This window comes from Nitrospira sp. ND1 (genome assembly GCF_900170025.1).
GTDB lineage: Bacteria > Nitrospirota > Nitrospiria > Nitrospirales > Nitrospiraceae > Nitrospira_A.
Map to the genome: position 1 here is coordinate 3,256,238 of NZ_FWEX01000006.1, position 57,671 is coordinate 3,313,908.

The following is a 57,671-nucleotide window of genomic DNA, read 5'->3' on the forward strand; positions in this document are numbered from 1 at the left end:
GGCGGACGATCAAGTCCGGAGAGTTCAAAGACTATTATCAACAGCAGTATGCGAAGCGGTTGCAGCAGGGGACGGCGTGCGGATTGTAATCACCGGGGCGCAGGGACAGTTGGGCACGGATCTCCGGCAGGTCTTGCAGGGGTATCAACTGACGTTGCTCGATCTCCCGACGTTCGACCTGACGCATCAGGACTGCGGCCGTGTGATTGTCGAAGCCGCGCCCGAGGTCGTGATTCACGCCGGAGCGCATACGGATGTGGATGGGGCAGAACGGAATCCGGCCCTGGCGCTGGCCGTGAATGCCGAGGGGACCGAACGAGTGGCCCGTGCGGCCGCTCTGGTCGGAGCGAGGCTCATCTATATTTCCACTGATTATGTGTTCGACGGCCGGGGCACGCGTCCCTATGTCGAAACCGATCCGACCAATCCCGTCAGCGCCTATGGCGAGTCGAAACGGGCGGGTGAGCAGCGGGCCTTGGCCTGTTGTGAGAATACCCTGGTGGTGCGTACCGCCTGGCTCTATGGCCTGCACGGCCGGAATTTCGTCAAGACCATGTTGCAGCTGGCTTCCGAACGACCCTGTTTGAAAGTTGTAGCCGATCAGCGGGGTTGCCCCACTTTTTCCGGAGATCTTGCCGGCATGATCGGAAAGCTCCTGGCGCATCCGGCGCAGGGTGTATTGCACGTGACAAATGCCGGGAACTGTACCTGGCATGAATTCGCGACGGAGATTGTCCGCTTGTCCGGGCGCCCCGTGCCGGTTGAGGCGATCACGACGGCCGACATGCCGAGACCGGCGAAGCGACCGGCCTATTCGGTCTTATCGGCAGACCGTCTCCATCATCTCGGGTTCACCATGCCATCCTGGCAGGATGGATTGCAGCGATTCATGAAGGCCCTGCCGGCAGTGTCCTCTGCAGTTTCTTAGAAGTCTCGCTTCGTATTCTCGTTTGTATCGGGATTCATCCCTCTGGTCGGACGGGTCGTGAAGCTCGCTCATTCCGCTCGCCGCATTCGGTTCCTCGTTCCCACAGGGCGCTTAGTCAGGGCGCATCGCGATCCCACGGTGCATTATTTTGCGATACCTCCTACGCTGAGTGTGTCAGTAAGACACATTTCTTGTGCAACCCCCGCGATTTCTCTATACTGCCGTCCTGCAGAGCCCTCGTAGCGTTTCTCGTGACGATGCCCGGTGAACGTAGCCGGTGAGTTCGAGCCTGTGTGCGCGCCTGCTCCGTCAGACCGGTAAACGGGTGATCCACTTCACGCATGAATACCGACATGCCGATCCGATCCCACCGGGGGCCGAGAGCGGGGTGTTCTTGTGCATGAGGGGCGGTTGTGCCTTCTGCGCGTCGTTCGTTGCGGTGTATGAGCGTCCGGCCTGAGAGGGTGACGTGTATGGATGTAGTTCGTTGTGCCTCTTTCTGTGACACGCGACTCTGATGGAACGAATGTTGTGACGTCGCCGCCCGCCGATTCCGCTCTCCGGTCCGTTCACACGGACGCGCGATCCGTTTCCGGCCATGCACTCTTCTGGGCATTCCAAGGGTATGTGATGGCTGCGGTCGCCTGTTCGAGTTTTTTCCCGATGCTGTTCCGCTATCAGGAACATGCCGTCATCGTGCTCGTCGTACTTTCGCTAGGGATGTGCGCGATCGAGCGGGTGAGTCCCTGGATCAAAAATCCGCTGGATCTTCCCCTGTGGCTCTTCATGATCTGGGTGCTCTGCACCGTTCCCTTCGCGACCGACTCCGCATACAGTTTTGCCGAATGGAAAAAATTCGTCGCGCAGGCCGGGGTCTTTTATTGGTCCTTGCTCGTGCTGGATCGCTGTCGACGGGAGAACTTGCCGCAGCAGATTCTCTGGGCGCTGGCACTGACCGGAGCGGCGCTTGCCGTCTATTCGTTGGTTGATTTTGTCGACAGGGGCGGCACGTGGAGAGACCGGTATATCCGGGCCAATGCGTTCGGGTCGGATTATAACTGGCTCAGTACTTACATGGTGATGACGATTCCCGTGGTCGGCAGCCTCATCGTCCTGGGTCGCCTGGTCTGGTTTCGGGCGGCACAGGCCTTGGCGCTTGCGTTGATGGGAGGCGCGCAGCTTTTTTCCTATACACGTGGCGGATGGCTTGGTCATGCGGCTCAAGGCATCGCATTTGCGGCGATGGTGGGTGGCCGGCGTCTGGCTTTGTGGGTGCTGGGACTCCTCGCGATGGCGGGAGCGGGGCTGCTGGTCGCGTCGCAGGCCGGATTTCAGCGCGATACGGTGGCCGCCAGCACTGTGGACACCAGGTTGACGGTCTGGGCCATCGGATTGCGGCAGGTGGCGACGCACCCCGTGGTCGGGATTGGATACGGGAATAATTCGTTCGTGAAAAAATTCCCTGAATACTCGTCGGAGGCACAGGCACAGGTGTCTGAAGGGACTCGCATCATTCCGGCCATGCACAACACTTTTCTCATGGTTGCGCTGGGGAGCGGCCTTCCCGCGTTACTCAGCTTTGTCTGGATCTTTGTCGCTCTCCTGCGCCGGCTCATTCCGATTCCCTGGCGGGCTGCATGGAACGATAGGTGGTCGGTGCTGGCTGCGGGTATCGGGCTGGCCGTCATCGGCTTCGCCGTACGCAATCTCTTCGACTATATGTTTATGGGCAGCCTAGCGCACATATTTTGGCTGCTGGCGGCGGTCGGCATCACCGTGACGGGGTCGGCCTGGCGAGGGGGCGGATCCGGTCGGCAGCCGGGGAGCCCTCAGGATGAGGGCACCTCGCAGCAGCAGCCGTCTGCATAGGCGGCGGGTCGGCTCACGTCTCTAGCCCGCATTATTCATGAGCGCTTCTGCTGCAATCGCCGATCCGCTGCTGCGACGAGCCTTCGGCCGACGGGCTCGCCCCTCGGCCCCTCGACGTACTGTACGAGTACGCCTCGGGACCTCACGGCTCCGCGCGCCGGTCTCGCGACGTGGCTCGACGATTTCGCGACGAACCGTCATGAATAATGCGGGCTAGTGTCGGTGCGGACCTGTACTGTTGCTTGACACCGCGTCGCAGATCTATCACAAGTGGGGTCATGGTGGTGTGTCGCCTGGGGGATGGATAGTGATGTGCCGGTTCCTTAGGCCGGGAAGACCGATCGGAGTGCCTGCTCAATGAATGCATTGATCACCGGTATCACGGGCCAGGATGGTTCGTATTTGGCCGAATTTCTTCTGGCCAAGGGATACGATGTGTATGGGATCATTCGCCGGTCCAGTTCCTTCAACACGGCGCGGATCGACGGCATTTATCAGGATCCGCATACCTCGGGCGCCAAGCTGCATCTGGTCTATGGAGATCTCAACGATGCGAGCTCATTGAATAAAATCATCCGCACGGTGCAACCCGACGAAATCTACAATCTCGGGGCGCAGAGTCATGTCAGGGTCAGCTTCGATATTCCCGAATACACCGCGGAAATCACGGGCCTGGGAACGGTTCGATTGTTGGAAGCGATTCGTGAGTCGGGGCTGCGTCCCAAGTTTTATCAGGCCTCATCGAGTGAAATGTACGGCAAGGTGCAGGAAGTGCCGCAGCGGGAAACCACGCCCTTTTACCCCCGTAGTCCCTACGGCGCGGCGAAGGTCTATGCCCACTGGATCACGGTCAATTATCGTGAGGCTTATGACCTGTTCGCCTGTAACGGCATCCTTTTCAATCATGAATCGCCGCGCCGTGGCGAAACATTCGTGACGCGGAAAATCACGAAGGCGGCAGCGCGGATCAAACTGGGACTGCAGCAGGAATTGTTTCTCGGCAACTTGGACGCGAAACGGGATTGGGGATATGCCGGAGATTATGTCGAGGCGATGTGGCTCATGCTGCAGCAGGATGAGCCGGACGACTATGTCGTGGCGACCGGTGAAACCCACACCGTCCGCGAGTTTCTCGATGTGGCGTTCGGCCAACTGGGGTTGGACTGGCAGCGGTATGTGAAGATCGATCCGCGGTATTACCGCCCCACCGAAGTCGATCTCCTCATCGGCGATCCGGCGAAAGCGCAGCAGAAGCTCGGGTGGAAACCGACGGTCGATTTTCACCGACTGGCGATCATGATGGTGGAGGCGGATGTGGAAGCCGAACGGCTGAAGTTGCAGGGCACCGCGTCGAAGGGGGCCTAGGTGATCGACACACACGCGCGCATTTATGTGGCCGGGCATCGGGGGATGGTGGGATCGGCCATCGTGCGGGCGCTCGAGGCCCGGGGATGTGACAATCTGCTCTTCCGGACCAGCAAAGAATTGGATTTGCGTGACAATAGGCGCGTTGCCGAATTTTTTGCAGAGACGAAGCCCGACTACGTGTATCTTGCCGCGGCAAAGGTGGGGGGTATTCTGGCGAACAGCACGTTCCCTGCCGAATTCATCTATGACAATCTGGCGATTCAGACCAATGTCATCCATCACGCCTATGTTCACGGCGTCAAGAAATTGCTGCTGCTGGGCTCATCCTGTATCTACCCGAGAGATTCTCCTCAGCCGATGAAGGAGGAGTACCTCCTGACCGGTCCGCTGGAGCCGACCAACGAGTGGTATGCTGTGGCCAAGATCGCAGGCATCAAGATGTGCCAGGCGTATCGCCGGCAATATGGATGCGATTTCATTGCAGCCATGCCGACGAACCTGTATGGCCCGAACGACAATTTCGATCTTCAGACGGCGCACGTCCTGGCGGCATTGCTGCGGCGCTTCCATGAGGCGCGTGAGCAGGGCACCCCTCCCACCCTGTGGGGCACCGGGGCTCCGCGGCGTGAGTTTCTGCACGTGGACGACTGCGCGGATGCCTGCCTGTTCCTGATGGATCGCTATTCCGATGCGATGATCATGAATGTCGGGGCAGGGCAGGACATTGCGATCGCAGAATTGGCCGCGCTGGTCGCCGAGGTGGTGGGATATCGAGGGGACATGCAGTGGGACCGTGCCAAGCCGGACGGCATGCCGCGGAAGTTGATGGATTCCAGCCGGATCGCCGCACTGGGATGGAAGCCGGCGACGTCATTGGCGGATGGCTTGCGCCGGACCTATAGCTGGTACCGTCAGCAGCTGGGCGAGTCTCGATCAGGTGTGTCATGACGGGCGGCAGCATCAGCCGGTCTGTCGGTGCGTAGGTCGGCAGGAGCGATCATGCGGGCGGCCCCGTTGAGTGCCGGTGTCGGTAGCAGGGGTTTTTCCTGTCCGTTCTTCAACCAAGAACCTCCCGCCATAGTCGTCGATCGTAGGAACCTCTCATCATGTGTGGTGTAGTCGGAGCGCTGGTCCTCTCTCCCGGTTCATTCCGTATTTCAGAACCCTATTTGATGCGGATGAGGGACAGTCTGGCCCATCGGGGTCCCGACGGGGCCGGACTGTGGATCGACTCGCACGGACGGATCGGTCTGGGGCATCGCCGGCTCTCGATCATCGACTTGAGCGAGGCGGCCCGTCAGCCGATGGCCAATGAAGATGAAACCCTCTGGGTGGCGTTCAATGGGGAGATTTACAACCATACGGAGATCCGGCGTGAGTTGGAGGCGCTGGGCGGTCATCGCTGGCGGACGGACCATTCAGATACCGAAGTCATTCTGCATGCGTTCGAGACGTGGGGCATCGACTGCATAGCCAAATTCCGCGGCATGTTTGCGATCGCGCTCTGGGATGTGCGGCGGCAGGAATTGTGGTTGATTCGCGACCGTATCGGTGTGAAGCCACTGTATTACAGCCTGCACCACGGCCGGCTGGTCTTCGCCTCAGAGATCAAGGCCTTGCTGCAGGACCCGGAGCAGCCGCGGGCGCTGCACGAGGAATCGCTCTTCCACTATCTGTCGTTCCTTACGACGCCGGCTCCGCAAACCCTGTTTGACGGCATCAAGAAACTCCCCGGCGGGACCTGGCTTCGCGTGCGCGCCGATGGGACGATGGAAGAACGTCGGTATTGGGATGTGTGGGATCACACGTCCCCCCTGCTCGGGGAGACGGATGGGGCCATCGCCGCTCGGGTCCTGGAGAAATTGCGGGAGTCGGTTGCGCTTCGCAAGGTGAGCGATGTGCCGGTCGGTGTGTTTCTGTCCGGAGGTGTCGATTCCAGCACCAACGCGGCCCTGTTCTCGCAGGGAGACACTCAACGCGTCAGAACATTTACGATCGGCTATGACGGTGATTATCCGAGCTATCGCAATGAACTGAGTCACGCCCGGTTCATGGCGGAGCAGGTCGGTGCGGACCATCACGAACGATTGCTGTCCCTCGATGATCTCATCGAGTTCTTACCACGCATGGTCGCACTGCAGGATGAACCGATTGCGGATCCCGTCTGTGTCCCGGTCTTTTATGTGTCTCAGCTGGCACGCCGACACGGCGTGATTGTCTGCCAGGTCGGTGAGGGAGCCGATGAGCTGTTCTGGGGCTATCCCTCCTGGAAAACATCCAAGATGCTTGAGGAATGGAACCATTGGCCGGTGCCGTCCTTGCTGAAACGTCTTGGCCTTCACGGATTGCAATGGTGCGGGTACGGGGAGAGCATTCACTACGAACGGCTGAGACGCGGGATCCTCCATCAACCCGTGTTCTGGGGCGGCGCGGAAGCCTTTCCGGAAGCCCTGAAACAACGCCTGCTCTCGCCGCGTTTGCAGCGACAATTTCGACACCTGACGTCCTGGGAAGCTATCCGGCCGATCCATAAACGGTTCCAGGCCAAGGCCTGGGAGCAGGGCCCGTTGCAATGGATGAGCTATCTCGACCTCAATTTCAGGCTGCCCGAGTTATTGCTGATGCGCGTCGACAAGATGAGTATGGGGGCGAGTCTGGAAGCGCGGGTGCCGTTTCTCGATCATGAGTTCGTGCAATTGGCCATGAGTGTTCCCGAGGCGGTCAAGACCAGAGGGGGCGTGGTCAAGACGCTGCTCAAACAGGCGGTACGCGGGGTGATTCCGGACGCGATCATCGATCGGCCGAAGCAGGGATTTGGTGTGCCGGTGCAGGAATGGATGCAGGGCCGCCTGGGTACGTTGATGCAGGACACACTTGCCGATTTTTGCGACCGGACCGATATCCTAGACAAAGCTGCGGTGCTGGATCTGGTGTGCCGGCAGCGCGACCCTCGCAGCTGGTACCTCTTTAACCTGGCGCTGTGGTGGAAGGCGTATCTTGCCTAGTGCGCTCAATCTAGCAGGATGCGGAAAAAGTCCGCCAGCGGCGTTCTCGCAAGACACGGCCGCCTCACGTCTCGGCGGCGTTCACAAACGTGACGCGCGTTGTTCCGCGCGTCGTGAACCTCAGAGACTCACCGTACGGCCACGGGACAAGAGCCTGTCTTGGCAAGCTCGGGGTGGGCGGGTATGAGTGTACGATTCGCCTCTTCGCTTGCTGCGGCCTTGCTGGATGGCCTTTTTGCGCATCCTGCGGGTTATCGTTATGCCTCCACGGCGCATGAGTTGATCGTAGCCTATTGCGCAACCATCGAGTGTTTCCGCAGCTTGCTAGCAATCGGGTGCCGTGACAGCCCGTCGGGTACCTTCAGCCGTCTCCTCCTCCCTGTCGAGAGCATCGTTTGGAGCGACTGCCATGGGTAGCGAGGCACCGCTCGATTTTGCAGCTCGTCTCCTGTCGAAAGTGCAGCACATCGGACTGCTTGCAACGGTGCGCATGGGCATCCGCAAGGCCCTTCGTCCCTTCCGCTCGCGGCGGCATCGTGCTCACGTTTTGCGTCAACCTTACCGGATCGCGAGAGGAGAACTGGCAGCCGCGTTAGGCGTCACTCCCGAAGACCTCCCTGCTGTGGTGGGGCGAATACGTGGCTCACTGGCGCAGCGTCTTCCGGTTTCACCGGAGAGTGTGGCGGCGATTCGCGCGCTCTATGAACAGCAGGCGCCCGCCGAGCTGGAGGCGACCGTCGAATCGGCTGACCGGATATGCGGGCATGTATTCGACCTCCTGGGTTCCGGCCCCGTCGCATTGGGAACGACGATCGACTGGCATCGGGATTTTAAGTCCGGCTACCGCTGGAATCCCGATCAGTGCTTTCTCGACGTGGCCCATGGCCATGAGGTCGGAGTCGATATCAAGGTGCCATGGGAATTGTCACGTGGTCACCACCTCGTGCTGCTGGCGCAGACCGCTCTCCTGACCGGAGCCCCCACGTACGCAAGGGAATGTATCGCACAACTGACCGGTTGGATCGAAGCCAATCCGACCGGCTGTGGGGTCAACTGGGCCTGCCCCATGGACGTTGCGATCCGCGCCGTCAACTGGTTGTGGTCGCTCTCGCTGTTGGCGGAGTCGCCGCTCATGACAGAGGTGTGGCTGACGGAGGTGCTTGCGTCGCTGGTGGCTCACGGCCGGTTCCTCATGGACAATCTCGAAGTTCGGGACGACGGCGTGACGACCAATCACTACCTGGCTGATCTCGTGGGATTACTCTATCTCGGCCTCTGCTTGAAGGAAGTCCATGATGCAGAGGGTTGGAAGGCGTTTGCGCTTCGAGAGTTGGTGCGTGAGATGGATCGGCAGGTGCTTGCCGACGGCGCACACTATGAGTCGAGCCTGTCCTATCACCGCTTGGTGACGGAAATGTTTCTGTCGTCGGCCGTATTGTGCCGTTGCCATGGGTTGGAGTTGCCGCCGACCTTCCATGATCGTTTGGAGAAGATGTGTGAGTTTGTCCAGGGCTATACCAAGCCCAATGGTCTGGCTCCGCAAATCGGAGACGGCGATAATGGTCGCCTGCATATTCTGACTGGTTATGGTCATGCCGATGTTCGGGATCACCGCCACCTGCTCGCCTTAGGCGCGGTGTTGTTCGATCGTCCGGACTGGTGGTCCGCGTCCGGCCCCTCGTGGGTCGAGGGTTTGTGGTTCGGTGGTCTCCGCTGTGCCGCGTGGAGGAGGGAGCCTGTCTCGGCGCAGAGCGGGAGCCGGGCCTTTCCGGAGGCAGGGCTCTATATACTGCGCGGGCGGGCCGACTATGCCTTGCTCAACTGCAATCCGCTTGGATCGAGGGGCGTCGGAACCCACAAGCACAACGACCTGCTCGCAGTGGAGATGCATCTCGGGGGGGAAGATATTCTTGTGGATTCGGGTTGTTTTCTCTATACTTCCGACCCGCAATCCTATAATCGATTTCGCAGCACCCTCTACCACTCAACCGTTAGGGTGGATCAGGCGGAGCAGAACCGTCTCATTCCCGGGAAGTTCTTTTGTTTGCACCCGGATAGCCGGCTGCATCGTATTCAATGGGACATCGGTGGACCGGTGGAACAGGCCGCGGCGGACCACGATGGATATGAACGGTTCTCTCACCCGGTGAGGCACCGGCGTGAGCTGCGAGCCGACTGGCTGAACGGGTCGTGGCGTGTCACGGATCATCTGTTCAGTCCCATGAGCGGTTCTCGCCCGCATCGTCTCGAATGGACGTTGACCTTTGCGCCCCATTGTTCGTTGCAACCCGCGGAAAACGGATGGTCGGTGGTGACCCCCAGGCAACGGTTATGGCTGGACGGTCCGCGGTTGTCCGCGAATGGAACACCTGTGGCCATCGCCCCGCGCCTCGACGAAGAGAGCGTGGCGGAGCAATATGGCAGGGCGCGACGGGCTCATTTTCTTCGTTGGAGTTGGGAAGGCTCGCTTCCGGTGGAAGGGGTCTTCACGATTGTATCTCTGGAGTGACGTTCGGCATGAGATTGCGCTTGGAGGGTGGGACCTAAGTTGAAGAAGGCGTTGACCATCTGGCTGACCGGGTTACCCTGTGCGGGCAAGACGACTCTGGCCAACATGCTCTTTCGAAGCCTGCTGGCGCAGGGCCTGACCAACGTGGAAGTGTTGGATGGCGATGTCGTCCGTACCCATCTTTCTAAAGGGCTTGGATTCTCCCGTGCCGATCGGGACACGAACATCCTGCGGATCGGGTGGGTCTGCCAGGTGTTGACCAAGCACGGAGTCTGCAGCATCGTGGCTGCAGTGTCACCCTTTCGAGCCGTCCGGAACGAAGTGCGTGCGATGATTGAAAAGGTGGGAGGGCCGGGATCGTTTGTCGAGGTGTGGGTGCGCTGCGGGGTTGAGGAATGCATCCGACGTGACGTCAAAGGCATGTACGCAAAGGCGTTGCGGGGAGAAATTCAGCAGTTCACCGGCGTGTCCGACCCCTATGAGGAGCCGCTCCAGGCCGACATCGTCGTGGATACCAGTCGTGAATCCCCGTCTGTCTCGGTCGGGCGCATCCTGGAGGTCGTCAACCGTGGCAATCTCTGACCGTGGCGGTGCTCGGCGACTCAGCCTCAAAGGGTCGGCCGGTGGTGGATAGGAGCTTCCTGTGGTTTCTGCTCCCGACGCTGCTCCAAACCCTGATAGGGGTCGGCGTCATGGTTCCGATCACGACGTACTACCTCGACCCGGCTGATCTTGGCACCGTCGCCATTCTCACTGCCCTTGCCATGCTGGTGACGCCGCTTGCCTCGACCGGGGACCACTGGGTGCTCTCGACCCATTGGCACGCGACACCGGAGTCCGGCCGAAAAGAACTGCTGTTCAACCTGCTGTTGGCCAATCTGGGGATGAAAACCGTGTGGGTGGTGCTGTTCTGGTTGCTCGCTCCGTTGGTGTTGCCGCAGCTGATTCGAGACTATCGCCCCGAGTACCAGCAGTATTTCGGGTTGGTGTTGCTGGGGTTGTTGGCCGGGACGTTGTGGGGGACGCTCAGTCCGTTGATGGTGATCGAACGGGCGCCTGTCAGCCATGCAATGAACGAATCGTTGCAGTGGGCGGCAGGGGCGGCGACGACGTTGGTGGGTCTCTCGGTGATGAAGATCGGAATCCTGGCCATGTTTCTTGCGCCGATCGCTGCGGGCCTTGCCTCCATCCTGCACGGGTTTCGTTATGCGGTTCGCCGGGTCTCTCTGCGGCCCAGCCTGCATTGGAGCAAACAAATCGTTCAAAGCGGTCTGCCGGCGATTCCGTTCAGTCTGATGGACGTGGTGGCCAACAGCATGGATCGCTTTATCATTCAGCGGTGGTTAGATCTCTCGACATTGGGCATCTATGCCCATTCGCAAAGTTATCGCGGAATGTTCGTCACGGTGACCAAAGCCTATTCACGGACCATGACGCCCACGTTCCTGGAGTTGTTTGCGGGGAATCCTCGCCAGTCGCAGCGACAAGTTGAAGAGGCCGTGTCGCTGTGGTACCTCTGTGTGGCGGCAGGAGGCATTCTGGTCACGCTGTTTTCTGCCGAGGTGATTCATCTTTTAACGCATGGGAAGTTCGATCGGGCGGCCGAGCTGGTGCCCATCTGGTTTCTGCTCGTGTTTGCGCACAGCATGGGAATGCCGTTTACTCAGTACCTGCTGACGGTGCGTCAAAACGTCCTACTGTCCTGGTCGTCGATTCTGATGAGCCTCGGGACGGTGGGGTTGGTCGCTGCCGCCACCTGGCTGTTCGGTGTCATCGGGGCAACGAGTGCGGCGGTCTTTGGCGCTTTGGCGTTGCATGGGATGCGGTTTGTTCTGGCGCGCCGGTTCGGGTGCCCCTACGGGCTTGAAACGGGTGCGCTCTGGAGTATGGGCGCCGTGCTCGCCGTGTATGTGCTGACCTATCGGGTGGGGTTGCCGTTTTCGGCAAAAATGATGATGGCAGCGGCCGTCATGACGGTGCTGTGGATCAAGACGGCGTCGCTCTGGTCGTGGCAGGCCGTGGCGCGACTCTGGTCGGCGCCGAAATGAATCGCATGGAATGCCGGTGTGTCGCCGGCCTTGGTGCAACCAGGCCGCGATAGCGGCCGTAGCGATGCATATGAGATAACCTTTGAAAGGAGACGGCAATGGCAGGTGAGAGGTCAACTGGTTCTTCGCAGCAGGACGGCGGCACCGCGCGCGCGTCCGGTCAGCTCGTCAGTGACGAGCCGGCAGGAATGGTCAGCGGCCATTTCAGCCATTGCCAGAATTGCGGGCATCAGCCGCTCCTCACGATCATGGATTTCGGCCACCATCCACCCTGCGATTCATTGGTGCGTCCGGCACAATTGACCAAGCCCGAGCCGTTTTATCCGTTACACCTCTTTCGCTGTGAACGATGCGGGCTTGTGCAAATCGATTATTCCGTCGACCCTGCGGAATTGTTCTACGAGGGGTATCCCTACATGACCGGAATTACCGGCGCGCTTAAAAGTAATTTTGATGCGATGGCCGGGAAGGTGATCGAGACCTTAGGCCTTCAGCCCGGGAGCCTGGTCATCGACATCGGATCGAACGACGGCACGATTTTGGAGGGATTCAAAGCGAGAGGGATGCGCGTGTTGGGCGTAGAGCCGACGGGTATCGCGAAGATCGCCAATTCGAGAGGGATTCCGACTCTGCAGGCGTTCTTCAGCGAGGACGTCGCGCAGGGTATTTTAAAGAAGGAAGGGCCGGCATCCCTGATTACGGCCGCCAACGTCTTTGCGCATGTCGCCAACCTCGGTCCCTGTCTCCGCGGCATTCATGCGTTGCTGGGGGACCGGGGCACGTTCATTTCCGAGTCGCACTATCTGCTTGATCTGATCGACACGTTGCAATATGACACGATCTACCACGAGCACCTGCGCTTCTATTCGATCAAGCCGATGCAGGATATGATGAAGCGGTTTGGCTTCAGCGTGGTCGATGCCGAGCGAATTCCGAATCATGGCGGATCCATTCGGGTCTATGCCGTGAAAGGGACCGGCAATAATCCCAGCGGCCGGCTCCAGGAGTTGGTCAAACAGGAGGAATCGTACGGTCTCTACGGGTCTGCCTTGTACGCCACCTTCGCCCAGCGCGTCAGGCAATCCAAATGGAAACTCATGCACCTGTTGTCGGACTTGAAGATGAAGGGGCATCGGATCGCGGGCATCGGATCTCCCGGCCGGTCGAGCACGGTGATGAACTATTGCGGCATCGGTCCGGACTATCTGGATTACACGGCCGAGCAGGCGACATCACTCAAGGTGGGATTGTTCACGCCGGGCACGCATGTGCCGGTGGTGGATGAGAAGCGTCTCTTTGAAGATCAACCGGAGTACGCGCTGGTCTTGGCGTGGCATCTGGGAGAGACGATCCCTCGGAAATTGCGCAGCAAGGGATTGCGGTCGAAGTTTATCATGCCGTTGCCCGATCCCGTCATTCTCGACTGGTAGCGCCGGGGCCCGGAGCGTCGCATGGCGAAACTCAGCGTTGGCATCATCGGGACCGGGTTCGGCGCGAAGGTCCATGCGCCTGCGTTCCGAACTATTCCAGGCGTCGAGGTCATGGCGATCGCCGGGCAGGATCGTCGCAAGGCGGCGCTGGCTGGGCAGACGTTGGGCATTCCGACCGTCCACGATTCGTGGCAGCAGTTGATCGACGATGAGAAGGTTGAGGCGGTCGTCGTCGCCGTTCCACCGTCGGCTCATTTCGATGTGGTGACGGCGGCGTTGCGGGCAGGTAAACATGTGTTGTGTGAAAAGCCGTTCGGCGTCGATGCCGGCCAGGCCGCGCGGATGTGGGAGCTGGCTCGCGCGAGCGACAGGGTCTGCATGGTCGACTATATGTTTCGGATGGCTCCGGAGCGGGTTCGATTGAAGGAGTTGCTCGATGGCCACGAGATCGGGCGGATCATCAGAGTGACCGTCGAATGGACGGTCCGGGGGCGCGCCGCCGGAAACAGTGCCTGGTCGTGGCAGTTTGATCCGTCTTTCGGAGGGGGCGTGTTGTTTGCGTTCGGGGCGCATGTCGTCGATTACCTTCAATGGTTGGTCGGCCCCGTCCGGAGCGTGGCCGCCCGTCTGAGCACCAGGGGCGGACCAGCGCAATTCGTTCCCATGGATCGTCCCGTCGCGGCGGATACTTTGGACGCGATGCTGCTGCTGGAAGGCGACATTCCCGTATCGATCACGGTGTCGAATGCGACACCCGGAGGACGCGGACACTGGCTCACGATGTACGGGGAGCGCGGGGCGTTGCTCGTTGGAAATGCCAACCTGGCCGAAACCGTCATCGGCACCAGGCTGTATCAGTCGGATATGACGACTGGGGCATTGCGGGACATACCGGTCGCGTCGATGGGCGGTGAAGGAGTGACTGACGGACGGACCCTGCTGGTCGGTCGCGTTGCCCAGAGTTTCGCGGGTGCCATTCGGTCCGGAATCTCAGCGGCCCCCTCATTTGAAGATGGCTGGCGCGCGCAGGTTGTCATGGACGCCATGCGTCTGGCCCACGACCAGCAACGCTGGACGCCGGTACGGTTTCCGACCGGGCAGGATCAGTTCCCGAGCCCCGGCCGGCGCGTTCAATGAAGATTTTTGTCCTGTTGTCCAATGCGCCTCATTCCGGCGGTGAAGCGATCGAGGTCGTGGGGCATGAAGTGGTGGAGAAGGCACAGCAGCTCGGACATTCGGTATGTCTCCAAGTGATCTTCCGGGACCCTCGCGGAAGCAAGGCCGCGCAGCAGGCCGAACAGACGCTTCGCGAGGTGAAGCTTCCCGGCGTTGTGGTCTGCCCCATGCTGTATGTCGAGGATGTGGCGGATGTGTCCTCTAAACGGGGTCTGGTGTCGCGACTTGGACGGTTGTTCACCTCGTTGACCTTGGGCCGCCTGTTTCCCGCCTCCGGTCTCGGGAGCATGGTGGAACGGCGGGTGCGTGAGTCCGGTGCGGATGCCATTCTGAGTATTTGGAGTTGGGAGGCGTTGGCTGCGACCTATCACATTTCAGGCGTTCCGAAGTTCGTGTATTACGGAAACCCGGACCATTTGCCGATGCAGGCGCGACTCCGACATCCCGACTTGTTCGGGCTCCCGACGGCGTCGATGGGGGATCGTCTGTGGTTGTGGTTCGAGCGTGTGCGGAATGAACGGCGAAAGCGGCTTAATATCAGCATGATGAATGCCTGCGAGGTCACGGCCAACAATTCAGTATTGGATGCGGAGTTTTACCGGGCTCACGGGCATCCGCATTCGATCTATTTGCAAAACATGTGGCCGGTCGTCGAACCCGCACCGCGGCCCGTCTCGCTGTCCGTCTCGCAGACGTGCCCGATCAAAATCATCGGCAGTGTCGGCAATCTCGGCGCGACCGGCAATACCTTTGCGCTGACGTACCTGGGGCGGGAACTCTTGCCCCGACTTGCGGCCCGGTTCAAAGATCGCCCCTTTGAAATTCATTTGCTGGGGAAAGGTACTCCGTCGGCCGCTTCGGACGCCGCGCTCAACGATCCCCGGGTCAAGATTCGCGGGTGGGTGGAGGACATCAATGAGGAGTTCCGAGCGTCGTCCGTTTTCCTGGTGCTCACGAATGTGAACGCCGACTTTCTGGTGGGGAATACCAGAATTCTGCTCGCCTGGGCACTCGGCAGCTGTGTCGTCATGCATGAGAACAGCAGCCTGGCGATGCCTGAAATCGAGCACGGGGTTAACGCTTTGTTAGGGAAGACGCCCGACGAACTGGCGGAGTTGATTGTCTCGGCAGTGGACGATGAGGCGCTCCGAAGACGAATCGGGCAGGGGGGGCAGCGAACGTTCGAGACCTATTATCGATCGGATGTGGTGGTTCCGAAAATGTTTGATCTCGTTCAGGACATGGTGGACCGATCCCGTTCGGCCTCTGCCGTGGCTAGAGGGAATGCCGTTCACTGACGGGCGTATGCGCACTTGGAGAACCAGCAACGACTCGCCGCGCGAGTTAGATTAAGAGGGGACCGTGAAGAACGCGATTGCTTCTCGAATCGGAGAAGGCCTTGCTACCTTGTTACCGGAGTTCCTATGTACGGCGGTTGCCAAGCAATTAGCGGAGCGGAATCCGCAACTGTTGCTGGAGGCGCTCGGTCCGAAACTGAACCGGACCCCCTCCCTGGATACGATGCCGTTCGACTTGTCCCCCTCCGCTCCGCTGCAATTCGAAGATCTTTCCGGCTTGTTCGCCAGCACCTCGCTCGATCACGGGGTGATCGCGATGACCGTTCGGCAGACCGCGTACCTGTTCGGGCTGGTCCGTCGATTGAAACCGCGCAAGGTCATTGAAATCGGGCGATATAAGGGAGGCTCCACCCTGACGATTGCCGCAGCCATGAACGGACAGGGCGAGTTCTGGTCGATTGATCTCGGCGAAAAGGAAGCGCGTTTGCACCAGCGAGGCACTAACCGGACGTTCGACGATGAGATTCGCGATATCTGCGCGAGATTTGGCCTGTCCGTCACGTTGCTGGTCGGCGATTCACGGACGATCGAAGTCGAGACCGGCGAGGTCGACCTCGTGTTCATCGACGGCGACCACAGTTACGAAGGTGTGAAGAATGATTTCGAACGTTTCGGCCGGCGCGTGAAAGTCGGCGGCGCGGTCCTCTTCGACGATGCCTGCGATGAAGCCGTCTTTCACACGCATTCAGAATCGGTCGGAAAGTTGCTGAACGAAATCGTGGCGCAACAATCGTTTCGCCTCGTCAAGTCGGTCAACCGGTTGGCTCACATCGAGCGCGTCCGTTAGGAGGGCATCCGTGCTGGTTGGTATCTTCGGCGCCGGTCGCAACGGGTCGTCGCTGCTCATGCGGCTGCTGGACGGCAGTCCTGGCCTGTGGATCTACCCGATCGAACTGAACTACTTGCGCAGTTTCGCGCCGCGTTCGCTGAGGAGTGCCGTGAAACGGACGTTGGCTTCCTGCGCGTCGCACCTGCCTGGTCAAGCGGGAGGGACGTTCGAGCAGCGGCAGCGGCAGTTGTTTCGAGCCTGGGCAGCCGACCAGCTTGATGAGCTCAAGCAGACCTATCTGGATAAGCTGGTACAGCCCATCACCCCCGACGGCGTTCCGCTCGAGCGTATCATGGCGCGCGTCACCGGCGATGCGAAACACGATCTGGAATCCTATCTGGATGCGATCCGACTCTGTTTCGATCAGCGGATGTTGCCGGCGACGCCGCTGCTGATGTTCAAGTCGATCGAAGTCTCCGATCTTTCCCGCTACCAGGCCATGTTTCCCGGCATGAAATGTCTTCACATCATGCGGCATCCCTATTCCAATTACAGCTCGCTCAAGCGCACGGACATGGTCTTGAAGCAAAAGCCGTTCTGGTTTCAGGGCGGCGACATTCTCCGGTTGCAACTGGAGTCCCGCTGGATTCCACATGCGGAGTTCACGCTGCAGGGTCTTACGACGGATCCGACTCGGCACTATCTCGTTCGCTATGAGGATATCTGCGATTCGCCGACCCGCACGGTCACGGATATCTGTTCCTGGCTAGGCGTCGCGCCTCCCGATGAGCCGACGGTCCAAACGGTCCTGGGAGGTCGGCATACCAAATCCCTTCCGATCAATTCGAGCCTGAAAGGCGTGGAGACACCCGCGGAGGTCGTGTCCGATATGGCGAAAGCCTATGGGTACGATGACATCCTGACCGAGCGCGAGCGGAATTTAATTTTGCTTCGAACTTACGAGCTCGGTCGCCGGCTGGGATATTTTTCCGAAGAGGATGCCGCGGAGGTCCCGGCCAGGTTGCCGCTGTTCCTGCAGTGGCTGGCGCCGGACCAATGGGAATATATGAACGCCTCCTCGAAGGTCCGGTTGGCGCGCGCCCTGATTCAGCGCCGGCTCTATCTGTGCCGGGTTCTGCTTTCGCCGCTTGCGTAGCCGGCGGGATGGCGCGATATGAAATTTACCGTTCGCGATAAGACGATGTTTCAGACGGTATTCTCGCCTTCCCGCGAGGAGGCGCGCACATTGCTCGAGTCTGTGCGGTATCTGTGGGAGGAGGAGGCCGGTACTCGCATTGTGGCTTATCTCCGTTTCATGGCGCGGACGCTCAAGCCGGGCGGGACGCTCTTGTCGGTGAATCTGCACACATCGCGCTATCTGGAAGGGAATGCGTTGAACCACTTCGACTTCTCCCTGTACCATGAGACACCTCGGGTGCAGCCGGCCCCATTCTGGACGGACTTGGTCGGGCATATCCCCGGGTTACGCACTGTACACGCGGAAGTGGTGAATTCAGCGCAGACGCCGGAGGCAGCGCGGCCCTGATGCATGTTCTGGCTGTCATTCCAGCCCGCGGGGGGTCGAAATCGATCCCCCTGAAAAACATCCGTCCGCTGAACGGCATCCCGCTGTTGGCGTTTACGATCCAGGCAGCCAAGCGCTCGGCCTATCTTGACCGCTATGTGGTCTCGACGGATCATGCGGACATCGTGAGGGTCGCGCGAGAGTATGGTGCGGAGGTTATCGAGCGTCCGGCAGATCTGGCGACCGACCAGGCCCCGACTGAATGGGCCCTGTTGCATGCCCTGGAGGTGTTGGCCAGGCAAAGTTATCGGCCGGAGTTCGTGGTCACTCTGGAGCCGACCTCTCCGCTCAGGTCCACGGAATTGATCGATCGCTGCATTGCCGAGGCGATCCGGCATCCGGAGATGGATTGTGTGATGACGGTGGCGGAGACACGGAAGTGTTACGGTCGTCTGCAGGACGGCCGGTTCGAATATCTCTTTCCCGATCAGCCGCGCCGTCGGCAGGAACGCCAGCCCTTGTATGAGGAGAGCAGCACGGTGTATGTGACCAGAACCGAGGTGCTGGAACGGGACCGATCGGTGCTTGGCCGAACGCGGTACGGGGTGGTCGTCGAGGATCCGCGCGAGGCCATCGATATCAACGAGCCCCTGGATTTCATTGTGGCGGAGGCGGTGCTGGCGCAGCGTCTCACGGAGGAGCAGCATGGTTGAGATTGAATCCATTCCCATCGGCCCCTATCGCATCGGACCGGACCATTCGCCGTTGGTGATCGCCGAGGCGGCGGTCAATCATCAGGGCGATTTCGAGACGGCCAAGCGCATGGTGTATATCGCGCACGCGATGGGCGCCCATATCATCAAGTTTCAGATTCATGTCCTGGATAACGAGATGCTTCGGGAGACGCCGCAATCGGCGAACTTTGCGGAGCCGCTCTATGTGACGCTGGATAAAACCAACCTGTCGATCGATCAACATCGTGAGCTGAAGCGACTCTGCGAGTCGTTGGGTATCCTGTATCTCTGCACGCCGTTCAGCCGGATCGGCGCGGATATGCTGGAAGAGCTCGGGGTGGCTGCGTACAAGACCGGGTCCGGTGAATTGACCAATCTGCCGCTGATCGAACATATCGGCCGCAAGGGCAAACCGATGATCGTCTCGACCGGGATGTGCACGATCGAAGAGGTCGGGGAGACGGTCGCACTGTTGCGGCAACTGAAGACCCCATTCGCCTTGACGCATTGTGTCTCCGCGTACCCGACGCCCTACGACCGGGTGAACCTGGGTATGATCGCCAGGTATCGTGAGCTTTTCTCCGTGCCGGTCGGCTTGTCGGACCATTCACGAGGCATCTATACCGGCATCGGGGCTGCCGCTTTGGGAGCCTGTCTGATCGAAAAGCATTTCACGCTCGACCGGCAACAGCCGGGGCCCGATCATCCCGTGTCGATCGAACCGGATGAATTGAGTGAACTGGTGAAAGGCGTGGATGCCGTGTTCCGCGGGCGAGGGGCCGAACGGCAGATCTTCCCGGAGGAGCGCGAAATCGTCGCCTGGGCGCGCGAGAGCGTCGTGTCGGAGGTCGGGATCCCGCGCGGCACGGTCATTACCAACGACATGGTGTGGGTAAAGCGGCCGAGTCCGGGGCCCGGTGTGGTGGCGGCGAAGGATTTGAAGAAGGTGATCGGGAAGGTCGCCAAAACAGACATTCCGAAGGACAGTCAAATCCGCTGGGAGCAGTTGAACGCATGAAGCCGCGCAAGATTGCCGTCGTATCCGAAGCCAGAGCCACCTACGGGTATGTCAAACGGGTCATGCACCTGATCGAACGGTCGGAGCGGCTGGAGTTGCAGCTCATCGTGACCGGCATGCATCTGTTAAAGGAGTATGGTTCGTCGATCAACGAAATCGTGCGGGACGGGTTTACGCCGGCGGCCCGCGTGGATATGTACGTGGGCGGGGATACTCCGACGGCCTGGGCCAAGTCGCTGGGCGTTGAAATGCAAGGCCTCGCTCAGGTGTTCGACATGTTGAAGCCGGATCTGTTGCTGGTGGCCGGGGATCGTGCAGAGATCCTGGCGGCGACGGTGACGGCGGCCTATATGAATATTCCGGTTGCACACATTCAATCCGGCGACCTGTCCGGCCATATCGACGGGTCCGCCCGTCACGCCATTACCAAGCTGGCCCACATCCACCTTCCGGCCTGTGAAGATTCCGCCGAGCGGGTGAGAAAAATGGGAGAAGAACCCTGGCGGATTTTCAACGTCGGCGCCCCGCAGCTGGACGACGTCGTGCACGGCAAGAAGATGGACCGCAACGAACTGGCGAAGATCTTCGGGGTGGATTTCGATAAGCCGGTGTTGCTCGTCATCCAGCACGCGGTATTGGCGGAAGTGCATCTGGCTAGAAACCAGATGGAAGAGACCCTGGCAGCGGTGAAGGAGAGCGGGCATCAGGCGCTGGTGATCTATCCCAATGTCGATGCGGCCGGGCAGGAGATCATCAACGTCATTCGTCACTATGAGCAGGTTCCGACCATCAAGACGTTCAAGAATCTGGAGCGGGAGGTGTTCCTAAGCCTCCTGACCGCTGTGTCGGTACTCATCGGCAATTCCAGCGTCGGCATTCTGGAAGCGCCGTCGTTCAAATTGCCGGCGTTGGACATCGGCAGCCGCCAGACCGGCCGTATGCGCGCGTGTAACGTGATCACCGTGCCGGAATTCGACCGTCGGCTGATCGGCCAGGCAATCGAGCGCGCGCTCCATGACAGTGAGTTCAGAACAAGGCTGAAGGCCTGTGAGAATCCTTACGGCGACGGCAACAGCTCGGAGCGGATCTGCAAGGTATTGGAAGACGTTGATCTCGGCAAGCTCCTCAACAAACAGATGACCTATTAGAGGCTCGGAATTTATGAATGCTCCTGTATTGGTCACCGGCGGCGCCGGTTGTATCGGGATTCAGGTTTGTCGCGAGCTGGATCGGCGGGGTATTGAGGTGCATTTGCTGGACCTTGGCGAGCAGATCGCTCGTGTCAGGAAGGCTCTTCCGGAGAAGGCGAAGGTGTTTTACGGTTCGATTCTGGATGTCTCCTCGATTCGTGAGGCCATGGCCGGCTGTGGAGCAGTCATCCATCTGGCCGCACTGCTCGGTGTGCGACGGACGGAGGTCAATCGCTTACGATGCCTCGAAATCAACGTGGACGGGACGAAGCGGGTGCTGGACTGTGCCATCCAACATCGCATCAAGCGTCTGGTGTTCGCCTCCTCGTCGGAGGTCTACGGCGAGCCCATCGAGAACCCCATCACTGAAGACACCATCACGCAGGGGAAGACCGTGTATGCGGTCAGTAAACTCGCCGGCGAAGAACTCTGCATCGGCTATGCGCAACGGTATCCTGAATTCGAGCACGTCATCCTGCGCTTTTTCAATGCCTACGGCCCCTATCAGGCCGCCCAGTTCGTCCTGCCCAAGTTCATTCAGAATGCCATGACGGGCAAGCCGATCGTGATCAACGGCAGCGGCGATCAAATCCGCTCCTACTGTTACAGTGAGGATACGGCCCGGGGCGTCGTGGAGGCCCTGCTCAGGCCTGAAGCCGTCGGTCAGGTGATCAATCTCGGCAACAGCGACCGGCCCACCTCATTGAAGGAGCTGGCGGATCTCGTGGTCAAGGCGAGCGGAAATCCCTCGGTTGAAATCAAATATGCCGCCGACTTTCAAGGCACCGACCGTCATGCGAGCCGTGAAATTCATCGCCGTTATTGTTCCGGCGAGAAGGCAAAACGGTTATTGGGGTTTGAATCGCGTGTCACATTGGAAGATGGCATCCGTCGTATCATTGAAATGAACAGCATTTTTGAAAAATGGGAAAGCACCGAGTTGCCGTACCTGATCGATGAGATGACCTAACAGGAGACCGCACCTCGTCCGCGCGCCTTCATGACCCATCGTAACTGGAAAACGTCTCTTAAGCGCGTCCTTTCTCGCGTCCACGTGCTTCCCGCCGCTCGCGCCCTTCAGTACCATTTTCGAAGGACTATGGATCCGGCGTTCCGTGACCGGGAGGCCGGTCTCGATCAGGCATTTCGACGGTTCGCCGCTGATTACGGGGCCGCGTTTCGCCGCGCCGTGCCCCCGGAGTCCTCCGACAATCAGCGGGTGCTGGTGGTCAGTTCGGGGTCTTTGGGCCAGTTGGTTGAGATCGCTCTCGTCACGGCGTTCCGGTTGGCCGGCTATCGGCCGGTGATCTTGACGGATTACGACCGGTGGATGGAGGCCTATTACTGCGAGATCGGCGTTCAGGAGCATCTGTATTGGGACGATTGCTTCCGGCACGTGCCGATGGCTGAGGCTGTGCACTTGATGGCATCCATCGGTTCCTTCGAGCAGCTGATCAAGACCGACTATTGCGGCGCCCGGGTCGGAAAGTATGCGGCCTCGACGGTATTGCGCCACTTGCGGGTGGGGAGGCTCGATCTCTCAGACCGGACGGTTCGCGACGCGCTCCTGCCGTTTCTTCATCGCGCCATGTGTTATGCCAGGACAGCGGAGGCTATCGTCGAAACCCTTCGTCCGCAACTCGTGCTGTCCGTGGATACGGGGTACAGCCCGCGCGGAGAACTGTTCGATCTCTGTCTGGCCGCCGGGATCGACACGATCACGTGGAATGCCGCGCACCGAAACAATCAGTTGATGCTCAAGCGCTACAGCCGGGGAAACCGCGAAGTCCATCCGGCCTCGCTGTCGGCCTCCACGTGGGGCGAACTACAAGCCAAGCCGTGGACGGAGGCGGATCGTAATCTCCTCCGTCGCGAATTGGTCGGCAGTTATACCAGCGGCGAATGGTACAGCGAGGTCGGTACCCAGTTTCACACGAAGCTGGAAGATCCCGCTGAGGTTCGGCGCACCTTAGGCCTGGAGGATGGAAAGAAAACCGTCGTCGTCTTTCCGCACATCTTCTGGGACGGCACCTTCTTCTATGGAACCGATCTGTTCGAGAGTTACGAAGAATGGTTCGTGGAGACCATGAAGGTGGCTTACACGAATCCTTGCGTGAATTGGATCGTCAAGATTCATCCGGCCAACATCGTCAAGAACATGCGGGACGGAGTCGGGTCCGAGCCGTCCGAGCTGACGGCGATCCGTTCGCTCGGCGAGAGTCCGCCGCCGCATGTGCGCATCATTCAACCCGACAGTCGCCTGAGTACCCTTTCCCTGTATTCCGTCATGGACTATTGTGTGACGGTTCGTGGAACCGTGGGGATTGAAGCGGCCAGTTTTGGCATTCCCGTGTTGACTGCGGGGACCGGACGATACGACCGGCTCGGGTTCACCGTCGACTCCGAATCGAGAAGTCAGTACCTGGACCGTTTAGCCCACATTCAGGATCTTCCTTCGCTCACGGCCCGGGAGCGCGAGTTGGCGGAGCGGCTTGCCTATGGCGTGTTCATCGCGCGCCCCCTGACGCTACGCACGGTGGCATTGGAATATCAGCGCGATGCCAAGGCGAGTTTGCAGACCAGGGTCTGCCTGCCGAAAGGGCAGGAATTGCACGCGGCGGCCGATCTCCGCGCGCTCGCTGCGTGGATTCAATCCGGACAGGAAGATTTTCTCTCGCCGCATGCCTAACACGAGTCCCTTACTCTGCAGTCCACATCACAGTTCGAGGGTGTCGTCATGTGCGGCATAGCCGGTATGGCGGGGCCCGGAGCCGCTGAGGTTGTCCGCGCCATGACCGGTGCGCTGGTCCATCGTGGCCCGGACGACGGCGGTCATTACGACGATCCTGCGGCCAGGCTCTGCCTGGGCATGCGGCGGCTCGGTATTCTGGATCTCGCGCACGGCCACCAGCCGATGGCGAATCCCGATCAGTCCGTGTGGATCGTCTACAACGGAGAAATCTTCAATTCTCCGGATCTGCGACGCGGACTTGAGGAACGCGGGCACCGGTTTCACACGGCGAATTCCGATACCGAAACGCTGTTGCGATTGTACGACGAGAAGCAGGAGGGCATGTTGGCGGAGTTGAACGGCATGTTCGCCTTCGTGCTCCACGACAAGCGGCGCAATCTCTTATTCGGCGCGCGGGACCGGGTGGGGATCAAGCCGCTGTATTATGCCCGGCGGCCCGATGCGTTTGCGTTTGCATCGGAACTGAAGAGTCTGCTGCGGATGCCCGGCCTTGCTCGTACGCTCGATGAGAGCAGCCTTTCCCACTACCTGACGCTGCGGTTCGTTCCGGGGACGGCTTCCATCATCCGGGGCGTGTCTCGGCTTGCGCCGGGTCATTGGTTTCGCTACGACTTGAAGACCGGCCGATTCGAAACCCGCTCGTATTGGCGTCCTTCATTTGCGCCGCAAGAAGATCGGTCGGTGGGGGAATGGAGTGAGCTGGTTCGAGCCGAGTTGGGGGCCGCGGTTCGTCGTTGGAGTCTCAGCGATGTGCCGATCGGCTGCTCGTTGTCCGGTGGATTGGACTCCTCCAGCATCGTCGGACTGTTGGCCGAGAGCGGTCATCGGCAGCTCAAAACCTACTCGCTCGGATTCGTAGGGGAGGGCGCCGCTGCGCTCGATGAGTTACCGCTCGCGCGAGCGGTCGCGCAGCGCTGGGGGACCGACCATCATGAATTGGTGCTCCAGCCGGAGGACCTGCTTCGTGACTTGCTCAAAATGGTGTGGTCGCTGGATGAACCGTACGGCGGTGGGCTGCCGTCCTGGTATGTGTTTCAGTTCATGCAGCAAGACGTCAAGGTCGGGATGACGGGAACCGGCGGTGATGAATTGTTCGGAGATTACGGGCGGTACATTCAGCTGGAACAGCGGACTTTGCCGGGGACGCAGGCCGCCCCGCTGCCGGCGTGGCTAGAGCGAGGCTGGCCGTTGGTCGCCTCGCTGGTCGACCAGCTTCCGCATGGCATCGGAGGTTTACGAAGGAAGGAGCGATGGCGTCACTATCCGCAGGTACGGCGCGATCTGTTCGGATGGGACTACGTGCAGGCCTTCTATTACCTCTCCGAGTCCATGAAACGGAACGAGGTCCTGGCGCCGCCGTCGGACGGAAGAATCATTCAGGACACGGTGGAACTGTTGCGAGAATACTACCGGGAATCCCAGAGTGAGCAGCCCCGGGATGCCGTGATGCATCTGGCGATGCGGACGCAGTTGCCGGAAGAGTTCCTGTTTATGACCGATCGGTTTTCAATGGCCCATTCGTTGGAGGCGCGCGTGCCGTTTTTGGATCACCTGTTCGTCGAGGCGGTCATGCGTATTCCGGCCCAGATCAGGACGAAGCCGGAGGACCCCAAGTATTTGCTCCGGCAGGCCGTGCGCGATCTGTTGCCCGATGACCTGCTGCATGCGCCGAAGCGCGGGTTCGTGATCCCCACGGCCCGGTGGTTACGCGGACCGCTCCGTCCGCTGGCTGAACGGCTACTTGCGCCCGCCAGGCTGGCCGAGCAGGGATTGTTCCGACCCGAGTTTTATGCGCGGTTCGTTCGCCCCCATGTTGAAGGCCGGGCGGACTACCACCCGCAGGTCTGGACGGCCCTCATGTTTCAGCTGTGGCACAATCTGTATATCGAACAGGCACTGACCGAATGTCCGAATTTCTCCTGGCAGGAGCTCTGCCGCTAGATGGCCTTCTCGAGATCACCAGCGGCAGAGGGCAGTGGGCCAGTGACCGATCGACCCGGATCCGCTTCCGGTCAGGTCGCCGATGGGATGAAGGGGGAACAGGGGCAGGGTGCATACAAGGTATTCGGGATATACCGTTTTGTGCTGGCCCTGCTGGTTGTGTTGAGTCACACCTGGGAGTTTGCCTTCGAAGCACCCGAGCGACATTTCCTGTCGTCTATCGGGATCGGCAACATCGGAGTGATGACGTTTTTTATTCTCTCGGGTTTTATTATTTCCGAAGCCATCGATCGGTTCTACTGGGGCCGGCCGTATAGCTTTCTGGGCAACAGGTTCTTACGGTTGATCCCCCCGTTTTGGGCTGCCATAGGCGTTTCTGTGATCGTTCATGCGGCGCTGATCAACCACGGCGCCCGTGCTCTACCGGCTGCGTATTTTCGTGCTGACATGCTCTCCGTCGAAACCGTCCTCGTCAATTTGACGGAGCTCATCCCGATTCTGAACGTGAATAACCTCATCGGCTTGAAGGAGTATTATCACTTTATCAGCTACGCCTGGGCCGTGTTCATAGAGGTCATGTTTTATCTCTCGGTATTCGCGATATGTCTGGTGTCCGGGCGAAGGTTTATCGGCAGGTACGCTTCTGTCGGTTTCCTGTTTTATTGCATGGGAGGGGGAATTCTTCTGGCGCATCTTTGCCATGAATATGTGCACAAGCTCTACAGACCCTTGTCGTTCGTTCCCTATTTTTTGCTCGGCGTACTCTTGTATAGACTGAGAACACGAGCCGGTGCGGTGGAATGGACGGGTGTCGTGGTGGTTGCCCCTCTCATGCTGCTGCATTTTTCCCGCTACATTCAGGGCGAGGTGCCTCTCGATCATGCCTGGGTCGCGAACCTCATGACAGCCAGAGGGCTGACAGCCCTCGTGCTCCTTGTGATGGCGGCAGTACTCATCTATCCTCTCTCCTATGCCGGTGCAGGACTTAGATTGAAGAACGCAGACCGGTGGTTCGGTGACCTCTCATACCCGTTGTATTTGAATCATTATGTCATCGTCGTCGGGTTCGCGACTCTGTTGGAGGCGAAAGGTGCCCGGTATCAGCTGGCGGCGATTCTACTGTCTTTGGCGCTCGCCTACGGGATGAACGTCGTGGTGGAGGCCCCGCTCAGGCGGATTCGCAACAGTATCCGTGGGGTTGCGCTCTAAGTCTGCCGGACATCCTATTTGAGGATGTCCGGCTCGCATGTGGTATGAACATTCTCCATCTCAGCACAGAGTACAACCTGGGCGGGTCCGGCCGGGCGGCCTATCGAATTCATTCGAGCCTCATGCGGCGAGGCCATACCTCGCGTATGCTTGTCTCGGGGTTGGTGCATGGTGCGTCGGACGCGGGGCCGATTTGGGGCAGCATGCCATGGCGCGCGGCGGATTGGCTGGCGCGCCGGGCGACCGATGCCTTGAGTCTGCAGTATCTGTTCTTGCCTTCGTCCTGGCGGTTGCTGCGCCATCCCTGGTTTCAGGCTGCCGATGTCGTGCAGCTCTACAATACGCACGGCGGGTATTTCAGCCATTCCGTGTTGGGCGTCGCCAGTCGGCGCAAGCCGTTTGTCTGGCGTCTGTCGGACATGTGGCCCCTGACCGGCCATTGCTGTTATTCCTATGATTGCGAACGGTGGAAAACGGGATGCGGTGCCTGCCCGCTGTTGAATGACGAGCCTGCCTTGAGGGCGGACCGGACGGCGCTGCTGTGGCGAACGAAGCAGCGTATCTATGCCGATGCGAACGTGACGTTGGTGGCGCCGTCGCGGTGGATCGCCGGGCTGGCTGAGCAAAGCCCGCTGGTCGGGCATTGGCCGTTGCGAGTGATTCCGAACGGTCTGAATCTGAACGTGTTTCGACCGATCGATCAAGCCTCGGCTCGAACGGTGTTAGGGCTCCCGCAGGATGAGGATCTCGTGTTGTTCAGCTCCGTGGAGACGCAGGCCTATCGCAAGGGCGGCACCTTCGTCACAGAGGCTGTGAACGCTCTCAAGGGGAAGACCCGGAAGCCCTTCCGCCTGTTGGTGGTCGGGAACCGCGCCGGTGAGTGGGAGACCGCCGTGAATGTCCCTGTGACGGCCATCGGGACCGTGAAAGACGACCATCTGTTGGCGACCCTCTACTCGGCTGCGGATGTGTTCGTCCATCCCGCCCTGGCAGATAACTTGCCGAACGGTGTGCTGGAAAGTCTGGCCTGTGGAACTCCGGTGGTGGCCTTCAACGTGGGCGGTGTGGGTGAGGCCGTACGGCCGATGGAGACCGGTTACCTGGCGCGCGACAAGGATGCCGGCGACCTGTCGGAGGGCATCAAGTGCCTCCTGGACGATCCTGATCTGCGGCGACGACTGCGCACACGGTGTCGTGAGGTTGCGGAAGCCGAGTACGATATGGCGTTGCAAACACAACGGTTCGAGGAGTTGTATAAGACGGTGATCCATGGCCGATAGCCGGGCCGTGAATTTCCCCGAAACCTCCTATGGCATCGTGAAGCGGCTGCAGACGATCGAGGCATGGACGGCCGGAGTTGCGCAGCGACTGGGCACTCCATCGCTCTCGATTCTCGATTTCGGGTGCGGCACGGGCGATCATGTGACCTATCCCCTGGCCTGTCTTGGCCATCGCGTGCTGGGGGTGGACATGCATGAGCCGTCCATTCAGGAAGCACAACGAAGATATCCGCTGCCGAACCTTTTGTTTCGAACCGGCCATCTCGAGTCGTTGATCCAGGAAGGGGTGGCCGCCGATCTGATTATTTGTTCGGAAGTCCTCGAACATCTCCAGCAGCCACGAGACTGTCTCAGCCTCATGCGGCGTCTGTTGAAGCCGAACGGGGCGTTAATCATTACCACCCCCAACGGCTATGGATCGTATGAAATGTTTTGCCGCCTGCAACGAGGTCTGACCAGAATCGGGATTGATCAGGTGGTTCGCCGCCTGGTGCATGCGCGGCGGGCGATGCAGGCCCGATCCGTTGAGGTGGCGGTGCCGGTGCCGGTGCAGACTTTGCTCCAACAGGAGCAGGTTGGATTCTTGAATTTCGAATCCGGCCATGTGCAGTTTTTCCGGGTGCGGCCTCTCCTGGACGTATTCGCTGCCGGCGGGTTCCGCGTGACGGAACGGCGAGCCAGGACCTTCCTCTGCGGGCCATACATCGATGTGCTGCTCCGGCTGCCGCCGTTTCGGCAGGCACTCTATAGAATGAACAATCGAGTTGCCGACTGGCTGCCGTTTTCGTGGTCCGCCGACTGGATGTTTCTCCTCGAGCCGGCTGAAAAGAGTACCAGGTGACGCAGGACTATCCTCGAATTCTGGTGGTGACGGGGAATAATTTCAATCTCGTGACCGGCGGCGGCATCACGCTGACCAATCTGTTCCGCGGCTGGCCGGCTGATCGACTCGCCAATCTGCACGATGATGCGACTCCGGTGGACCGGACGGTCTGCCGGAATTTTTATCGCCTGACAGAGGAGGAAATACGCTGGGTTTGGCCATTTTCCCTGCTCAGACGATCCTACGGACGCTTCAAGCGGCACTCGGCCGGGCCGTCTGAATCATCCGGTGCCCGGGGCCCCTCCGTAGGCACGTCCTCCATCGAGCTGGCCAGACGAGTCATCGGTGATAGCGTGCCCAAGCGCGCCCACCTCACGAGCGGCCTGACGGCGTGGGTGAATGAATTTCAGCCGACGCTCCTCTATGGATTTCTGGGTTCTCTGGAGCAGGTGGATCTCACGCGGCAGCTTGCGAAGCGATGGGCGATTCCCCTGGTGGTGCATATGATGGATGACTGGCCGGCGGTGCTGCACACCGGCGGCTTATTGGGGCCTGTCGTGGGACCCATGTTGCGTCGTGAACTGAAGGCGACGCTCCGTGAGGCCGTGGGTCGGTTCGCCATCTGCGAGCAAATGTGCGAAGAATATCAGCAGCGCTATGGTTATCCTTTTCTGCCGTTTCAGAACGCTCTGGATGTGGAACGGTGGTTGCCGGATTCTCGAACCGATTGGAAGGCAGGCACACCGTTTGTCCTGCGGTATGTGGGATCGATCGTGCCGGACGGACAGCGTGAAAGTCTGAGAGATATCGCTCGCGCCGTGGCCCGATTGTCAGCCGACGGCATCGACGTGCAGCTCTGGATTCATTCACCGGCCCACGAGTCCGCGTATCTTCGCGACCTGTCCTCTCCGGCCGTTCGAATCGAAGGTCCGCCCGATCCGAAGTCGATCGCGCGGCTGCTGGCCGGAACGGATCTGCTGGTCCTGCCGTACAACTTCGATGCGCGAAGTGCCCGGTACATTCGGCTCTCCCTTCCGACGAAGGCGCCGGCGTATATGATTTCAGGAACGCCGATTCTAGTGTATGCTCCCGGCGACGTGGCGACCGCGCGCTATGCGACACAGGAAGGCTGGGGATATGTCGTTGCAACTCGAGGTGAAGAAGCGGTCATGTCGGCTGTTCGAACGCTCATGCAGCATACATCGCTCCGCGAGCAGCTCGGCCGACGTGCCCGTGAGGTCGCCGTGGCGCGACATGATGCGTCGGTGGTCAAGGCTGCCTTTTGGACGGCGCTCTGCGAAGCCCCTCGACAGAGAGGTGCCTAACAGCGACCCGCGATCCCTGTTGCGATGTCGCGGGGAATTTCATCGGCCCACCCTGGGACTCCTTGCGCGGGGGCGGTCGTCGTGAATCGGCTCAAGGTAGAGGTATGAGCGGGGAAGGCTCGAAAGAATCTATGCGGCGATCATCAGTGCAAGAGGATAACGAAGACGTCCGCCGGTATTGGAACCAGGAGGCTTGCGGCACCGCCCGCCCAATCGTGGGTGAGGTGCCGGAACTCAGTCGCGAGTGGTTCGAGCGGATCGAATCCTACCGCTATGAGCTGGAGCCTTTCATCCACTCGGTCGCGCAATTCACCCGTCACCACGGTCAACGTATGCTGGAGATCGGGGTCGGTGCCGGGACTGATCACCTGCAATGGGCGCGAGCCGGCTTGGACTGCCACGGGGTCGATTTGACCGAACGGGCCATCGAGGTCACACGCGCGCGATTGGCGTTGTATGGATTGACCAGCTATCTGCAACGGATCGATGCCGAAATTCTTCCCTTCCCCGATCAGTCATTCGATCTGGTCTATTCCTGGGGCGTCATTCATCATGCGGAGCATCCCGAGCGCATCATCGCCGAAGTCCGACGCGTGCTGAAACCGAATGGCCTGTTCATCGGCATGTTGTACGGGAGACATTCACTGGTCGCCCTGAAGTTGTGGGTGAAATATGGTTTGCTTCGCGGGCGGCCGGACAGAACGCTGGCTCATGTGGTCGCCCATCATATGGAGAGCCCGGGCACGAAGGCCTATACGATTCGTGAAGTGCGGGAGTTGTATGCGCAGTTTTCTCAGGTGACCGCCACTCCGGTGTTGACGCCCTATGACCGGCTGCGGCTTCCGGCCTGGCTGACGCAGTGGCTGCCCGCCCGATGGGGGTGGTTCATCTGCATTCATGCGGTCAAGTAAGTGGAGCAAGGGCATTCGACACAGAAGATTTTGATGGCCTGCGCCAACTACTGGACGACTCCGTTCCAAGTGGGTAGCCACCATCTGGCCCGTGGCTTCGTGGATGCCGGATGGACGGTTGGTTTCGTGTCGGATCCCATTTCTCCGCTGCATCTCCTGGGTCATGCGCGGAAGGAACTGGCAAGCAGGTTTCGGCTGTACCGACAGGGTGGCTTCTGGGATCTCGGCAAGAAACTCTGGGCCTACGTTCCGGCGGCATTGGCCACTCCGCGGAATGAGCCCCTGCTTCGCAGTCACGCGCTTGAGCGTGGCTGGGCCCATCTGACCTGGCCTTCGGTCGGCGGGGTGGTGCGGAACCACGGCTTCGGCGATGTCGATCTCCTGTACTGCGATAGCCCCAAGCATCTGTCCTGGCTCTCTCATGTTGCTCGTGCGCGAACCGTGTTTCGAGTTGCCGATAACACCTCGGGGTTCGGACGCACGACGCCCGCCGCCCGGGCAGCCGAACGTGAACTGGCTGCCGCCGCCGATCTGGTGGTGTACAGTGCGGAGACCTTGAAGGAATATGTGGAAGGCCTGAAGCCTCGTCGCATGGCCCATTTGCCGAACGGCGTTAATTTTTCCCACTTCGCCAGACCTGACGTGCCCGTTCCGTCCGAGTACGCCTCGATCCGACGACCCATTGCGGTCTATGCAGGCTATATGGACGCCTGGTTCGATTACGCGCTGCTGAATCGTGTGGTGGCGGCATTGCCGGACGTTTCGTTCGTCCTCATCGGGGGAACTCCCCATGCCCATGCCAGGTTTGCACCGGCGGCCAATCTGCATCTGCTCGGGCCCCGGCCGTTTTCACGGTTGCCGGAATATTTGCGGGCTGCGGATGTGGGGCTCATTCCGTTCGACGTGCGGAACCACCCGACATTGGTTCATAGCATCCATCCCTTGAAGCTCTATGAATACCTTGCGGCAGGGTTGCCTGTTGTCGCCACCCGTTGGCGTGAACTGGAGCGGCTGCAGAGCCCGGCGACGCTCTGTGAGTCTATCGAGCAGTTTGTGACGGCGATCGAAGGCTGCGTCACTCGCGAGCCTCAGCAGGATCTCTACCGAGCCTATGCGGAGCAAGCCGATTGGAAACACCGCGTCTCGCGGTTGCTGCAGTTGGCGCAGTCCGGTTGACCGAGAGGAGAGTGGCCTATTCAACAAGGACCCATCACCATCGACATGCGAATGGTGCAGTCTGCGGGCATCGGGACATACCTGCAAGAACTGGTTCCACGGTTGTTCAAGGTTTTGTCCAAGCCCGCCTTTTGTCTGCTCGGTCAGGCTGACCTCCTCCGCGGATTCAGCTGGGCTCAGCATCCGAATATCAGGATCATCGATTGCCGGGCGGGGATTTATTCACTACGCGAGCAGGTTGAGCTCCCGATGCGGATTCCCCGCGATACCACCCTCTATTGGTCCCCTCACTACAATATTCCATTGTTGTACCGAGGGCCTCTATTGGTGACGGTCCACGACACATTTCACCTGGCGATGCCGCAATTCGTGGACGGGTGGCATCGACGGGCCTATGCGCGCCTGATGTTTCGAGCCGTAAGGGCCAAGGCGGCCGCCATTGTGTGTGTCTCTCAATTTGCCAGGGACCAACTCCTGCAGTTCGTTCCCGAGGGACGGCAGGAAGTCATCGTGGTGCATAACGGGGTGGATGTCTCATGGTTCACGCCGGTGCCTGGCGGGCCGCCCCACGGGAAACCCTACGTACTCTTCGTCGGAAGCGTCAAGCCGCACAAGAACCTGTCCCGTCTGCTGGAGGCATTTGCCCTGGTGCAGAAGCACATTCCGCATGACCTGGTGATCATCGGTCGCCGGGAGGGCCTCATCACCGGCGACGCGTCGGCGATGGCGATGGCCTCCGCCATGGGCGATCGAGTGATCTGTGTCGGCGAGTTGGAGCATGGAGATGAATTGCTCCGTCGCTACTATCGGTACGCGGATGTTCTGGTGATGCCCTCGCTTTATGAGAGTTTCGGGCTTCCGGCCTTGGAGGCGCTGGCGTCCGGCTGTCCGGTCATCGTCTCCCGCGTCGCGGGGTTACCCGAGGTGTATGGAGAAGGCGCCATGTACTGTGATCCGTATGACCCGTCCGATATTGCGGAGCGCATCCGACTGATGGTGAGTGATCGCGGGGTGCGAGAACAGTACCTCACTGCCGGGCAGGCTGTGGCCACGCAGTACGATTGGGACACAACAGTAGAAAAGCTCGCTGCCGTCGTGTGCGCCTCCCGGCTGTGAGGCGCCGATGGTGAGGCATGCCGGTGAGCTTGAACTGAACCCCATCGACCCGATATCCCTGAGGTTTCCAATGCCGGCGGGAGGACGTTCGTTCAGGGCGCACATCGACGATCTGTGGCCTGCTCGCTCGCGTGTGTGGACATGAAAAAACTTCATCTCGTGGTTCTCAGCGATTTTGGATACGTGAACGGCGGCAACGCTGCCGTGGCGTTGGCGAGTGCCAGGGGGCTCGCTCGTCGCGGTCATGCCGTGACCCTGTTGTCCGCGGTCGGGGCGACGACGCCCAGCGATGATCCCGATGGGGTTCGATTGGTTTCAACCGATCAACAGGAGATTCTGACGGATTCGAACCGAATGCGAGCCATTCTTCAAGGGACGTGGAACGTCACGGCGGCCCGGATGCTTCGCGCGCTTCTTCGAGATCTCGATCCCGCCTGTACCGTGGTGCATCTCCATAGCTGGACCCAAGCCCTGTCCTCCAGTGTGGTGCGCGCCGCGTTGGCGGTAGGGGTTCGGGTTGTGTACACTATGCACGATTACTTTTCTCTGTGCCCCAACGGGACCTTCTTCAATCATCAACAGAACGAGATCTGCCGGCTCCGGCCGATGTCGCTCTCCTGTATCGCCAGCCACTGCGACAAACGCAGCTATTCGCATAAGCTCTGGCGAATCCTGCGACAGGCGGTGCAGGCCCACCGGGGAGGGATCCCCAATCGAATTCTTGATTTCATTGCCGTCTCGCCGTTCAGTCACGCGATCCTGGCGCCGGGTCTTCCCGCGGGGGCTCGCGTGTACCACGTCCCCAGTCCGATCGAGGTCTCACGGGACGTACCGGCGCGGGTTGCGGCAAACAGGGCGTTTGTGATGGTCGGAAAGATCACACAGGGAAAGGGCGCCATTGTGTTCGCCAAGGCCGCCCGCGCGTTGGGATGTGACGCCCTGTTCGTGGGCGACGGTCCCTGCGCTCAGGAAGTGGTGCAGGTGTATCCCCGTGCCCGAGTGACGGGATGGGTTTCCAGGGAAAAGGTGACGGAGTATCTGAAAACCGCCCGGGTGCTGGTGTTTCCCTCGTTATGGTACGAGACCGAGGGGTTGAGTGTGATTGAGGCCGCGGCGTTGGGAGTGCCGGCGATTGTATCCGGCACGTCGGCCGCGCGCATGTCCATTGCGGACGGGGTGACGGGGTTGTGTTTTGCAGGCGCCGACGAGGCGGACTTGATTCGAGCGATGCGGACACTCTCCGCCGACGATGCGCTCGTCGGGGCCATGGGGCAAGCCGCCCATCAGCGGTATTGGGAGAATCCCCGAACCTTAGACAGGCACGTGTCCGAGCTCGAAGCGGTCTATGAGCAGGCCTTGAGGGGACGGATATGACGGTCGCGGGCGTCTCATCTCCCGCTCATGCGGGCTTGGTCAATCGCCTGGGCTTGTGGATTCTCGCGATGCTCCTGCTCTCGCCGGCGGTGTTCAAAGTTCGTGTGATGGGTGGCCTCGTCGTCCATCCGTTCGTGCTGGCGCTGATCGTCGCATGGGGTTGGGTGTTGTATGCGAGTGCCGATACGTTTTCTCGACGGAAACGCGGGTGGTACTCTCCCGAGTGGCAGACGTGGAACACCCCGCTGATTCTGCTGGGGCTCTCGATCGCCGGATTGGCGCTGAGTCTCGGCATCAATTCCATTCGACTGGGATCGCTCCAATCGACCGGCTGGCTGCTCTTGCTGAAATGGGGGCTCTATCTGGCCCCGCTTCCGCTGACGGCGCTGCTGGCTCTTAGGACCGGCTTTCAGGTCGTCAGACTGGTCAGCTACCTGATTCCCGCGGTCGCCCTTCTCACGTTGCTCTATTCGTGCTTTCGAATGGGGCAGGCCCTCGATGGCCGGTATATCAATGCCTACGTCGATGCGTCCTCCACATTTTTTGCGATGGGCATGTTTGCGGAAGTTCTGTCGCCCGAGGGCCTGGTCGTACGCTCCGACACCGGTAGTCACGGGGCCTACGGCATGTACCTGGCTTTCGCATCGCTGTTCAGTCTTTGTTTGGCCTTGTTTCAAGGATGGCACGGCATAGTGAATCGCGGGTACGCGGTCCTGCAAGGGCTGATCCTTGCTCCCTTGTGCTTCATGGGCATTCTCTGGACCGGGTCGCGATCCAGCCTTGTCCTACTGCTTGGGGCCATCCTGATGTTGGGCCTCCTGACTATGGTCAATCCCGGAGGGCTGCTCGCGCGGTCCCGCCGCTTGGCGTTTGCCGGCCTGCTGTTCCTGATGCCGCTTGGTCTATTGGGACTGATTCACGTGCTTGAGGTGAAGGTCCCCACACTTGATCGGGTGCGGGACACACTGACCGCTTCCATGCAACTCGAACAAACCGTCCGCGGAGAACTGTCTCCCGTGGACGAGCGGCACGCGTCGACTCAGCGGGCGGTGCAGAACGTTCAGACGCGTGTCTGGCTCTGGGGCCAATCGTTCCGGTATCTTCTGCGGCATCCGTTCACCGTGGTGACCGGCATCGGGTATGACCGCCGCCGTTTCGTCGAAGAAGTGGTCGGGATCCCCTTCGAAGGTTTCAACTTCAACTACCAGACGGCTCATAACCTGTATCTCGATGTCCTGATCAAGGGCGGGATCGGACCGCTGCTGCCGCTCGTCGCCGCCTGTGTCTGGTTGCTGTGGGTGGGCATCAAGAGCGTCACGATTCCCGTGCGTGAGCCGAGTGCCGTCGTGCGTATCGGCGTCGGATGGATCGCCTTGGCCTGTTGGCCGCCGCTATTATTGGTCAGCCTGACCTGTGAGGAGTTGTTGACGGACAACTTGATGCTCCATTGGACCGCCTTGTTCGGCCTCCTTCTGGGATTGTGCGGGACGGCGCTGGCGGAATGGTTGCCGAATCGTATCGTACACATGACGGCGACTGCCGGGGTGGGCGGCGGGCCGGCCTACCTGACGGCGCTGGCGGACCACCAACTCGGGTCCCGCATGCAGGTGCGCGTATTCTGTTCGGACGAGAAGCCCTATGTCGAGATCTGGCGCCGGATGCCGTTGGACCTGTCCGTGCTGCCGATGCGACGCCCCAATGCGCGCTCGGTCTGGCAGTTGCTGAAAGAGTTGTTGCGCGCGCCGGCGCCGATTCATGCGCATGGTCGCGGGGCCGCGTTTTTTGCCATCTGGGTCAAGATTCTTGTCCGCGTGCCGGTGATCTATACGCCGCACGGGCCGCACTATGCCGACAACCAGGGATGGCGCTACCTGTCTGGCTGGCTGTTCGAGTTGTGCTGTCGCCTCTTGCTGGATGCCATCGTGTATGTGTCTCCGGGGGAGCGGGAGACCGCTCGTCGGCATCGGCTGCCGACGTCGAACTCCCTTGTGGTGTTGTCGGGACTGGTTCAAGAAAACGCGCAGTCGATTCATTCCGGTGATACGGGGAAGAGCTTACGTGCAGAACTCACGATCCCGGACGGGAGATTCCTCATCGGATGGATCGGCCGGTTTCACCGCCAGAAGGGCCTGGATATTCTCCTTGAGTCCGTGCGGATCGTGTCGACGCAAGTACCCGAGGCCACGTGGGCGGTGATCGGGGAGGGCAGTGAAGAGGACCGACGACGGTATCGATCGATCCTGGATACCCTTCCACAGCCGGATCGGGTGCTGTTCCTCGGCGGGCGGCCGGATGCGTTTGCCTTGATGAGAGCCTTCGATCTCTTCGTCTCGACCTCTCGCTGGGAAGGGCTTCCGCTCGTCTTGCTGGAGGCGATGGAGCAGGGCATTCCTATCGTGGCCAGTGATGTGATCGGGAACCGTGATGTGCTGCAGGGGTGGGGCATGCTCTTCAATGCCAACGACCCCAAGGCGGCGGGCGAGGCGCAAATTCGTCTGGCGCTCGATGCCCCGTTGCGGGCGCGGCTGACGAAGCTGGGTCGGGAGGTCAGGCGGTCACGATTCGCGCTGAGTCGAATGTTGCGGGAAATGGATCAGGCGTATTATGAAATTCTAGGAGCCTCGATCTTCCCGAACGGTCAGCCTTCCGGATCCGTTGTCGCAACGCCGGCAGACGCGTCCACCCGGTGGTCCGCCGGGGTGTCCTTTCCGGGGTAACCCGGGTACTGTGCCGCGTCCGGCGCAACCGTCCGAGGCGTCAGCAGGTGTGCGAGAGCTGGAGTATCGCATAGGGAGCGCAGTTCGTGAGACGAACCGGGCAGGCAGACATTCCCGAGGCCGCAACTGCCCGGGAGAGAGTAGCAGAGGCCGGTGCCCCTGCCATACCCGTCAGCCGCGCCGCGGGTCCATTGATCCTATCGGACGTCCTGCTGCAGGGGATGCGCTATCTGCTGCTGCTCTATCTGGGATACCGTTCACTGACCTATGCGGGCGCGTTTTTGTTGGGGTCCGCCCTGGGTGCGGTGCTGGGGGGGATGGTCGATTTTGGAATCAACCAGTATTGGCTGAGACTGACCGGCCCGGACCTGTGCCTGAATCAGCGGACCTTCTCTCGTGTGTTGCGTGGCAAGGTGCTGGCGTGCCTGGGCGGACTTCTCTGTATCGGTGGAGGGATCGCGTTGGGTGCCTGGAGTCCCTCACTACCGATGGCGATGGTCGTCGGCATCGGGCTTGCGGCGACGCAGGTGCTGGCCGAAACCTGTGAGGCCGCAGGGTTGTCGCTGCACCGGTATCAGATGGTGGCGCTTTTCCGGGTGTTGATGAGTGTGGGGATGTATGGTGTGCCTCTTGTGTTGGCTTGGACCCTGCAGCAGGAAGCGAATCATGCGGGTCTCGACCTGGCCCTGCTCGCAGGACTGATGATTGGAGTGCTTCTGTGCGGTCTGTATGCGTGGAGGATGATGGCGTTGCTTCCGGGAGGGACGTACGGGAACCGCGGGTATCGCCGTGCTTGGTGGGAGGCTCGCTGGCTCGGCTTGAACCAGATCGCCATCGTGCTAGATGTCCGGGCTCCGTTGCTCATTCTTGGTTTCATGCTGGGAGCGTCGGCGGTGGGGCTCTATGGTCTGGTACAACGGACGACCGCTGTGGTGGAATTGGCGTGGGCCTCACTCTCTCGACTGCTGTTGAGATCCTATGCCGAGATGGTCGGAGAGAAGGGGTCGGATCAGATCAAGGCCCGTGTGCGCATGGCCGGCCTCGTCACGGTCGCCGTCATGGCCATCGCCTCAGCCGGCCTGTGGAGCGCCATCATCTTTTATGGGAGATTCGCGGAGGTTTCGACGGAGACCGTCGTGGCGCTCTCTCTCTTGCAGTGGGCGGTCGTGGCCATCGGGTTCAGTTCCGTCAAGCGTCCGTTTGTGTCAGGGCTGATCGCGCTGTTCCAAGAGCGGCTCGTGTGTCGGGTCAATGTGACCGCCGCGCTGATCGGACTGCTGCTGGTTCCGCTGTGCATACGATATTGGGGTATCTGGGGGCCGGTCATGGCCTGGATTGTGTTGGAGGTCGCGGCCTGTCTGGTGCTGGTGCTGTTGTTTTTCTACGTATCCGGTCAAGCAAGACCCGCGCTGGTGACGAGGGCCTCCGGCGGAATAGGTGGCTATACGAAATGAAATCGCGTCGCTGAATGAAGTCGTTACGAGTTGCGATTGTCCACGATTGGCTCACCGGGATGCGGGGCGGCGAGCGCTGCCTGGAGGCGTTCTGCGAGCTGTTCCCCGATGCCGATCTCTACACCCTGCTGCACATCAAGGGGACGGTGTCGCCCACGATCGAGCGTCACCGGATCACGACCAGTTTCGTTCAATCCTTCCCGCTGGCCGCGCGGTACTATCGGTATTATTTGCCCGTATTTCCTGCTGCGATCGAGCATGTTCGCCTCCCGTCCTACGACCTGGTCTTAAGTTCGAGCCATTGTGTGGCCAAGGGCATTCGCCCGCCGGCGGGAGCGAAACATCTCTGCTACATTCATGCGCCCATGCGGTATGTGTGGGATCAGTTCGACAACTATGCCGGCGGCGGGCGATCGGGAGTCGTGGCGAGATTGGGCATGGAACTGTTCCGGAAGCGTCTGCAGGCCTGGGATGTGGCCTCCGCCGCTCGGGTGGATCAATTCGTGGCCAATTCTCGGAACATCGCCGGGAAGGTGCAACGGTATTACGACCGGCCGGCGGCCGTGCTGCATCCCCCGGTCGATTGGCAGACGTTTCAAGCCGCGGAACAATCGGAGGACTTCTATTTCATGGTCACGGCCTTTGCGCCGTATAAACGGGTTGATCTGGCCATTCAGGCGTGTAATGTTATGAAACGACGACTGAAGATCATCGGCAAGGGGCAAGAGGAGGCGCGGTTGCGCAAGCTCGCCGGCCCGACGGTCGAATTTCTGGGCTGGCAGCCGGACGAGGTGGTCAGGGATCACTATGCGCGCTGTCGGGCGTTGCTCTTTCCAGGCGAGGAAGATTTTGGTATCGTCCCATTGGAAGCGATGGCCTGCGGCAAGCCTGTGCTTGCCTTCGGGCGCGGGGGAGCGCTGGAGACCGTGGTGCCGTTGACGGGTGTCGGATCCGTCGAGGGCACACCTGTGCGAGGGGGAACCGATTCTGTGACCGGTGCGGGGAACGTTGCCACGGGAGTGTTTTTCTTCACTCAGTCGGTCGAATCCGTTGTCGAGGCGATGGAGTCCTTCGAGCGTCGCCGGACGGAGTTTGATCCGCATGCCATTCGTGACCACGTGGCCGCCTTCGACCGCCGGCTGTTCAAGGAGCGCATGAAAGCCTTCGCGATGGGGGCGTTGACCGGTACGGCTTCATAGAGGGAGCATGCTCAGACGCCACTCCCAATTTCTCAAAAGTCTGCTGTTTTGTATCGATCTCGGGCTGATCTGCGCCTGCTGGGTCGGAGCCTACTACCTTCGTTTTTCAGAGATCGTGGAACCTGCCACCAAGGGCATTCCTCCTCTCCGGATCTATCTGCTGTTGTTGGTGCCGATCATCGCAGTCTGGGGCATGTCGTTCCAGGCCTTCGACCTCTACCGCCCGCGACGGATGGGCACGCGGTTGTCGGAGTTTCTCGACGTGGCGAAAGCCAATACCCTCTCCGTGCTGATTCTGGTGGCATTGACCTTTTTCTTCCGGCAGTACGAATATTCCCGACTGGTGCTCCTCTATTTCTGGCTGTTGAACCTCATCACCCTGGGTTTTTCGCGGGTGCTGTTCCGGGAGGCGCTTCGGTTCCTGCGTCGGCACGGATACAATCAACGCCATGCGCTGGTCATCGGCACCAGCCGGCTGGGACGACGGGTGGTGGACGCGCTCGCTCAGCATCCGGAGCTGGGGGTGAAAGTGCATGGGTTCTTGAGCGCCGATTCCCGGAAGGTGGGTGAGCGGATCAACGGGGTGCCGGTGATCGGGCGGTACGATGACCTGCAGGAACGTGTTCAGTCAGGTGTCGATATCGTCTTTGTCTGCCTGCCTCCGGAGGACGAGCAGTGGGCTGAAAAAATGTTTACCTGTTTGGCCACGACGATGGTCGAAGTGAAGGCCTTGCCCGCGATGTGCGAATTTGTGAGCCTGCGCGCGGAGGCCGAGATGTTCGAGGGCCTTCCGCTCATCACGTTGCAGGGATCGCCGTTGTACGGGTGGAATCTGGTCATCAAACGGGTGTTGGATGTGGTCGGCGCATCGGCGGCGCTGGTGGTATTCTCCCCGGTGTTATGCGCGATCGCGGCCTTGGTGAAACTGACTTCGCCCGGCCCGGTCTTTTTCCGTCAACTCCGTATGGGATTGGACGGGCAGGCGTTCGAAATGTTGAAATTCCGTTCCATGAAGCTCGATGCGGAGTCGGAAACCGGCCCGGTCTGGACGCAACCCAATGACGATCGCCGGACACCGATCGGCGCGTTTCTGCGCCGAACCAGCTTGGATGAGTTGCCGCAATTCTGGAACGTGCTGCGCGGGGAGATGAGCATCGTCGGTCCCAGGCCCGAACGGCCCGAGTTCATCGCCCGGTTTCGAGAAACACTTCCGCAGTACATGCTGCGGCACAAGATGAAAGCCGGGATTACCGGGTGGGCGCAGATCAACGGATGGCGTGGCAACACGTCACTGGAACGGCGGATCGAGCACGACCTGTACTACATTGAACACTGGTCGATCTGGTTCGACTTCAAAATCATGCTGCTCACGGTCTGGCGAGGGTTTATCCACCGGCATGCGTATTGATATTTTGTGCCGCCGTGCCCAACCGGCTGCTTCCGGCCGGAGCGGCATTGGGGCGCGCCGGACACTCCGACATCCCCGAGTTTTCTTGAGTTTCACTTGATGGCTTGTTAACATCGGCCTCAATTGAAAGCCATCGCATGCCCAGCACAACACGCCGCACAAAAACTTCCGCCAAGCCTCGTTTCTCGCTTCAAGAAACACTTCGAGGAATCCGGTTATTTGCGACGGATGTCGATGGGGTCTTGACCGACGCCGGCATGTACTATTCCGAGTCCGGCGACGAGTGGAAAAAGTTCAATACGCATGACGGGATGGGGATCAAACTCTTGCAGAAGGCCGGGATTCTGACCGCGATCATTACGCAGGAGTCGACAAAAATCGTGATGCGCCGCGCGCAAAAGCTGACGATTCCCGAAGTGCACCAGGGTGTGTATGACAAGCTCGCCGTGCTCAAGGAGCTGATTGCACGGCATGGCTTCTCGATGGATCAGGTGGCCTACATCGGTGACGATGTGAACGATCTCCAGGCCCTGGGTGCAGTCGGATTTTCAGCCGCCCCGGCCGACGGAATGCCGCCGGTGCTGAAGACGGTTCGATATGTGTGCAAGAAAAAGGGCGGAGAGGGCGCGGTACGGGAAGTGGCCGATCTCATTCTGGCGGCTCGGTAGCCACGCTGAGCCACTCACAATCACGCTATGTCGAAGATGAAGGGCGCTCCATGGATATGACGGAACATCTCTATCCGGTTATTCTGGCCGGCGGCAGCGGGACGCGGTTCTGGCCGCTAAGCCGCCATCTCTATCCGAAGCAATTGCTACGGATCATCGGCGACGAGACGCTCATTCAGCAGACGATGCGACGCGTCCTCTCCTGCGCGAAGCCCGAGCAGGTCATCATCTCGACCAATCCGGGCCAGGCGGATTCGATTCGGGTGCAATTGGGAGAGTGGAAATCCGCGTTGAAAGATAACTACGTGGTCGAGCCGGTCGGTCGCAATACGGCCCCCGCCATTGCGCTGGTGGCTGCCGAGCTTCTGCTGCGCGATCCTCATGCGATGATGCTGGTCTTGCCTGCGGATCATGTCGTGACCGGTGAGAAGGCGTTCAAGGCGGCGGTGGCGCTGGGTGTGCAACTGGCCGAACAGGGACATTTGGTGACGTTCGGGATCAAGCCGACCAGACCTGAAACGGGGTATGGGTATATACAGCCCAACCGACGGAAGTCTCTGGCCAAGAAGGGGCGGCTGACGGGTCATCCGGTCGCAAGATTTGTCGAGAAGCCGAACCGGACCAAGGCGGCGCAATACTTAAAAAACGGTCACTTCTATTGGAACAGCGGGATGTTTCTCTGGAAGGCCGCCACTATTCTCGAAGAAATTCAGCAGCACCAGCCGCAACTGGCCAAGGCGATTCAGCGGGTCCATGCGCTTATGGCCTCGGGTGCTGAGCCGGGGCTGGTCGAGGCAGCCTATAAGAAAGTGCCCTCGGTGTCGATCGATAACGGGGTCATGGAACAGTCGGCCAATGCAGCGATGATTCCCGTCGGATTCGGATGGTCGGACGTGGGCAATTGGAGCAGCCTCGAAGAGGTCGCGCCACGCGACAAGTCCGGGAACGTCGTCAGCGGGCGCGTCATCGATATGGACAGCACCAATTCCGTGCTGTACGCCGATCGCCGGGTCGTCGCGACCATCGGGCTTTCCGACATGGTGGTGGTCGATACGCCGGATGCGACGTTGATCTGTCCGAAGTCGCGCTCACAAGATGTGAAGCAGATGGTTGAGATCCTTAAACAGCAGGGAGCTCCTGAACACTTGGAGCACTTGACCGTGTTTCGTCCGTGGGGATCCTACACGGTCTTGGAAGAAGGCCCTGGGTACAAGGTCAAGCGGGTGACGGTGAATCCCGGAGGGCGTCTGTCGCTGCAACTCCATCATAAGCGCAGTGAGCACTGGGTCGTCATCGCCGGGACTGCGCGGGTCACGAGAGGCGAAGAGCTCCTGGATCTGCGGGTGGGGCAGAGCACGGCCATCCCGGTCGAGACGCCTCATCGCCTTGAAAATCTCGGTTCGGAGACGTTGCATATCATCGAAGTTCAGAACGGCCCCTACCTCGGGGAGGATGACATCGTGCGTTTTCAGGACGCCTACGGCCGAACCTCCGTACGGTGACGGGTGACTGGAAAATTGGTGACGTACGTGCCGTGAAGAATCGTCAGATCACCACATCGAACCTCGGACTCGGAGTAATGCATGGCACTGTTTCGTGAATATGATTTGAGGGGCGTTGTCGGAGAAGAACTCACGGAAGCCATCGCCGAGCAGGTGGGGCGTGCCTACGCCACCATGGCACGGGAACAGGGCGCCTCGCGAATCAGCCTCGGCCGGGACGGGCGATTGAGTTCGCCCGGCTTGCAGCAGGCCCTGCTGCGTGGCCTGCTGGCAGGCGGCCTGGATGTGGTCGACTTGGGGCTGTGCGCCTCGCCGCTCCTGTACTTCTCATTGTTCACCTTGCCGGTGGACGGCGGCATCATGATCACCGGCAGCCACAATGCCGCTGAATACAACGGCTTTAAGATCTGCATCGGGAAAGAAGCGATTCACGGAGAGGAGATTCAGCGATTGCGGCGGGTCATGGAGGCCGGTCAAGTTACCACCGGTTCAGGACGACTCTCCTCTCATCCCATCATCCCGGACTACTTGGAGCATCTCAAAACGAATTTTTCCGGCGTGCGGGCGGACCATCTCCATGTCGTGATCGATTGCGGTAATGGCGCGGCTTCGTTGGTGGCCAAGCAGGCCCTTGAGCAGATGGGGTGTCGCGTGACTGGCCTCTATGACGAGTTGGACGGGCGGTTTCCCAATCACCATCCTGACCCCACCGTCGTGGAAAATCTGCAGGATCTGATCGCGACGGTGCGGGAGAAAAAGGCGGATGTCGGCATCGGATACGACGGCGATGCCGATCGGATCGGTGCGATCGACGAGCGGGGAGAGATTCTCTGGGGTGATCGCCTCATGATTGTCTATGCGCGGGATATCCTGACCCAACGCCCGGGCACCACCTTTATCTCCGAGGTCAAGGCTTCGCAATGCCTGTACGACGATATTGCCGCCAAGGGCGGGCGTCCGATCATGTGGAAGACCGGTCATTCCCTGATGAAGGCCAAGCTGAAAGCCGAGTCCGCGGTCCTGGCCGGTGAAATGTCGGGCCATATGTTTTTTGCCGATCGGTATTTCGGTTTCGATGATGCGATCTATGCGTCCTGCCGGTTGGTTGAGATTCTGGCCAAGACCAAGCGGTCGCTCTCCAGTTTGGTCGCCGACCTTCCCCAGACCACGGTGACGCCGGAGATCCGGGTCGACTGCCCGGATACGCTGAAGTTTCAACTGGTCGATCAGGTGCGCACGCAATTGGCCGCCTATCTCGCTGAGGGCCAGCCCGTCGGTGCGTCGAATCTTCGCATGCGCGAGTTGGTGACGATCGACGGGGTGCGCGCGATTTTCGAAGACGGGTGGGGCTTGATTCGAGCCTCCAATACCCAGCCTGCGTTGGTGCTCCGCTTTGAGGCCCCGTCGCCGGCCCGGCTGGATGTGATTCGCGCGACGATTGAAACCGAGCTCGCGCAGGCACGACGTGTGCTGTCGACGTAGCGTGTCCCGCTATTCTGCCTCCCTCCGTCTCAGCCTGTTCCTGGCCGTCACGATCCTGGCGACAGTCGTTGCCTCTGCCCCGTTGCTCTCTTATGCAACACCGGACGGGCAGATCCTCACTCCTGCCGCGTTGCCCTTTGCAAACGGCGAGCGATTGTCCTACGACGTGACCTGGTTGGGCATGCGCGCGGGAATCGCGACCATGATCGTTCAGGAGGGCCCGGTCGAGGGGCCCCGGCCGCAGCTCACTTTTGCCATGACGGCTCGATCGAGCCCGACCGTTACCAAGTTTTATCCCGTCGATAACCGCGGGGTATCCGTGGTCGATCGCGAATCCTTCCTGCCCCGGCACATGACGTTTGCCAGGAGGGAGGGCAAGCGGTTCAACGATTTCGACTATACGTTCCGGCATACCGAAGGGCTGGTTACTGCCGTCAAAGACGGGAAAAGCGACGAATTGCCGATCCCTTCCGATGCGCAGGACGCCATGTCGTGCCTGTATTATGTGCGCAAGGTGCTGCCCTTCGTGCCGGGGGCCTCGCTGGCAATGACGGTGCATCACGACAAGAAGAACTACAAGATGGACGTGCGGGTCGAAGCCCTTGAAACAGTGGAGGGGGCGTGGGGAAAGCGGCAGACGGCCCGGGTGGTGGTCATCATGCCGTTTCAGGGCATTTTCCTGAACGAGGGCAATATTCGCGTCTGGTTCACGAACGATGAGCATCGGGTGCCCGTCAGAATGAAGGCCAAGGTCGTGGTAGGGTCGATTGTGGCCGAATTGACCGACGGGTACCGACCGACCTCACAACCGTAACCTGCCTGCCTTGGTTTGCTCGTCCGGACGGAAACCGCTATAATCACGCCGAGTTCGTGGGGAGGGCTTCGGCTCTGTCCGAAGCCCTCTTCATTTCGACCGGTCGTCGTTCAGTTCACGAGGAACCCTGAGCATGGCGAAATTTCCCATTACATTGAGCCGCTTTATTATCGAGCAACAGGCCGCGCATCCCGAAGCGACCGGAGAATTCTCTGTCCTGCTGACCCAAATCGGCCTCGTCGGAAAAATGATTGCGCATGACTTACGCAGAGCCGGATTGAACAAGATCCTTGGCACCACCGGGGAGACCAATATTCAAGGTGAGGTGGTCAAGAAGCTCGATCAGATTGCCAATGATACCTTTGTTCGCGTGTTCGAGCACAGCGGTCTGGTGTGTGTCTTGGCGTCTGAAGAGATGGAAAAACCTCTGAAAATGGTTCATGAAGGAGCCAAGTACATGCTCTTGGTCGATCCCCTGGACGGATCCTCCAATACCGATGTCAATATGCCATTGGGAGCCATTTTCTCCATCCGCAGATCGCAGCTGGGGCAGCGACAGTCTGTGGAGGACGAGTTGCTTCAACGGGGGACCGAGCAAATCGCCGCAGGGTACGTGTTGTATGGGGCGAGCACCATGCTCGTGTTTACGGTCGGCCAGGGCGTGCATGGCTTCACCCTTGAGCCGTCCATCGGTGAATATCTTCTGTCCAACGAGAACATTCGAATTCCCTCAAGGGGCAAGGTCTATTCGGTCAATGAGGGCAACTACCATCGTTGGCCTGCCGGTACACAGAAATATCTCGATTCGCTGAAAGTGCAGGACAAGGCGACCGGGCGTCCCTATAGCGGACGATATAGCGGGTGTCTGGTCGCGGATGTTCATCGCATACTCCTGGGTGGCGGCATCTATTTGTATCCGGGTGAGACTGCCAAGCCGGAAGGAAAACTGCGATTGATGTATGAGGGAAATCCGCTTGCGATGGTCGTGGAACAGGCTGGAGGAAAAGCGACGACGGGGACGATGCGCATTCTCGACGTTGAACCGAAAGCCCTCCATCAGAGGGTGCCATTGATCATCGGGAGTGCCGAGGATGTCGCTCAGGCGGAAGCCTATATTCAAGGACGTGCGTAACGACTCATGTGACTGAGGTTTGTTGGGAGGATGATTATGAGCAATCGGGTTCAAGAAATTCTGAGCTGGTACGAGAGTGACAATGCCGGAACGAAGACGAACATTGCGCGGCTGCTGAATCACGGCAAGCTGGCGGGCACGGGGAAATTGGTGATCCTGCCGGTGGATCAGGGGTTCGAACATGGTCCGGCCAGAAGTTTTGCGCCCAATGCCGGCGGCTATAATCCGCATTACCATTTCCAGCTGGGGCTCGATGCCGGGTGCAACGCCTACGCGGCTCCACTCGGATTCATCGAGGCCGGTGCCGGCTATTTCGCCGGGCAAATACCACTCATCCTCAAGCTCAACAGCCACGATACGCTCCATGACGAGAAGGATCCGATGCCGTCTGTGACGGGCAGCGTGCGAGATGCCTTGCGATTGGGTTGTTCGGCGGTGGGATTCACGATTTATCCGGGCTCGTCCCACTGCAATGCGATGTATGAACAGTTGCGCGCGATTGCGGAAGAAGCCAAGAGTTGCGGGCTGGCCGTCGTGGTCTGGTCGTACCCGCGCGGGTCAGGATTGAGCAAGGAAGGCGAGACGGCGTTGGACGTCGTGGCTTATGCCGCCCAGATTGCGGCGCAGTTGGGCGCCCATATCATCAAGGTCAAATTGCCCACGGCCCATCTGGAGCAGGCGGCTGCCAAGAAGGTCTATGAAGCTGAAAAGGTGCCGATCTCGACCTTGGCGGAACGGGTCAAACATATCGTGCAAAGTTCGTTCGACGGGCGCCGGATCGTCATCTTCTCCGGCGGCGCGAAGAGCGACGAAAAGACGGTGTTCGAGGAAGTCCGTGCAATTCGTGATGGCGGGGGATTCGGTTCCATCATCGGCCGGAATTCCTTCCAACGTCCCAAAGCCGAGGCCGTCAAGTTCTTGAACACCATCATGGGACTGTATGCGGGAGAGAAGCCCTAACCGGCGCCTCCGTCCGCACGGATCACAATGAACGACTTTCAGATCCCAACGGAGCAGCAGCCTCCGAGGCGGTCCTGGATATTTCCCGCACTGCTCTTGATCGCGGGGGTATTGATCGGGGTCATTCTGACCTCCGATCTCGGCTGGTTGCCGACCGGACATGCGGTTCCGGAATCGGTTCCTCCTCCGGTCGCAACCCCGGTCTCCACGGCGGTGCAGCCCACGCTGCCCGGCGCGGGTGGGCAGAGTTTCGTCGATGTCGCTAAAGTCGTGAAGCCGGCCGTCGTGAACATTTTTGCGACACGGAATGGATCCAGCGAGGAGGGGAAGGGCACCCCGTTTGAGGATCCATTTTTTAGACGATTTTTCGGCGAAGAATGGATGAAGCGGTTCGAGGCGCCGAAGGAACGCAAGGAACGAGGGTTGGGGTCTGGCGTCATCGTCGATCCGAACGGTCTCATAATCACCAACAATCATGTGGTGAGCAAGGCTGACGAGATCAAGGTCTTCCTCTCCGACAAGCGTGAGTTCAAGGCCAAGCTGGTCGGCACGGATGCCAAGACCGACGTTGCCGTGCTGAAGATCGAGGCCGGTGGATTGCCGACCGTCGCCTGGGCCGATTCCGACAAGCTGGAGGTGGGTGAGTTTGTGCTGGCAGTGGGCAATCCGTTCGGGTTGACGCAGACGGTGACGCTGGGGATCGTCAGCGCCCTTGGTCGCGCGGCCGGCATCGCCGAATATGAAGACTTCATTCAGACCGATGCGGCGATCAACCCGGGGAACTCCGGCGGCGCTCTGGTGAATGTGCGCGGTGAACTGGTCGGTATCAATACAGCGATCTATAGCCAGAGCGGCGGGAACATGGGAATCGGCTTTGCCGTTCCGAGCAACATGGCTCATTCCATCATGGAGCAGCTGGTCCAGCATGGCAAAGTCGTGCGCGGCTGGTTGGGTGTCTCGATCCAGGAGTTGACGCCAGAATTATCTTCGCAGTTCGGCGTGCCGAAAGACGTGAAGGGTGTCCTCGTCAGCGACATCATGGACGACAGTCCGGCGAAGAAGGCAGGTTTTGAGCGCGGCGATGTGATCGTCGAATACGATGGGAAACCGATGGATTCTCCGGCTCACTTGCGGAATGCCGTGGCTCAGACGGTAGTGGGGAAGAAGGTGACGGTCAAGCTCATCCGCGAAAAGAAGCCCAAGTCCATCGAACTCACGATTGCTGAGCAGCCGAAGAATCTGGCACAAGCCGGGGTTGAAGAGGGCGGAGAATCGGTGGCTCCCGCCGGCTTACTCTCGGACGTCGAGGTGCGGGAGTTGAACACCGAACTGGCCGGCCGGTATGGCTTGAAGTCGAGCGATCACGGGGTGGTGGTGGTGCGGGTTAAACCGGGGAGTCCCGCGGAAGAAGCCGGTGTGCGTGAAGGGGATCTCGTACTGGAGGTGAATCGCAAAGCCGTGGGGACGTTAAAGGCGTATGAACATGTCGCCGCGAATTTGCCGAAAGACCAGGCGGTCTTGCTCCTGTTGAGACGGCAGGGGCGAGCCATTTATCTGACGCTGAGGCCGTGATCGCACCGAATCGTTCGTTCGGGGTTGGTCACAGAGAGGAGGCAAACAGTATGGTAACACGGGCCATATTTGTTCTTCTCAGCGCTCTTGCCGGCATGGCCCTGTTTCTTCGGGCCCAGGATCCAAGTCGCGAGTTTTTGTTGATGGGATTGGGAATGGGAGGGGTGGCCGGTGGGCTCATCCTGGCCGGCGAGTATGCGCTCCGCAGGCTTTCATTCGGCATTATTGTCGGCGGTGCCGTGGGGCTCGCCGGTGGTCTTATTCTGACGGGTTTGGTGGAGTGGGTCGGGAGTGCGGTCTTCGATGTGGAGACCTTCCTGTTTCATATCGGCGGGTTGGTGTTTCTTTTAGGGTTGCCCTATCTGGGGTTGGCCATGGGCGCGCGGTTCGGCAACGAACAGTTCCCCGGTCTGGACCAGGGGCCGACGGCAGCCGGGGCTTCCCATGCCAGCCTTAAAGTATTGGATACGAGCGTCATCATCGACGGCCGGGTTGCCGACCTCTGTGAGACAGGGTTTCTGGAAGGGCCGTTTCTGGTTCCCCACTTTATCTTGAATGAATTACAGCACATCGCAGACTCGTCGGATTCTTTGAAAAGGGCGCGCGGGCGTCGCGGGTTGGATATTCTCAACAAGATTCAGAAAATGTCGGGCATCGATGTCCGGATCATCGACGAAGATTTCCCCCATGTGAAGGAAGTGGATGCCAAGCTCGTGGTTCTGGCGAAGAAAGTCGGGGGGCGCATCGTCACGAATGACTTGAACCTGAACAAAGTCGCCGAATTGCAGGGCGTGCGAGTGTTGAACATCAATGAGCTCTGTAATGCGCTGCGTCCGGTCGTGTTGCCCGGTGAAACCATTCGGGTCTTCGTCTTGAAGGAAGGCAAAGAGGCGGGCCAGGGCGTCGCATACCTGGATGACGGCACGATGATTGTCGTGGACAATGCTCGACGTTGTATCGGCCGTAATGTGGATGTGACTGTGACCAGTGTGCTTCAGACGACGGCGGGGCGCATGATCTTCACCCGTTTGAAGGAAGAGTCCGAGCGCGAAGAGTATCAGGTTGCGCGTGGGTAGTTTGGCGAGACGGAAGAGCGGTGGCCCAATGGAATCCTCCGTCCTCCGGGGAGGCGCATCGAGCTCCCACGATTGCCTAGGTTTGGCCTTGTCCCCTTGCTGCTCACGTGAGTGTGCCGGTGTCCGCTCGTAACGCGAAGCCGTCGCTGGCAGGGCCGCGCACGGTGGCCCTGGTTCCGGCCGCCGGTCGTGGGCTTCGCATGGGCGGCCGTATCCCCAAGCAGTTTCTTGCGTTAGGGGGGCGGCCGATTCTCGCGCAGTCCCTCCTTGTGCTCCAAGCTTCCCCGCTCATTCACGAGATCATTCTGGCTGTGCCCCAGTCGGAACGTCAGTATTGCCTAGATCATATCGTGGCGACGGGTGAGTTCAGCAAGGTGACCAAGGTTGTACCGGGGGGAGCGCAGCGGCAGGATTCCGTGCGTCATGCCCTGGCCGAGGTGAGTCAGGAGGCCGAGATGGTCCTGGTTCATGACGCGGTGCGGCCGTTTCTCACCGAGGACATGATCCGCAGAGTCGTGGCTGCGGCTGTCGAGCATGGGGCGGCCATCATCGCGCTGCCGATGCGCGACACGGTGAAGTATGTGGGGGCCGGCGGGGTGATCGAACGGACCGTCGATCGCCGCCCTCTCTGGTTGGCCCAGACGCCGCAGGCGTTTCGTCGTGACTGGTTGGAAGAGGGGCATCACAAGGCCTTCTTGGCCGGTGTGCAGGCGACGGATGACGCGCACCTCGTGGAATTGATCGGAAAACCGGTCGTGGTGGTCGAGGGGAGCGGAGAAAATATCAAGGTGACGAGGCCGGAAGATCTCGTGATCGGAGAAGCGATTCTCAGCTCACGAACGGCGGCAAGGAGTCCAGAATGACGGCTGTACGCGTGGGATGTGGATGGGATATTCATCCGATGGTGGCGGGACGAAAATTAATTCTGGGTGGACTCGAAATTCCGCACCACAAGGGGCTGCAAGGGCATTCCGATTCCGATGCGTTAGTTCATGCCATTTGCGATGCGTTGCTCGGGGCGATGGGAGAAGGAGATCTCGGGCGTCACTATCCGAGCTCGGATCAGCGGTTCAAGAATATTTCGAGTCTCAAGTTACTCGAAGACGTCGTTCAGAAGCTGCGCGCCAAGGGCTATCGTCTGGCCAATGTGGACAGCACGATCATTGCACAGGCGCCCCGGTTGAGCCCGCATCTGGCCGCCATGCAGAAGATTATTGCCGGGGTGCTTGAAGTGGATCCCGATCTGGTGAATGTAAAAGTGAAAAGCGGCGAAGGATTGGATGCGGTAGGGCGTGAAGAAGCGATTGCGGCGCAGGCGGTCTGTCTGATCGAGCGAGGCTAGAGCCTATTCGCTGGTGCGCTCACGAGTCTGGTACCACCTATGTTCAAGACTATCTCTCAGGACCTCCAAGCGATTTTTGACCGGGATCCTGCCGCCACCAGCAGGCTCGAAGTCATTGCGACTTATGCGGGATTTCACGCTCTGTTGGCCTATCGGCTCGCACATTGGTTGAAGGGGCATCGTGTGCCGTTCCTGCCCCGCGCGATTTCCCAATTGGCCCGCTGGTTGACGGGAATCGAGATCCATCCTTCCGCCAAGATCGGTGAGCGATTTTTTATCGATCACGGCATGGGTGTGGTGATCGGAGAAACGGCTGAGGTCGGAGACAACGTCACCCTGTTTCAGGGCGTGACGCTTGGTGGAACGGGGAAGGAGCGCGGCAAGCGCCATCCCACGCTCGGCAGCCATGTGGTCGTCGGGGCGGGGGCGAAGATCCTCGGCGGGATTACGATCGGCGACAACGTGAAAATCGGCGCGAATTCCGTCGTCTTGAAGTCGGTTCCCCCCAATTCGACGGTGATCGGGGTGCCGGCCAGGATCATCAAGTCGCAAGGGGAGCGGCTCCCCGATGCGACCATGGACCATACCAATATGCCGGATCCGACCGCCGATCGATTTGCCGCGCTCGAACTGGAACTGATCGAGTTGCGAAAGAAGCTCGAAAATCGAGACCCCAACAGCCTCCGGTAGCATCCCCTCACTCCTCCGCTGACGAACCCATCTATTCCCGTTGTGTTGAGATACGTAACGTAGGCCTGTGGTAGACAGTGCAGGTGAATGACCGGCGGGCTGTCGAGCCCCGGCGCGGCCGTGCGGTCGCGCCAGGGCGCTACGACTAGTTGGACAGGCACTCCTTCATAAACTTCTTGCGCTCGTCGCCGGCCAGTTTCTTGGCTTTGGCATCCTTGTTACAGGTCGTCATCTTGTTCTGTTGTGAGGCACCGGCAGCGGCTTTCTCCGGTTTAGCGGAGAGACATTCCTTCATAAATGCTTTTCGCGCGTCACCCTTGCCCTCCCCGGTGAGTCCCTTGGCATTTGCATCGGCATTGCAGGTTTTCATTTTGTTCTGCTGTGCGCCGGCGTAGCTGAGCTGCGGCGTGGCGAGTACGGCTGCCAACATGAGAACGGACAAGGTCGTACAGAGCAGTTTCATGGCGGGCTCCTTTCAAGGTGAACGTGGGTTGTGTGCGGAACTATAACAAACGGCACCCGACCTGTCTCGCGGGGGAGTTCCTTAAGGGAGAGAGGGGATGCTCCCATCGGTATAGTCAACTCGGACGAGATAGAGCCCGTGAGCGGGGGCAGTTCTCCCGGCCGCGGCCCTCGCCCGCGCGGCAAGCACGGTGCGCATGTCGGGGGCGGTGCGCTTGCCCTGCCCCACTTCCACCAGGGTTCCCACCATGGCACGGACCATCTGCTTGAGAAACCGGTCGGCATAGAAGGAGAGAATGATGAGATCTCCCTGGCGGCGCAGATCCGCCTGCTGCAACCGGCACTGGGGATTCTCGTTGTCGGTCGGCGCTGTTTCGAATGAGGAGAAATCGTGCAAGCCGGTCAGGCAGGCGGCAGCTTCCGTCATGGCTGCGAAGTCGAGAGGTTTATAGAGCATCCAGGCTCGTTCCCGGAGCAGGGGCGCTCGCTCAGGCCGATTCATCAGATGATACTCGTACAGCTTCCCTTTCGCTGAGTAGCGCGCATGAAAATGATCCGGCACGGCTTCGACCGAGATGGCGCTGATATCGGCGGGGAGGTGAGCGTTCAACGCGCGAAGCCACTCGCGTTGGGAGAGCCTGCGATCGGTCCTGAAGCTGGCGACCTGTCCGAAGGCATGAACCCCGGCATCGGTCCGGCCCGCTCCGACGAGCGTGAGCCTGGTTTGGGCGATTGCTGCGAGGGCATCTTCGACCGTTGCCTGGATGGTCGGCACGTTCAGCTGGCGCTGCCACCCAGCGTACTGTGTGCCATCGTACTCGAGGACGAGTTTAAATGTGGTCATACTCTGGAAGGAAAAGAAGGAACTCTAGCCCAACGGGAAGGCGCCTGTCATCTGGGGGGATTGGTGTGGAGGTAGGTCTTGACCCCTTCGAAAATCGACTCCGCAATGTGCGCCAGGAAGGGCTGTGACCGCATCTGCTCTTCTTCGGCGGGATTCGACATGAAGGCGATCTCGGCGAGAATGCTGGGCATGGTGGTGAAGCGGAGCACGTAAAATGGCGCGGTCTTCACCCCGTGATCGATCGTGCTGTAACGACCGTTGAGATTTGTGACCATCGCCTGCTTGGCCGTCCAGGCGAGTTCTTGGGAGTGTTCGATTTTCTTGGATGTCAGGAGGTCGGCGACGATGTATTCCCAGCCCACTCCGGTATTGTTCAACGGCGTGCCGTTTTCTCGCGCGGCCACTTCCAGGGCGCGCTGATCCTTCGCTTCGCCGAAATGGTAGATTTCCAGACCACGGACGCCCTTGTGCGGGTGTGAATTGACGTGGATCGAGATGAACAGATCCGCGTCCTTGCCGTTCGCAAATTTGGCCCGGTCCTCCAACTCGATAAAGGCGTCGCGTTCGCGGGTCATCAGGACGCGTGTATTCGGCACGGTACTGAGCAAGGATTTCAGCAGCAGGCCGACCTTTAAGGTCACCTCTTTTTCCGTCGTCCCGTGCTGTCCGATTGTGCCGGGATCTTTGCCTCCATGCCCGGGGTCAATGACGATCGTCTGGACCGGGCTTGCCGGCTTGGGCGCAAGCGGGCGAGCCGGTTCCGTAACGGTGGGGCTTGGAATCGCCGGCGGAGTCGGCAAGGGGACGGCCGGGGCCTGTGGCGATGTCGCCGAGGTCTCGCCGATCTGCCGGATCTGATCTTTGGGACGCTGCGTAATATCGATGACGAGGCGGTCAGGATTATCGAGCGAGAACACCTTGTAACGGGAATTCTGGTTACGCGTCAACGTGATGCTCACCACGCGCGGGCGGCTTTGGGCTATTTGAAACGATTGCGGAATCGTCCCGCCCGAGACGCGCTGCCGTGAGGATTTTCCGAGGATTGCGTTGTTCACCTCAATGAGCACCCGGTCGGGGTTGCGCAAATGAGTTTCGGAGAAGGACGTCTTGTGATTCAGGTCGAGTACGAGGCGTGTGCCATCGGCGGTGGACCAGGTGCGAAGGTCGCGGACGATGATCGGGTAACGTGATGCCCCGGCCCGCTCTTGCTTGACCAGGAGGAAACGGGGGGAGGGCTCTTCAGCGGCAACCTGGGAACCCGTCGGCCAGGAGGGTTCGGTTTGGATCTCGCCACCCGATGAGATCCCCGCGCTGAACAGGACGCAGGCGAACGCGAGCGTCAGGAGGTGACGGATCAAGGAGGCGACATGGAACACGAACCGGAACTCCTCTCGATAGGATACCCTCTAGGCCTTTTCTCAGATGTTTATGGTAATGTCAACAAAAGGCCTCAAACCATTTAATTGTAGATGGCAACACATCTTCTTGTCGATGGGTATAACCTTGTGGGCAGCGCCGGAATGGCCCCCCCGGCTGGTTCCGGACGCCTTGAGGCGGCGCGCGAGACGCTCCTGAAGAACCTGGCCGGGTACCGTCAGAGAAAAGGCCATGCGATTACCGTGGTCTTCGACGGCTGGCAGGGCGGGCTGGGCGCGGAACATCGTGAATTTCAATCCGGCGTCGAAGTCGTCTATTCAAAACGAGGCGAACGCGCCGACCAGGTCATTCAACGTCTCGCCCGTCTGTACGGCAGGGACTGCGCGGTGGTGTCCTCGGATCATGAAGTGGTCAATTCGGCCAGGGCGGCCGGCGCGTTCCTCATCGGGGCGGCGGAGTTTCGCGCCAAGTTGCAGGATCGATCGTCCAGCCTGTCGACCGTCGCCTTTAAAGAACTGGATCGCGGCGATCTCGATCGCGTGAAGCGATCCAAAGACAAGGGCGGGAATCCCCGCAAGCTGCCGAAGTCACAACGTAAACGAAACCATCAACTTAGGGAATTTTGAACAGGCGGCGGGCGTTCTCGCTGGTACGGCGGGCCACGTCTTCAGCGGTCGAGGGGACGTTGTCGGCGGTGATCGTCGCCAGCAGTTCGGCCACATGCCTCACAAAGGCCGGTTCGTTGCGCTTGCCGCGATGCGGGACCGGCGTGAGGTAGGGGCAATCGGTTTCAATGAGCAGCCGATCCGCCGGGACCGTCTTGGCAATCTCGCGCAACATGGTGGCATTCTGAAAGGTCAGGATGCCGGAGAATGACAGATAAAATCCCAGCTCGATCGCATCCTTCGCCAGCCAGGCATCTCCTGAAAAACAGTGAAACACCCCGCCGATTTCTGAGGCTCGCTCTTCCTTCAGAATGCGAATGGTATCGTCCTGCGCTTCCCTGGTGTGGATGATGACCGGGAGCTTTAACTCACGTGCCAGCTGAATTTGCTCACGAAAGCGCGTCCGCTGTAATTCCGGATCCGAGTGGTTGTAATGGTAATCGAGACCGATCTCGCCGTAGGCCACCACCTTCTTATCACGCGCCAGCCGCCGGAACTCATCGTACCAACCGTCCTCGATGTGTTTGACTTCGTGGGGGTGGACGCCGATCGACGCGTAGACGAAGGGGTACTGGTTGGCGAGGGTGACCGCCGATCGGCTGGTGGCAAGGTCGCAGCCGATGGTGATCATCGATTCCACGCCGGCCGCTCGCGCACGGGCGATCATGGCTTCACGGTCGGATTCATAACGCGCATCGTCGAGATGGGTATGGGTATCGATCAGCATGGGGCGCATCCTACCATGGTTGTCCGCTCGTAGGATGCTGAAAAAGTTTGCCGATGGCGCTCTCTACACCGGTGAAGCGTCTCTCGTCCGCAGAAAAGAGCCTATGGCGTATAGCTCATAGCGTATGATCCGAAATAGAGAGTGGGCGTCTTTACTACCAGCTATAAGCCATCAGCCATACGCTCTTATTCCCACCGAGATACGCTTCACGAACGACGGACGAAAGGGAAACCTCGGGAGCCACCAGCCACCAGAGCGTCCCGGTATGCCAACGCGCTCAGTTCTCTCACACGGATGGGATGGTCACCTCCACTGAATGCTCACCCCGGTCATCCACAAGAGAGATCGCTTGGTCGGCCTGCTGAATACCATCGACCGTGACCGACATCGCCTGGTGCTCCGTGCCTGATTGCCGCACCGTGATGTGATACATGGTCTCCCTGAATCGGTAGTGGACCTTGAAGGTCTTCCAATCCAGAGGCAGGCAAGGAACGAACCGTAACCGGTTGTGCTCCAGTCTCACCCCCAAGAGTGACTCGACGATCAGCCGGTACATCCATCCGGCCGAGCCGGTGTACCAGGTCCACCCGCCACGGCCTGTGTGGGGTGGGACCGCATAGACATCTGCCGCTACCACGTAGGGTTCGACTTTATACCGGTTGATATCCCCGGGTGACTGGGCATGGTTCACCGGGTTGATCATGCGAAACAGTTCCCAGGCGCGTTCGCGGTCGCCCAGTGCGGCA

At 59.9% G+C, this 57,671-nt stretch carries 51 protein-coding genes (2 of these 51 running past the window's edge); 46 read left to right on the forward strand and 5 right to left on the reverse strand.

Annotated elements, in window-relative coordinates; genetic code table 11:
• The 45 genes from rfbB to cysE all read left to right on the forward strand — a co-directional run.
• Positions 1-89, forward strand: partial view of a dTDP-glucose 4,6-dehydratase gene (gene rfbB / locus NSND_RS19955; RefSeq protein WP_080880661.1) — the end only. Its footprint begins 940 nt before the window's first position; 89 of the gene's 1,029 nt are visible here — the last part of the coding sequence; its start codon lies off the left edge, out of view; it ends in the stop codon at positions 87-89.
• On the forward strand, positions 77-928 hold the full coding sequence (gene rfbD, locus NSND_RS19960; RefSeq protein WP_080880662.1) for a dTDP-4-dehydrorhamnose reductase: 852 nt from the start codon (positions 77-79) through the stop codon (positions 926-928). The genes rfbB and rfbD overlap by 13 nt, the downstream gene beginning before the upstream one ends.
• A gap of 531 nt (positions 929-1,459) precedes the next feature.
• Positions 1,460-2,797 carry an O-antigen ligase family protein gene (locus NSND_RS19965; RefSeq protein ID WP_080880663.1) on the forward strand — a complete coding sequence of 446 codons (1,338 nt, stop codon included), beginning with the start codon at positions 1,460-1,462 and terminating at the stop codon, positions 2,795-2,797.
• Between the two features lie 357 nt (positions 2,798-3,154).
• The gene (gene gmd, locus NSND_RS19970) at positions 3,155-4,162 is read left to right on the forward strand and encodes a GDP-mannose 4,6-dehydratase (RefSeq protein WP_080880664.1); all 1,008 of its coding nucleotides are present in this window, start codon (positions 3,155-3,157) and stop codon (positions 4,160-4,162) included.
• Positions 4,163-4,165: 3 nt separating this feature from the next.
• Positions 4,166-5,113 carry a GDP-L-fucose synthase family protein gene (locus tag NSND_RS19975; protein WP_080880946.1) on the forward strand — a complete coding sequence of 316 codons (948 nt, stop codon included), beginning with the start codon at positions 4,166-4,168 and terminating at the stop codon, positions 5,111-5,113.
• Between the two features lie 158 nt (positions 5,114-5,271).
• The gene (gene asnB, locus NSND_RS19980; RefSeq protein WP_080880665.1) at positions 5,272-7,170 is read left to right on the forward strand and encodes an asparagine synthase (glutamine-hydrolyzing); all 1,899 of its coding nucleotides are present in this window, start codon (positions 5,272-5,274) and stop codon (positions 7,168-7,170) included.
• 183 nt (positions 7,171-7,353) lie between these two features.
• Positions 7,354-7,587 (forward strand): hypothetical protein, encoded by a 234-nt coding sequence (locus NSND_RS21390; RefSeq protein ID WP_159450910.1) that lies wholly within the window; start codon positions 7,354-7,356, stop codon positions 7,585-7,587.
• On the forward strand, positions 7,580-9,679 hold the full coding sequence (locus NSND_RS19990; RefSeq protein WP_080880666.1) for an alginate lyase family protein: 2,100 nt from the start codon (positions 7,580-7,582) through the stop codon (positions 9,677-9,679). Before NSND_RS21390 ends, NSND_RS19990 begins: the two co-directional genes overlap by 8 nt.
• Positions 9,680-9,706: 27 nt before the next feature.
• Positions 9,707-10,261, forward strand: coding sequence for an adenylyl-sulfate kinase (gene cysC / locus NSND_RS19995; RefSeq protein WP_235000322.1), 555 nt, complete (start codon positions 9,707-9,709; stop codon positions 10,259-10,261).
• 44 nt (positions 10,262-10,305) lie between these two features.
• Positions 10,306-11,727: a lipopolysaccharide biosynthesis protein gene (locus NSND_RS20000; protein ID WP_143833640.1), complete on the forward strand. Its 1,422-nt coding sequence runs from the start codon at positions 10,306-10,308 to the stop codon at positions 11,725-11,727.
• Between the two features lie 98 nt (positions 11,728-11,825).
• Complete coding sequence (locus tag NSND_RS20005) at positions 11,826-13,157, forward strand: class I SAM-dependent methyltransferase (RefSeq protein ID WP_235000323.1); 1,332 nt, start codon at positions 11,826-11,828, stop codon at positions 13,155-13,157.
• A 21-nt stretch (positions 13,158-13,178) separates the two neighbouring features.
• A complete protein-coding gene (locus tag NSND_RS20010) occupies positions 13,179-14,294 on the forward strand; it encodes a Gfo/Idh/MocA family protein (RefSeq protein ID WP_080880668.1) in 1,116 nt (371 codons plus the stop codon).
• Complete coding sequence (locus NSND_RS20015; RefSeq protein ID WP_080880669.1) at positions 14,291-15,631, forward strand: glycosyltransferase family 4 protein; 1,341 nt, start codon at positions 14,291-14,293, stop codon at positions 15,629-15,631. Before NSND_RS20010 ends, NSND_RS20015 begins: the two co-directional genes overlap by 4 nt.
• A 64-nt stretch (positions 15,632-15,695) precedes the next feature.
• Positions 15,696-16,478, forward strand: coding sequence for a class I SAM-dependent methyltransferase (locus NSND_RS20020; protein ID WP_080880670.1), 783 nt, complete (start codon positions 15,696-15,698; stop codon positions 16,476-16,478).
• Positions 16,479-16,488: 10 nt separating this feature from the next.
• On the forward strand, positions 16,489-17,616 hold the full coding sequence (locus NSND_RS20025; RefSeq protein WP_080880671.1) for a sulfotransferase: 1,128 nt from the start codon (positions 16,489-16,491) through the stop codon (positions 17,614-17,616).
• An 18-nt stretch (positions 17,617-17,634) separates the two neighbouring features.
• Positions 17,635-18,006 (forward strand): hypothetical protein, encoded by a 372-nt coding sequence (locus tag NSND_RS20030; protein WP_080880672.1) that lies wholly within the window; start codon positions 17,635-17,637, stop codon positions 18,004-18,006.
• The gene (locus NSND_RS20035) at positions 18,006-18,698 is read left to right on the forward strand and encodes an acylneuraminate cytidylyltransferase family protein (RefSeq protein ID WP_080880673.1); all 693 of its coding nucleotides are present in this window, start codon (positions 18,006-18,008) and stop codon (positions 18,696-18,698) included. Before NSND_RS20030 ends, NSND_RS20035 begins: the two co-directional genes overlap by 1 nt.
• A complete protein-coding gene (locus tag NSND_RS20040; RefSeq protein ID WP_080880674.1) occupies positions 18,691-19,737 on the forward strand; it encodes an N-acetylneuraminate synthase family protein in 1,047 nt (348 codons plus the stop codon). Before NSND_RS20035 ends, NSND_RS20040 begins: the two co-directional genes overlap by 8 nt.
• The gene (gene neuC / locus NSND_RS20045; protein WP_080880675.1) at positions 19,734-20,885 is read left to right on the forward strand and encodes a UDP-N-acetylglucosamine 2-epimerase; all 1,152 of its coding nucleotides are present in this window, start codon (positions 19,734-19,736) and stop codon (positions 20,883-20,885) included. The genes NSND_RS20040 and neuC overlap by 4 nt, the downstream gene beginning before the upstream one ends.
• A 13-nt stretch (positions 20,886-20,898) precedes the next feature.
• Entirely contained in the window at positions 20,899-21,897 is a 999-nt protein-coding gene (locus NSND_RS20050) for an NAD-dependent epimerase/dehydratase family protein (RefSeq protein ID WP_080880676.1), read from the forward strand.
• A 129-nt stretch (positions 21,898-22,026) separates the two neighbouring features.
• Positions 22,027-23,616 carry a hypothetical protein gene (locus NSND_RS20055; protein ID WP_080880677.1) on the forward strand — a complete coding sequence of 530 codons (1,590 nt, stop codon included), beginning with the start codon at positions 22,027-22,029 and terminating at the stop codon, positions 23,614-23,616.
• A 48-nt stretch (positions 23,617-23,664) separates the two neighbouring features.
• Positions 23,665-25,620, forward strand: a complete 1,956-nt coding sequence (gene asnB, locus NSND_RS20060; RefSeq protein ID WP_080880678.1) for an asparagine synthase (glutamine-hydrolyzing) — start codon at positions 23,665-23,667, stop codon at positions 25,618-25,620.
• A 42-nt stretch (positions 25,621-25,662) separates the two neighbouring features.
• Positions 25,663-26,829 carry an acyltransferase family protein gene (locus NSND_RS20065; protein WP_159450913.1) on the forward strand — a complete coding sequence of 389 codons (1,167 nt, stop codon included), beginning with the start codon at positions 25,663-25,665 and terminating at the stop codon, positions 26,827-26,829.
• Between the two features lie 44 nt (positions 26,830-26,873).
• On the forward strand, positions 26,874-28,109 hold the full coding sequence (locus NSND_RS20070) for a glycosyltransferase family 4 protein (protein WP_080880680.1): 1,236 nt from the start codon (positions 26,874-26,876) through the stop codon (positions 28,107-28,109).
• Positions 28,099-28,950 carry a class I SAM-dependent methyltransferase gene (locus tag NSND_RS20075; RefSeq protein ID WP_080880681.1) on the forward strand — a complete coding sequence of 284 codons (852 nt, stop codon included), beginning with the start codon at positions 28,099-28,101 and terminating at the stop codon, positions 28,948-28,950. Before NSND_RS20070 ends, NSND_RS20075 begins: the two co-directional genes overlap by 11 nt.
• Positions 28,947-30,257: a glycosyltransferase family protein gene (locus tag NSND_RS20080; protein ID WP_080880682.1), complete on the forward strand. Its 1,311-nt coding sequence runs from the start codon at positions 28,947-28,949 to the stop codon at positions 30,255-30,257. Before NSND_RS20075 ends, NSND_RS20080 begins: the two co-directional genes overlap by 4 nt.
• Before the next feature lie 131 nt (positions 30,258-30,388).
• Positions 30,389-31,168 carry a class I SAM-dependent methyltransferase gene (locus NSND_RS20085; protein ID WP_159450914.1) on the forward strand — a complete coding sequence of 260 codons (780 nt, stop codon included), beginning with the start codon at positions 30,389-30,391 and terminating at the stop codon, positions 31,166-31,168.
• Between the two features lie 33 nt (positions 31,169-31,201).
• A complete protein-coding gene (locus NSND_RS20090) occupies positions 31,202-32,344 on the forward strand; it encodes a GumK N-terminal domain-containing glycosyltransferase (RefSeq protein WP_080880684.1) in 1,143 nt (380 codons plus the stop codon).
• A gap of 45 nt (positions 32,345-32,389) precedes the next feature.
• Positions 32,390-33,460 carry a glycosyltransferase family 4 protein gene (locus tag NSND_RS20095; protein ID WP_080880685.1) on the forward strand — a complete coding sequence of 357 codons (1,071 nt, stop codon included), beginning with the start codon at positions 32,390-32,392 and terminating at the stop codon, positions 33,458-33,460.
• A 141-nt stretch (positions 33,461-33,601) separates the two neighbouring features.
• Positions 33,602-34,834, forward strand: a complete 1,233-nt coding sequence (locus tag NSND_RS20100) for a glycosyltransferase family 4 protein (RefSeq protein ID WP_080880686.1) — start codon at positions 33,602-33,604, stop codon at positions 34,832-34,834.
• Positions 34,831-37,551, forward strand: a complete 2,721-nt coding sequence (locus tag NSND_RS20105; RefSeq protein ID WP_080880687.1) for a glycosyltransferase — start codon at positions 34,831-34,833, stop codon at positions 37,549-37,551. The genes NSND_RS20100 and NSND_RS20105 overlap by 4 nt, the downstream gene beginning before the upstream one ends.
• An 86-nt stretch (positions 37,552-37,637) precedes the next feature.
• Complete coding sequence (locus NSND_RS20110; protein ID WP_143833641.1) at positions 37,638-39,005, forward strand: lipopolysaccharide biosynthesis protein; 1,368 nt, start codon at positions 37,638-37,640, stop codon at positions 39,003-39,005.
• A gap of 14 nt (positions 39,006-39,019) precedes the next feature.
• A complete protein-coding gene (locus NSND_RS20115; protein WP_080880689.1) occupies positions 39,020-40,204 on the forward strand; it encodes a glycosyltransferase in 1,185 nt (394 codons plus the stop codon).
• A 7-nt stretch (positions 40,205-40,211) separates the two neighbouring features.
• Positions 40,212-41,612: an undecaprenyl-phosphate glucose phosphotransferase gene (locus NSND_RS20120; protein WP_080880690.1), complete on the forward strand. Its 1,401-nt coding sequence runs from the start codon at positions 40,212-40,214 to the stop codon at positions 41,610-41,612.
• A 137-nt stretch (positions 41,613-41,749) separates the two neighbouring features.
• Positions 41,750-42,280, forward strand: a complete 531-nt coding sequence (locus tag NSND_RS20125) for a KdsC family phosphatase (RefSeq protein WP_235000324.1) — start codon at positions 41,750-41,752, stop codon at positions 42,278-42,280.
• Positions 42,281-42,330: 50 nt separating this feature from the next.
• Positions 42,331-43,782, forward strand: coding sequence for a mannose-1-phosphate guanylyltransferase/mannose-6-phosphate isomerase (locus NSND_RS20130; protein ID WP_200810565.1), 1,452 nt, complete (start codon positions 42,331-42,333; stop codon positions 43,780-43,782).
• An 81-nt stretch (positions 43,783-43,863) separates the two neighbouring features.
• Positions 43,864-45,264: a phosphomannomutase/phosphoglucomutase gene (locus NSND_RS20135; RefSeq protein WP_080880691.1), complete on the forward strand. Its 1,401-nt coding sequence runs from the start codon at positions 43,864-43,866 to the stop codon at positions 45,262-45,264.
• 1 nt (position 45,265) lies between these two features.
• A complete protein-coding gene (locus NSND_RS20140) occupies positions 45,266-46,078 on the forward strand; it encodes a DUF3108 domain-containing protein (protein ID WP_159450915.1) in 813 nt (270 codons plus the stop codon).
• Positions 46,079-46,211: 133 nt separating this feature from the next.
• Entirely contained in the window at positions 46,212-47,210 is a 999-nt protein-coding gene (gene fbp, locus NSND_RS20145) for a class 1 fructose-bisphosphatase (protein ID WP_080880693.1), read from the forward strand.
• A gap of 36 nt (positions 47,211-47,246) precedes the next feature.
• A complete protein-coding gene (locus NSND_RS20150) occupies positions 47,247-48,170 on the forward strand; it encodes a class I fructose-bisphosphate aldolase (protein WP_200810566.1) in 924 nt (307 codons plus the stop codon).
• 27 nt (positions 48,171-48,197) lie between these two features.
• Positions 48,198-49,742 (forward strand): DegQ family serine endoprotease, encoded by a 1,545-nt coding sequence (locus NSND_RS20155; RefSeq protein ID WP_080880695.1) that lies wholly within the window; start codon positions 48,198-48,200, stop codon positions 49,740-49,742.
• A gap of 50 nt (positions 49,743-49,792) precedes the next feature.
• The gene (locus NSND_RS20160) at positions 49,793-50,818 is read left to right on the forward strand and encodes a PIN/TRAM domain-containing protein (protein ID WP_080880696.1); all 1,026 of its coding nucleotides are present in this window, start codon (positions 49,793-49,795) and stop codon (positions 50,816-50,818) included.
• 119 nt (positions 50,819-50,937) lie between these two features.
• The gene (ispD, locus tag NSND_RS20165; protein WP_080880697.1) at positions 50,938-51,681 is read left to right on the forward strand and encodes a 2-C-methyl-D-erythritol 4-phosphate cytidylyltransferase; all 744 of its coding nucleotides are present in this window, start codon (positions 50,938-50,940) and stop codon (positions 51,679-51,681) included.
• The gene (ispF, locus tag NSND_RS20170) at positions 51,678-52,160 is read left to right on the forward strand and encodes a 2-C-methyl-D-erythritol 2,4-cyclodiphosphate synthase (protein WP_080880698.1); all 483 of its coding nucleotides are present in this window, start codon (positions 51,678-51,680) and stop codon (positions 52,158-52,160) included. The genes ispD and ispF overlap by 4 nt, the downstream gene beginning before the upstream one ends.
• A 39-nt stretch (positions 52,161-52,199) precedes the next feature.
• Positions 52,200-52,850 (forward strand): serine O-acetyltransferase, encoded by a 651-nt coding sequence (gene cysE / locus NSND_RS20175; RefSeq protein WP_080880699.1) that lies wholly within the window; start codon positions 52,200-52,202, stop codon positions 52,848-52,850.
• Positions 52,851-52,995: 145 nt separating this feature from the next.
• Here cysE and NSND_RS20180 read toward each other — a convergent pair whose 3' ends face one another.
• The 3 genes from NSND_RS20180 to NSND_RS20190 form a co-directional block, all read right to left on the reverse strand.
• On the reverse strand, positions 52,996-53,313 hold the full coding sequence (locus NSND_RS20180) for a PsiF family protein (RefSeq protein ID WP_200810567.1): 318 nt from the start codon (positions 53,311-53,313) through the stop codon (positions 52,996-52,998).
• A gap of 81 nt (positions 53,314-53,394) precedes the next feature.
• Positions 53,395-54,156 carry a tRNA pseudouridine(38-40) synthase TruA gene (truA, locus tag NSND_RS20185; RefSeq protein WP_080880700.1) on the reverse strand — a complete coding sequence of 254 codons (762 nt, stop codon included), beginning with the start codon at positions 54,154-54,156 and terminating at the stop codon, positions 53,395-53,397.
• A gap of 47 nt (positions 54,157-54,203) precedes the next feature.
• Positions 54,204-55,532: an N-acetylmuramoyl-L-alanine amidase gene (locus tag NSND_RS20190; RefSeq protein ID WP_080880701.1), complete on the reverse strand. Its 1,329-nt coding sequence runs from the start codon at positions 55,530-55,532 to the stop codon at positions 54,204-54,206.
• Positions 55,533-55,625: 93 nt separating this feature from the next.
• Here NSND_RS20190 and NSND_RS20195 point away from each other — a divergent pair, with 93 nt between their 5' ends.
• Entirely contained in the window at positions 55,626-56,159 is a 534-nt protein-coding gene (locus NSND_RS20195; protein ID WP_080880702.1) for an NYN domain-containing protein, read from the forward strand.
• Here the strand turns inward: NSND_RS20195 and NSND_RS20200 are convergent.
• Both NSND_RS20200 and NSND_RS20205 read right to left on the reverse strand, forming a co-directional pair.
• Positions 56,146-56,925 carry a TatD family hydrolase gene (locus NSND_RS20200; protein ID WP_080880703.1) on the reverse strand — a complete coding sequence of 260 codons (780 nt, stop codon included), beginning with the start codon at positions 56,923-56,925 and terminating at the stop codon, positions 56,146-56,148. The two genes, NSND_RS20195 and NSND_RS20200, sit on opposite strands and share 14 nt — an antisense overlap.
• A gap of 286 nt (positions 56,926-57,211) precedes the next feature.
• On the reverse strand, positions 57,212-57,671 hold the end of the coding sequence (locus NSND_RS20205) for a glycoside hydrolase family 94 protein (RefSeq protein ID WP_080880704.1). The gene runs 8,240 nt beyond the window's last position; the window shows 460 of its 8,700 coding nt (coding positions 8,241-8,700); the start codon falls outside the window, past its right edge; its stop codon occupies positions 57,212-57,214.

What these genes read in the sequence shown, in the direction of transcription:
- gmd (WP_080880664.1), top strand. Translation starts at nt 3,155, where the DNA reads ATGAATGCATTGATCACCGGTATCACGGGCCAGGATGGTTCGTATTTG.
- asnB (WP_080880665.1), top strand. Translation starts at nt 5,272, where the DNA reads ATGTGTGGTGTAGTCGGAGCGCTGGTCCTCTCTCCCGGTTCATTCCGT.
- NSND_RS21390 (WP_159450910.1), top strand. Translation starts at nt 7,354, where the DNA reads ATGAGTGTACGATTCGCCTCTTCGCTTGCTGCGGCCTTGCTGGATGGC.
- NSND_RS19990 (WP_080880666.1), top strand. Translation starts at nt 7,580, where the DNA reads ATGGGTAGCGAGGCACCGCTCGATTTTGCAGCTCGTCTCCTGTCGAAA.
- NSND_RS20005 (WP_235000323.1), top strand. Translation starts at nt 11,826, where the DNA reads ATGGCAGGTGAGAGGTCAACTGGTTCTTCGCAGCAGGACGGCGGCACC.
- NSND_RS20010 (WP_080880668.1), top strand. Translation starts at nt 13,179, where the DNA reads ATGGCGAAACTCAGCGTTGGCATCATCGGGACCGGGTTCGGCGCGAAG.
- NSND_RS20015 (WP_080880669.1), top strand. Translation starts at nt 14,291, where the DNA reads ATGAAGATTTTTGTCCTGTTGTCCAATGCGCCTCATTCCGGCGGTGAA.
- NSND_RS20030 (WP_080880672.1), top strand. Translation starts at nt 17,635, where the DNA reads ATGAAATTTACCGTTCGCGATAAGACGATGTTTCAGACGGTATTCTCG.
- NSND_RS20035 (WP_080880673.1), top strand. Translation starts at nt 18,006, where the DNA reads ATGCATGTTCTGGCTGTCATTCCAGCCCGCGGGGGGTCGAAATCGATC.
- NSND_RS20040 (WP_080880674.1), top strand. Translation starts at nt 18,691, where the DNA reads ATGGTTGAGATTGAATCCATTCCCATCGGCCCCTATCGCATCGGACCG.
- neuC (WP_080880675.1), top strand. Translation starts at nt 19,734, where the DNA reads ATGAAGCCGCGCAAGATTGCCGTCGTATCCGAAGCCAGAGCCACCTAC.
- NSND_RS20050 (WP_080880676.1), top strand. Translation starts at nt 20,899, where the DNA reads ATGAATGCTCCTGTATTGGTCACCGGCGGCGCCGGTTGTATCGGGATT.
- NSND_RS20055 (WP_080880677.1), top strand. Translation starts at nt 22,027, where the DNA reads ATGGATCCGGCGTTCCGTGACCGGGAGGCCGGTCTCGATCAGGCATTT.
- asnB (WP_080880678.1), top strand. Translation starts at nt 23,665, where the DNA reads ATGTGCGGCATAGCCGGTATGGCGGGGCCCGGAGCCGCTGAGGTTGTC.
- NSND_RS20070 (WP_080880680.1), top strand. Translation starts at nt 26,874, where the DNA reads ATGAACATTCTCCATCTCAGCACAGAGTACAACCTGGGCGGGTCCGGC.
- NSND_RS20075 (WP_080880681.1), top strand. Translation starts at nt 28,099, where the DNA reads ATGGCCGATAGCCGGGCCGTGAATTTCCCCGAAACCTCCTATGGCATC.
- NSND_RS20085 (WP_159450914.1), top strand. Translation starts at nt 30,389, where the DNA reads ATGCGGCGATCATCAGTGCAAGAGGATAACGAAGACGTCCGCCGGTAT.
- NSND_RS20090 (WP_080880684.1), top strand. Translation starts at nt 31,202, where the DNA reads ATGGCCTGCGCCAACTACTGGACGACTCCGTTCCAAGTGGGTAGCCAC.
- NSND_RS20095 (WP_080880685.1), top strand. Translation starts at nt 32,390, where the DNA reads ATGCGAATGGTGCAGTCTGCGGGCATCGGGACATACCTGCAAGAACTG.
- NSND_RS20100 (WP_080880686.1), top strand. Translation starts at nt 33,602, where the DNA reads ATGAAAAAACTTCATCTCGTGGTTCTCAGCGATTTTGGATACGTGAAC.
- NSND_RS20105 (WP_080880687.1), top strand. Translation starts at nt 34,831, where the DNA reads ATGACGGTCGCGGGCGTCTCATCTCCCGCTCATGCGGGCTTGGTCAAT.
- NSND_RS20115 (WP_080880689.1), top strand. Translation starts at nt 39,020, where the DNA reads ATGAAGTCGTTACGAGTTGCGATTGTCCACGATTGGCTCACCGGGATG.
- NSND_RS20120 (WP_080880690.1), top strand. Translation starts at nt 40,212, where the DNA reads ATGCTCAGACGCCACTCCCAATTTCTCAAAAGTCTGCTGTTTTGTATC.
- NSND_RS20125 (WP_235000324.1), top strand. Translation starts at nt 41,750, where the DNA reads ATGCCCAGCACAACACGCCGCACAAAAACTTCCGCCAAGCCTCGTTTC.
- NSND_RS20130 (WP_200810565.1), top strand. Translation starts at nt 42,331, where the DNA reads ATGGATATGACGGAACATCTCTATCCGGTTATTCTGGCCGGCGGCAGC.
- NSND_RS20135 (WP_080880691.1), top strand. Translation starts at nt 43,864, where the DNA reads ATGGCACTGTTTCGTGAATATGATTTGAGGGGCGTTGTCGGAGAAGAA.
- fbp (WP_080880693.1), top strand. Translation starts at nt 46,212, where the DNA reads ATGGCGAAATTTCCCATTACATTGAGCCGCTTTATTATCGAGCAACAG.
- NSND_RS20150 (WP_200810566.1), top strand. Translation starts at nt 47,247, where the DNA reads ATGAGCAATCGGGTTCAAGAAATTCTGAGCTGGTACGAGAGTGACAAT.
- NSND_RS20155 (WP_080880695.1), top strand. Translation starts at nt 48,198, where the DNA reads ATGAACGACTTTCAGATCCCAACGGAGCAGCAGCCTCCGAGGCGGTCC.
- NSND_RS20160 (WP_080880696.1), top strand. Translation starts at nt 49,793, where the DNA reads ATGGTAACACGGGCCATATTTGTTCTTCTCAGCGCTCTTGCCGGCATG.
- ispF (WP_080880698.1), top strand. Translation starts at nt 51,678, where the DNA reads ATGACGGCTGTACGCGTGGGATGTGGATGGGATATTCATCCGATGGTG.
- cysE (WP_080880699.1), top strand. Translation starts at nt 52,200, where the DNA reads ATGTTCAAGACTATCTCTCAGGACCTCCAAGCGATTTTTGACCGGGAT.
- NSND_RS20180 (WP_200810567.1), bottom strand. Translation starts at nt 53,313, where the DNA reads ATGAAACTGCTCTGTACGACCTTGTCCGTTCTCATGTTGGCAGCCGTA.
- truA (WP_080880700.1), bottom strand. Translation starts at nt 54,156, where the DNA reads ATGACCACATTTAAACTCGTCCTCGAGTACGATGGCACACAGTACGCT.
- NSND_RS20195 (WP_080880702.1), top strand. Translation starts at nt 55,626, where the DNA reads ATGGCAACACATCTTCTTGTCGATGGGTATAACCTTGTGGGCAGCGCC.
- NSND_RS20200 (WP_080880703.1), bottom strand. Translation starts at nt 56,925, where the DNA reads ATGCTGATCGATACCCATACCCATCTCGACGATGCGCGTTATGAATCC.